The sequence below is a fragment of the Paenibacillus sp. FSL R10-2734 genome (assembly GCF_037963865.1).
GTDB lineage: Bacteria > Bacillota > Bacilli > Paenibacillales > Paenibacillaceae > Paenibacillus_AQ.
Genome location: NZ_CP150170.1, coordinates 57,672 through 115,342 on the forward strand (window position 1 = coordinate 57,672; position 57,671 = coordinate 115,342).

Below are 57,671 nucleotides of genomic sequence, written 5' to 3' on the forward strand. Positions count from 1 at the left end.
TGGCTTTCACGACTGCTGTATTAGGCATACCGACTGGACTCGGGGTACCTACTGATATTGCCCTTGCTGCAGGTACAAGCACTATATTGCTTGCAATTTCCAGCAATATTATTGCCATACTAATAGCGTTGACCGGACTGCGTATCCCACGACTATTCGCTGGCTGCGTATTGAGCGATATTGGAGCTATCCTACTAATTTTATATTACGCTGATTTTGAGATTGAAGCTGCGGCTCTCATCGCTGTCTTACTAGCACTGCTTGGTGCGTTAGGCGGATTAGCCATCGGTTTGCTTCGTAGTAAAAGAGTAACCATGGGGATTCTGCTAATCATTGCAGTGACTTTTTCCCAAATCACTCTGGCAAAAGGAGTGCAGGAACTACCTACTTTGGAACCCATTGATATCAGTGACTCAGACGTGATTCCAGTGACTGCCGCAAATCCAGGACTACCCGGCAACCAAGCTTATCAGACCTTCACCTATGCCAGCAGTAAGGATCTGCATCGTACGGAGTACGGCAAGGATACAAGTGTGATCTCTTCTACAGTAGATGCTTCTGCTTATATTAAGAATTGGTCAAAGCTGCGGACTTTATTCTGGGGATTCGATTATAGTTCACTTCCACTTAACGGCCGAGTATGGATGCCAGAGGGTGAAGGGCCTTACCCGGTAGTCCTGATGGTGCACGGAAATCATATGATGGAAGATTACTCTGACGGAGGGTACGCTTATCTCGGTGAACTCTTGGCCAGCCGAGGGTTTATCGCAATCTCCCTGGATGAGAACTTTCTGAACTATTCTGCTTGGTCCGGTATTCCGGACAATGATTTCAAAGTACGAGCCTGGATCATTCTTAAGCATCTGGAACAGCTTGCGAATTTCTCAGATGAGCCGGGCAATCCTTTTTATCAAAAAATAGATTTCACAAAGACCGCCCTGCTCGGCCATAGCCGCGGAGGACAAGCCGTAGCTATGGCTGCGGACGCCGAACGTTGGTTCAAAAGTGATCCCGTTATGACCGCAGTAAATCGTTTTAGTATAGCTTCTGTAATCGCCCTAGCCCCTACGGACAAAACGATAGATGATCAGCAAGCCCGTCTTAAGGATATCAACTATTTAACTTTGCAAGGGGCTCGCGATGGGGATGTACATGATTTCTACGGTGATCGGCAGTATATACGGTCTTCTTATTCCCAAGGATCAACTGCATTCAAAAGCTCGCTATATATCGCAGACGCCAATCACAGTCAATTCAACAGCGATTGGGGTGCGTATGATCAGACATTACCTGCTGGTCTCTTTTTAAATCGAGCGCAAATTATGGAAGCAGATAAGCAGCGGCAAATTGCTAAGGTATATGTATCAGCTTTTCTAGAGACTACCTTGCATGGAAAAGACGAATATCAGAGCTTATTCAGAGATTACCGCACTGGACTGAAATGGCTGCCGGATACCACTTACTATAATCGATTCCTAGATGGGGGATATCGGCCAGTAGCCACATTTGACGAAGACCGCAACAAGAACACCGTTAAACTCGGAACAGCAGAAGCAACAGGATTATCCTGGATGGAAGAGCTCGCCAAAGATCGTGAATCGAAGAGTAAAGCCACTTATGGCGTCGTTCTTGAACGCACAGCCAAAAAGAGCGAGGAAGCCTATTACAACATCAAGCTTAAAGATAATGTAGTTACTGAAATTTCCCTTACAGGCGCAGAGGGCCTGACATTCTCCCTCGCAAACCTCAATGGTGATTTCAAAGATGAACTAAATATTCCGCTACCTCCTAATGTAGAGGTCGAGTTAACCGACAAGAATGATACCTCGGCACGCTTGCCGCTAAGTGAGGTAATGGATATTCTTCCACTACCACAAACACAGTTCACGTTATTCCCATGGCTTGAGGAACGAATTAATGATGGGAAGTACGGCGATCTATCCGAAGCAGTTTTTCAAACCTATGAGATACCGTTCGAACAATTTCAAGCGTTAGCACCCGAGCTAGAGCCTGACAGCCTGACGGAAATCACCTTCTATCTTGAAGAAGAGGGAGATAAGATCATGCTTGACGATATCGGCTTCTATGATCTAGGAATTTGATATTCGCTTTAAGGTAACTTGCCATTATACTATATAAGGCCTTCCCCTCAGCACATATACAGCTGATTGGAAGGCCTTTTATTTTGATGAATTTCGGGGAATAGCCCCTAATATTGAAACATACAATAACCTATTCCCAGCCTACACGGCTTGAATACAGACCGGTGTCTTTATCTTCAGCTCATTCCCTGTAGGAATTAATCTACCACTGTCACTGTCGATGGAGAACGAAATAATATTATCGCTATTTTGATTAGCGGCGAGTAGCTTGCCACCAATGATAGCGAAATTACGCGGAGTACGTCCGCCAGTAACCTGCCAATCTACCGCTTTAAGATGACCTGTTGAAGCCTCAATATGGTACAGGGCGATACTGTCTTGTCCCCGGTTCGAGACGTACAGAAATCTACCACACGGTGATACATGAATATCGGAAGCTGTATCATCACTACCCGCATTATATTGCTCCGGAAGAGTGCTAACATGCTGTACAATGCTGAGGTTTCCGTTCTGTTCATCATTAGCAAATACCGTTACTGTGCAGTTTAGTTCATTCGCCAAGTAAACCCATTGTCCTGAAGGATGCACAGCCAGATGGCGTGGTCCTGAACCAGGTGGCAGATTAATCTCCCGATGCTTAGCCAGCTTACCTTCTTCAAGACGATAGATCAGAATTTGATCCAGTCCCAAATCGCAGACCAGTATATGCTTGCCGCTTCCGTCCGGAATGACGGAGTGCGGATGTGGAGCTTCCTGACGGTCTTCACGAATGCCTGAACCTTCATGCTTCACTTGGTCGGACATTACCTGAAGCGAACCATCCGCATTTACAGGAAATGCATTGGCATTGCCACCGGAATAATTAGAGACGAATATGTAATCTTGCTTAGGACTGATCGAAACATAACAAGGAGCGCCACCTTCCGTTGGACGACTTCCAAGTGGACTCAGCGCTTTAGTAACAGGATCAATCGCAAAAGCATAGACCTCGCCTTTATCCTTCTCACTAACCGCATAGAGCACGCTGCCTGTGCTGTTTACTGCTAAAAACGATGGATTCTCAATTCCCTTAGTACCCTCAAGAATCTTCATTTCCCCTGTTGAAGGACTAAGCGAGCATAATAGAATAGCTTCCTCATCCTCAGGGTTATACGTTCCTACATAAAACAATACCTCATTAGGCCGTTCCATAGTAGCGACTCCTTTGTCTGTATGAATTGTATTTACTTCTTAATTACCCTTTACTGATAGCATCTTACTCAGTATTTCATAATATTTTTTCACTATAGCATGTTTATAGTTGTAATACATTATCGAGTTCGCATTTTGTGCTCATTCCCTAACTATTCCGGTAAAAGTAAGTTTTTACAAGTGGTTTAAACATGATTAGCAAGGTTAATAGTAGACATCGCAAACAACAAAACGAAGGAGTTGAAGTAACATGAGTTTTTTATGGATGTTAATTGTTGGTGGGATCATTGGTTGGTTAGCTGGTCTGATTATGGGCAGAGATATACCAGGAGGGGTTATTGGTAACATTATCGCCGGTATTATCGGTTCATGGCTCGGTGGCGTGCTTCTAGGAAGTTGGGGACCTAAAGTAAGTGATTTCTACTTCTTCCCTTCTTTGATCGGAGCCGTTGTTCTGATCTTTATCGTCAGCCTTATTCTTCGTTCGACAAGCGGACGCAGCCGTTCATAAGCTTAGCTTAACTAATAATATTAAGGCTGTTTTCCAATAAAATAGGAATGAGTAACAATAGCAGGTCAAGGCGGTTTACCCTTGGCCTGCTATTTGGTGTTTTTGGTCCTGATTCGGACGGAATAGCACCTCTGTACAGCGACTATACTTCAATGTTCTGTCATCATCTTTCTGTTATAATGGAGACTCGAGAGTCTCAAATCATAGAGAGGTCGTGAATTATGGGTAACATAAACCCCTCACTTCTACATATCGGCTCCACTTTAGGGGCTTTATTCATGGCGCTGATGGTTATTTTTATTCGGCTAAAAGCTAGTGCACGTCCAGTTACCATTCGAAAAATATGGATTCCACCTCTCGGAATGTCGACCGGCTTTGCCATGTTCGTTGTACCAGAAGTTAGGTTCCCTTTATGGTGGGCGGCCCTCGCCTTTCTAGTTGGCTGGTTCATCTTCGCGTACCCACTAATACGCAGTACGAACTTCGAACAACGGGATGGTCAAATCTATGCTCAGCGGTCTAAGAGCTTTGCTTTCATTCTGCTAGGACTTCTTCTAGTCCGCACCTTACTCCATGAATTTATTAATGGTTATGTTACGATCCCACAGTCTGGTGGACTGTTCTTCATCTTGGCCTTCGGTATGATTCTCCATTGGAGATTCTTTATGTACAAACGTTATAAGGCTATGACTCCCTCGGAGGCACAAGCCTTACAGTCATAAGTATACATTGTTATTCTAAGAGGCCATCTCAATCCATACGATTGTGATGGCTTCTTAACGATTGAATGCCTTGAAGTGAAAAAATCATTTTTTCTGTGTCCGATGTTAGGTAACTTATAGAGGGATACGTTAAAATGAATTGAGAATCATTTGGATATCCATGCTGCGTATAACTTTTAGAGAGTGAGGTCAAGACAATTGAAAAGTAAATCGAGAAAAGTCGCCATCGTCGGTGCTGGGATGGTCGGTTCCAGCTGCGCCTACTCCATGGTTAATCAGGCGATTTGCGACGAGATCATGATGATCGACCGCACCTATGACCGAGCTATGGCACAAGCACTGGATCTCTCGCACTGTATGGATTTCACAAACACACGCACAAAGGTGTATGCCGGAACCCATAGCGACTGCGCAGGAATGGATGTAGTCATCTTGACCGCCGGCGCTAATCCAAAGGCGGGGCAGACAAGGCTTGACGTTCTGGAAGCCTCTGCAGTTATCACTAACGAAATCATCACCAAAATTATGGCTGGGGGATTCGATGGCATATTCGTAGTCGCCGCTAATCCGGTCGATATTGTCACTTATATGGTATGGAAAATATCAGGGCTGCCACGCCACAGAATTATTGGTACAGGAACCTCCATTGACTCCTCGCGCCTAAAGACACTGCTGTCCGATGTGTTCTCCATAGATCCGCGCAGCGTTAACGGCTACGCGCTCGGAGAACACGGTGAATCCCAATTTGTAGCTTGGTCGCATGTGACCATTGGCGGCAAGCCTATCCTGCAAATTATGGAGCAGCATCGCGAGCGGTTCCAGCATCTGGATTTGGAGGATATCTCCCGCAAGACCAAAGATGCGGGCTGGGAGATATTCACCAAAAAAGGCTCCACACATTTCGGTATTGGCAGTGCACTGGCCTACATTACTCGCTCCATCCTGAACGATGAGCACAAGATCATTGCCGTATCCGCAATTCTGGACGGAGAGTATGGGCAAAGTGGTGTATGTGCCGGCGTGCCAGCCATTATTGGCAACACTGGAATTCAAGAACTTCTGGAGCTTAATCTAAACACCGAAGAAGCGGAGAAATTCAACGCCTCCTGCAGCATTGTCCGCTCAGGCATTGAGAGCCTACACTTGGAAAACAACAATTAAAAAAATCGCTACTTTAGGGATTGGTGAATCATCCACCAATACCCCAAAGAGCGATTTTTTTTACCTTGGATCTTTAACCTTTAATGCTCGAATACTGTTTAGCACAGCAAGAACGGTTACTCCAACATCTGAGAAGACAGCTTCCCACATCGTGGCAATCCCGAACGCACCGAGTAGGAGAAATATAGCTTTAACACCTAAAGCGAAAATAATATTTTGCCATACGATCATCCGTGTACGCTTAGCAATTCCGATGGCTACTGCAATCTTCGAAGGCTCATCGGTCATAATTACAATATCTGCCGCTTCAATCGCAGCATCGGAGCCCAGTCCACCCATTGCGATCCCGACATCGGCTCTAGCCAGTACCGGGGTATCATTAATTCCGTCTCCAACAAAAATAATTTTATCGCGAGGTGACTTCTCACGATCCAGTTTCTCGATGGCTTCTACCTTATGCTGCGGCAAAAGCTCAGCGTGCACCTCATCTACACCTAACTGCTTCCCAACATCTTCAGCTACAGATGAGGCATCACCAGTGAGCATCACCGTTTTGCGAATGCCAAGTTTCTTGAGGGTCTGAATGGCCTTCAGTGAGTCTTCTTTCACTTCATCAGCAATCACCAGATAACCTCCATACTGATGATCCACCGCGATATGAACAACTGTACCGCTCTGCACTGGCACCTCATAAGCTATACCCTCTCGCTCCATCAGGCGCGCGTTACCTGCAAATACGGTCCTACCTTCGATAGTAACCTCGATCCCATGACCAGAGATTTCGTTGTAATTCGAGATTGCTTCCTTAGAAATCTGTTCTCCATAAGCCGTCCGAATCGATTCAGCAATCGGATGATTGGAATGGCTCTCCGCATATGCGGCAGTCCGCAGCAATTCATCCTCAGACTTACCACCCGACGGATAAATTCCCGTTACCTTAAACTGCCCCTTGGTCAATGTTCCGGTCTTATCAAATACAACGACTTTCACATCATTCAATGCTTCAAGGTAGTTGCTTCCTTTGACCAGAATACCGCTGCGTGAAGCTGCACCAATCCCTCCGAAGAAACCAAGTGGAATCGAGACCACAAGTGCACATGGACAGGAGATGACTAGAAAGACAAGCGCCCGATAAATCCAATCTGAAAAGGTTGCGCCGCTAATTAACAGCGGAGGAACGACAGCCAGCAGGACTGCTGTAATCACGACTATAGGTGTGTAAGCCCGTGCAAATTTAGTAATAAAGTTCTCGGTTTTGGCTTTGTTACTTGAAGCATTCTGCACCAGTTCTAGAATTTTAGATACGGCTGATTCTCCAAAGGTCTGCGTGACTTGCATCGTAATAACACCGTTCCGATTAATAAACCCACTTAATACTGCGCTTCCCGGCCCAGCCGAACGCGGCACGGATTCGCCTGTAAGTGCTGATGTATCCATCATGGCGCTACCCTCAAGTATCGTTCCATCTAGAGGTACCTTCTCGCCCGGTTTCACGACAATCACATCACCGATAGCTACTTCCTCAGGGGAGACTCGTTTCAGATCATTTCCAAGCTTAAGATAAGCAAATTCGGGACGGATATCCATAAGTGCCGTGATAGATCTGCGTGAACGGTTTACTGCCAGACCTTGGAACAGTTCTCCGATTTGGTAAAAAAGCATAACTGCCACGCCCTCAGGATACTCACCAATGGCAAACGCACCGATGGTTGCGAGAGCCATCAGAAAATTCTCATCAAACACCTGACCCCGGATAATGTTCTTAACCGCCTGCCAGACGACTTCACCACCCACGATGAGGTAGGCTGCTAAGAAAATCAGCAGTTCAACTACACCCTCCACCGGCAAGAATATTCCGGCAAGAGCGAGTATCCCACCGCCACCTAGCCGCAGTAAAATCCTACGCGTATCACCTTCCCCATGCTCATGAGTATGACCATGGCCTTCAGCAGCTTGATGATCGTGATCATGTCCATGCGGCTTGCGATTGCCTTGACCCATTTCCTTCACATTTATATGGGGCTCAAGTGCCTTGACCGTTTTCTTTGCTTCTACAATCGCCGATTCCTCATAACCTGCGGCGGTTTCCATCGTCATTGTCTTCGTTACAAAATTAACGGAGCAAGACGAAACCCCTTCAATCTTCTTCACATTATCTTCAATTTTCATTGCGCAATTGGCGCAATGCAAGCCTTCTAATTCCCACTGACGTTTTACCTTTTCTTGCATCGTATCCATACGGCACATCTCCTCAAATAAAAACCATATATGAGCACTTGTTCATATGTTATCTTATTGCTATTATATTCCCTTTATTTTTGAAGGTCAATAAGCGATATACACCATTTTTCTCTTTTTCCATGAAAATTAAATAAATTGACCTTTTCGCTAAAATATGTAAAATCATGTATGATCGCACTCAAGATGGATTGGCAACTGAATGATATAGAAAGGATGAATGTAGACCATGTCAAAGCATGCTAAGACATCTTCTTTTTCACTGAAACACCCTATTTGGACCGTTGTTATTATTGAGGTACTGTTACTTTTAGCTGTATCTGCCACCGGGACATACGCTACGATTAAAGAGCTTTCGTATACCGCGCCAGTACTGCTCTCCTTTACTCCAATCGCGCTTGTACTGATCATCTATTTTATGGTTAAGAACAAATGGAGTGATCTTGGCTTCCGTCCTCTGAGCACCATATCCTCTGAGAAGTGGATCTATTATGCACCTCTAGTGGTCGTCCTGATCACCATATCCTTTAAAGGTTTTCGTGAGATCAGTGCGTCTGAGGTATTGTTTTTTCTCTTCTTCACCCTGCTTGTTGCCTTTGTGGAAGAAAGTATCTACCGCGGATTGATTTTCAAGACTTTGCTTACTAAGGGTGCTACAACGGCTGTGATTACTTCAAGCATTCTATTTTCTATTACCCATTTACTCAATGCATTATCTGGTACAGACATATCGCAAATCCTTCTACAGCTCGTATATGCTCTTCTGATCGGTTTTGTGCTTTCTTTGTTAATGCTGAAAAATAAAAACATTGTTCCGCTAATATTGTTTCATTGGGTACATAATCTGATTCAGTTTGTTGGGAATGATAATACAAGCGAATATATGGGTATCGATCTACTCATCCTTCTAGTGCTCACTGTACATTGTGTCTGGCTGGTTCTATCTTTTAGAAAACCAACCGTGCCGAGCAACCTAAAGCAATCTAGTTAATAAGCTTACTCCTTATTCGCGCGAACCAAGCAGCTATCGGACCCCGTTGACCTTAAAAGCAGCATTTTCCCTATTTTGGAATGTTACTCGGACCTTAGAGCCGTTATTGGCATGAAAAAGGTCAAATACAGGTCTCTTTTTAAGGAATAGCTGCAATGGGGTCCGAAACTCTGCGCCAAAGACGATAATTTAGCAAATAGCGTCATGTAGGTCCGTAAGCCTCAGTGAATGATTAGGACTCGACATAAAAAGAAGAGGGAATCCCAAAAGCCATGGAATGGCTGCTAGGATTCCCTCTTCTTTTTGCATACAAAAACCACTTAATACCTAGGCTATTCGTGACGGACATGCTCATGTGTCTGCAGAAAAATCTGCTCCACATGCGCATCGTTCAGCGAATAGAATACAGTCTTCCCTTCTTTACGGCGCTTCACAATTCGTAAATTCCGTAAATAACGGAGCTGATGGGATATCGCAGATTGGCCCATATCAAGGATCACGGACAAATCGTGTACACATAACTCTTTCTGGGACAAAGCGTAAATGAGCCGCACTCGTGTGGGATCACCCAACGCTTTGAACATTTCTGCCATTTTATCAGTGATTCCTCGGTCAGGCAGGATCAATGCAATGGATTCCGGTTCAAGCTCCGAACCCTTGCATGTGTTATCACAATCCTCTAATGCCGTTGGCTCCATGCTATCGCCTCCTCCACAGCTATTCAGCTTCGCTGATTATTCTTCAATTATATGAAAACCAGCTCTGGATGTCCATTGAGAAGACGATTGTAAGCCTCGCTGCAAATTAGACCGCTTTACGATAAAAGGAGATCAGTCCCGCCATAAAAAACACAATAAAGCTGCCGCCCACTACCATCATCAGCGTTTCAAATGGTAAATTAAAAGCACCAAACGTATCATCACCATACGGCATCATGGCTAACATCGGTTGTACCCAAGGATAATAGGGGCCATAGGTTGATGAATTGGCGATCAGCATATTGGGAATGGTCAGACTCACATTAAGCGCCAGCGGTGCGCCGAAGCTGCTCCAGCCTTGAGAAATAGCTAGCTGCAGTGCAGCGAGTGGCAGACAGGCAACAAAGCCACCAAATACCGAGCTTAATAGCAGCGACCAAGGAATTGCATCCGGAACATTTCGGAATAAACCCATTCCCAGGACCATAACGAGGAACGTTAGTTGAACCGCAGCCAGCAAGCCGATGATCATCACATATTTTGAGAGATACACTGATAACCGGGTTACAGGCAGAGACAGCAACATCTTCCAACCTCCGTCATGATGCTCATAACGACAGATCAGCGCAGCAAAAATACCCGAGAGCACAGGTAGAAACAGCAAGGCATGCATCATCGACATTACATTTAATAGCAGCTCCCAGCTCATCTTCTCCCCTTGATTATCTGCTAATGCCCCGGGAAGCAATGCTAAAATCGGACTACCTATAACTAAAAGCCATACATATGATTTAGACATTTTTAATCGCTCTGCGGATAGCACCCTCCAAAATGAACTCATCGTTAATCCACATCCTTTCTTGCGAAATGCACTGCACCCGGCAAAAGCACCAGCATCCCCAGGAGCAAGCCCGCACCGCTAAACAAGAGACGATGAGAAGAATCCCAAGCCATATATGGCCATGTTAAAGGAACCCATTCCGAAAGAAACATGGAGAAGATAGACACCAAGGATAAGGTAATCCCAAGAGCAACCGGCAATGTCTGATTACGGTTAGCCAAGGAAAGCCACAGCTGCAAAGCGATAACCGGCAACGCCGCGATATAAGACATAAAACCAATTCGGAGCACATCTAAGTACGGTATAAGCTCAGCTTTAAATCCCAGAATAAGCCCTAAGGTAACTGTGCCCACCGAGAGTAGCAAGCAAGAAACCGCGACAAGTAGCAGACAGAGCACCAGCTTAGCCATAAATACTGAAGTACGAGAGATAGGCAGTGCCAAGAGCTGCTTCCATGAACTCATCTGATGTTCAACATTCGCAATCAGTGAGCATACTAAGGTCCCTCCGAGAAAAAGAGCAATGGGCACAAATGAGGCCACATTGTCCAGAAGCCCACCCCATAAATCCGCGCTATACTGCTCGCGAAGATAATCATATCGAAGGCCGAAGTTCAGGCCCTGCATGGCTACAAGTCCAAGCGGTCCAAGAAACACTAGAAACCAGAGTCCTTTGCCACGGATTTTGAGCCAATCCGCCGACAGCGCCCGCCACATCATGACTGCTCTCCTCCTACAACCTGCAGGAAGAAGTCCTCAAGCGACTGTCTCCGCTCCTCTACACGATAGACGGCATGCCCATTCTCTACCAAGGCTTTGACTAGCAAGGCTACTCTTGCATCAATCATTCGGGAGAAGACCAGCTTTTGGTCTTGAATTATCCCTGCGTATCCCCGTTCTTCAGCGAGATGCAGCGCGGATTCTGGGTCCGACACCGCTAGGCGCATTTCTCCACCGGCCTGACGCTGCAGATTCGTTATGGTATCTTGGTACACCATTTGCCCTTGGCGGATGATACCTACAGTATCTGCCATTTGTTCAATTTCACTAAGCAGGTGACTGGATACTACAACAGTAATCCCTTGCTCCTGCGGCAAGCGTTTAATCAGCCCGCGTATTTCTTGAATCCCTGACGGATCAAGTCCGTTCGTCGGCTCATCCAGAATAAGCAGCTCTGGTTCCCCGAGCAAGGCAGCAGCAATCCCTAGTCTCTGCTTCATCCCGAGGGAGAATCCTTTAACCGGACGTTTCTCTTCCCCTGTTAAGGAAACAATATCAAGCACCTCAGCAATCCGTGACTTCGGAGCACCAAGGATACGCCGAATGGCTTCGAGATTATCCACAGCGCTCAAGTGCCCATAATAGGATGGAGATTCAACTAGCGACCCTACCTTCCGCAAAATTTGCAGCTTATGCTTGCGAAGATCCTGGCCGAATACTTCAATCCTTCCAGATGTCGGAGTTATTAGTCCAAGTAGCATACGGATCGTCGTTGTTTTCCCAGCCCCGTTTGGGCCTAGGAAGCCGTAAATCTCTCCTTTACGGATGTTCAAATTTAAATTTTCCACCGCAGCTCGGCCACGGTATTTTTTCAATAAATCCTTCGTTTCAATCACTGTTTCGTTCATGTTCTTCACCTCGTTAAATAGCATAACGTCCCAAGGTTAAGAACAAGGCGGCATGAAGTTTAAGTTTTGTTTAAATTTCATCCTGTGGATTAAAGATTACAACGGAGGTGCCAACTTCTGTACTCTCCATATCCCACTCTAGCTCCATATGCTTCATTAGAAGATCCACGATAGACAGCCCTAATCCTGCGCCTTTGTAATCGGATGGACTCTGGATGCCTCTACCATGATCCTTAATCATAATGACACGTTGCCCATTACGAGACTCCGTAGAAATCCCAACATAAAGACCACTGCTAGCATGACGCACAATATTCTGAAACAGATTGTCGAGAATACGGCGGAACCACACCTCATCCACCATCCAGAATAGCGGTTCAGCCTCCAGATCAATATCGATCTCGAAGTTCTCTTTTTCCCATACGGGGTACCAAGCAGCGGCACTTTCCCGCAACAAGCGCAACACATCTTTACGCTCCCGCTTCAAGGTGATTCGTCCGCTGTTGAGAAGATTGTAAGATAAAAGATTCTCGATCAAGACGCTGAGATCCGCAATACGCTTATCCATTAGCTGTAAGGACTGTTGCCCTTGTGGGGTTAGGCTCTCCTTAGTCATTACATGGATGTGGCTGCGGATCACTGTTAGCGGTGTACGCAAATCATGAGATAGGTTGGATACTAGACGTTTGCGCAGCTCTTCCTCTTCTATTTCCCTACGGCGGCTTTCATCCAGCTTGGCAACCATTGTATTGAAGGCTTCCTCCAGACGGCCGATCTCATCCAGCTTGCCCGTCATAATAGATTTAGGCATTCGATCCGGTCCCGTAATCGTCATCGCGGTTTGTAGCTGTAGTAGCCGTTTGCGTATTTTTCTAAAGAACAGCAAAGAAACCAGAGCGAATCCTCCAAAAAGAACAAAGAGCACAAAGTAATACAAAGCCCAAGCCCCGACTCCCCCATAAGCCCCTCTGTTTAGCAGCTTGTTTGGAATTTGCATCACCATAAACCCTTTACCTGCTTCCACTCGGTCCCCTACGAAAGCAACGATGGCTAAAGGATCAAGCTTTGTACTTTCTTTCATAAAAGAAATAGCCTCAGCTGCACTCCACTGCTCTGGAACTCCGCTGTCATGATCCTGATTCCCTTCATCGGGTGTAAGAATCAACTGGGTCATCCCCTGCCCATCTACCCAAAACATGGTAGCCTCAGTGTATTTCTGACTCAGTTCCTGTAGCCGTTCATTTATGGCTTCCGAAGGAGCATCTTGCAATTGAAGCGCCTCCTTATGCCACATGGTCTCCAATGCCGAAACACTCGAATACAGAGAGGTATCTACAGGTGGAGCACCTTTAGTCACTTCATTAACAATATTGTAGAGAACAAAAGATAACGGAAGGATCACAGGTATAAATAGCAGTGCAGAAACGATAATAAGCAAATATCCCGATAGCAAAGAGGAGCTGCGCAGCTTACGAATGCGTCCTTTTCCCCTCATGCTCTTACCCGATATCCGATCCCCCGGACCGTTTCAATAATCTCCGGCTTCGCGGGATCAATCTCCAGCTTTTCACGCAAATAACGGATATGTACCATTAAAGTTTTGTCCCCTTCGAGATAGGTCTCTCCCCAAACCGACTCATAGATCTGCTCCTTCGTCATTATCTGGCCGAGATGACGCAGCAAATAAGAAAAAATCTGAAATTGCTTACCCGTAAGCATGACTTCTTCCTGAGTCTGAGCATTTATAATCCGGTTATCCCCTTCATATACGACAAGGTGCTTAAGCGTGAGTGAATCCTGAACAGCGGCTCCATTCCGTCTGAGCAGCACTTCAATCCTGGCTGCCAATTCATCAGGATGAAAAGGCTTTGTCAAATAATCATCCGCGAACTCCAGTCCCTGCAGTTTGTCATCGATCGAGGTTCGTGCGGAGAGCATCAAGATCGGCAGATTAGGGTATGCCTTCTTCAATCGTTGTCCGACAGTAAACCCATCCAGGCCCGGAAGCATTACATCCAGAATAGCCAATTGACAAGGCGCAGCTTCCTCAGACGCTCCCTCCCCGCTCCGCAGCCAGCGTACACTATACCCCCGTTCACTTAAATCCGTAGACACGACGCTGCCGATTTCACGATCATCTTCAATATATAACAGAGTAACAGTCATGTATTTCAAGTCCTCCCTGAATGCTTACCTAAAAAGTTGAAGTCATTATAACATGTTTTCTGAAGTTCACTCAGGAACTTATGCACGACAAAAAGCCATCCTACCCTCATGAGAGATAGGATGGCTGTCAGACTCATTAAATATGATTGTGAAATGACTTATGGATTCCAAACTCCATGCTCTTTATTACTGCCAACATACTCAATACGCGTTGGAGTAAGTTCGAGAATCACATAATTAGGGTCATCAGGTCCTGTAAACCATGGCTCCAGCTCCTTATTCCATACCTTCGCTCGCAGCCCCTCATCCTTAGAGACGGCAGCGGTTGCTTCAATCTCCAGTACATCTTTGCTTCCACCTGACTCATATCCAAGCAATAAAAAGGCATTCGGATTATCAGATAGCTCTTCCACCTTATGCGTCTTACGATTCGTAGCTAAATAAATCTTCAACCCTTCATGAAAAATTGCCATATAACGTACTTTTGGCTTATTTCCTCCTTCGATCGTTCCAAAGGAACCGAACTTGTTATCATCCAAAGCCTTAATAATCAATTGCTCTAGTTGTTTGTGATCCATTACGTAAATCTCTCCCTTCAAGCATTTAAACAAAAGTTTATATATCCAAGCTCACCGTTTAGATTTATCATAGCAATGGTGCTTAATATAATGTACCCTTACGGTTCAGATTGAATCCATACGATTGCCGGGAAGCAATTGAATCAACCCAATCCTTTTAGGGTAATGTGATCCTGTAAGCAAATTCTGAGCACAAGGATGGACTATAATGGACAAGCTCAACACTGAGCCTTTATTACATACTGCACTTATGCAGTTCATATTCCCTTTCTCCATGAAGAAGGGGGAGTCAAAAAAGCTCATCCAACAATTGCAGGGTGATGGATTTACAACTTTTTTTCTGGATAATAAAGCGCTGGAGGATGCCTATTATGGAGATGGCTACTCTGTATCCCATGAAAGAATGGAGCGCACCTATCTGCCATTTGCTGCTCATGTCCTTTTTCCACGTCAGAATGATGTGGACTCTTTCCGTCGCTTTTCTAGAGTAAATAATCTGGACTGCATACTGGAGATGCCACAGCAAACTATAAATTTCAAAGTTCTCTCAACAGATATATTCATATGTCCTTTTCAACTTGGGTTCGTGACCATACGTGTCAAGCTTGAGGGGGAATCGATCCCCTATAGTACAGCACTTGAATTTGCAGACCGCTTTCGAACGCTAGAGAAGACCTTCATACAGGACGACTATACCTATATCCATTGTGGAGAAGAAATCTATGAGTTGGTGGAGCATTTTGTCTTCCGAAATCTGGGGGATAGACTGGAGCCTTTTTTAGATCATTCGGATATCAATGGGGCTTACTTCGAGACGTTACCCTTTTTCGTGGATGAAAGAATGCAGGTGCAAGCCTTTTACGGCTTTCAGAATGAGGAGAACTCAGAAGAGATTACCGTGGATTGCCGTTATCGTGCTTCTCAGCTAGACGGAATGGATCTAAAAGGTGCCCCTACTATTAGCGCCAGCGATCCCGAATATATTGAACACTATTGTAAAGAGCATACTTATAATCGCTGGGGTCCGGACACTTATTATATGATGAATGAGCAGACCTTTTGCTGCCTTACCCGAGCAGAACCAAAGATCGCCGTTAGACTAGCCAACCAAATGTACGGAGAATATTATTACGGGCTTCTACTCAGTATTTTCCATAAAATCGTTCTACTAAAGCTCGCGAATATGCATTCCAGACTCCGTATTAATCGCGATTATGAGGAAATAGACAATCTAATCTTCTCAATCAATAAATTCTCGGCAAAGTTTTATTTCTTGGAGCTGGTTTCGCAGTCACAGGGGCGGGAAATTTTTCTTCAATTACGCAAAGTTTACGGTAACGATGCCCTGTTTGGTGAGGTGAAAGAGACCCTGAATGATCTTTTTCAGTATCAAGATAAGTTTCAGTCCAAGCGTCGGGATAATCTGCTGATGATTCTCACTGTATTTACGGTGGTCAGCGGAATTTACGGCATGAATCAAGTCATTGACGATCTAAAGGGAAATATAGCATGGAGTAAAATGATCGAATATTCCCCATTTGAATTACTTGCCCTCTTCGTAACCGTGACGGGTATTCTAGTGAGTGTAGTCCTTACGGTAAGTGCGCTATTAAACGAGCTTAAAAGGCGCTACCGAAAGAAATATACCGATCTAGATTAACGAAAAAGGATGTATAGATTTGAAAAATTTAGGAGTGTACTACTAGACATTCCGAGAACAGCCGTCTATAATACACCGTATGTACGTGGAAATACCCGTTAACTTCATAGAACCAGGGGTGCTGGAATTGGCCGGCTGAGATTGTATCCCACAAGATACTGACCCTTATACCTGATCTGGATAATGCCAGCGTAGGAATCGCCAATTGGTTTTGGTCCCTGTGACCTTTACTAACCTTGCGCCAAGCCAGCGTCCCGATCACTCGGGGCGCTTTTTTTTGTGTAGATCACAAAAGATGTAGAAGAAATGTACATACTACACTTTACGGTTCATGTTGGATGACGGGATCTGGCAACCTTAAAGGAGAGAAGAAGACATGCAAGTCAAAAAAGCACTCATGCTTAGCCTCACCTGTATGCTCATTCTTGCGATTGCCGGATGCGGCAGCAACAATGGGAATACAGCCGGAAACAAAGGAACTGCTACGGAGTTGGGTGCAGCGACCGGGTCCGATGCTCCAAAAGAGCTAACCAAAGTTAAGGTTGCACTCGACTGGACACCGAACACGAACCACACCGGTCTATACGTAGCCAAGGATCTTGGCTATTACGCTGAAGAAGGTTTGGATGTAGAAATAGTTCAGCCTGGCGCTGCGGGCTCCGACACCATGGTTACCTCTGGCGAAGCTGCCTTTGGCATCAGCGCACAGGAAGGATTGACTCTAGCTCGTCTACAAGGCGTACCCCTTGTCTCGATTGCAGCCATTATTCAGCATAATACGTCGGGTTTCGCCGCTCCAGTTGACCGCCATATTAAATCACCAAAAGATTTCGAAGGTAAAACCTACGGCGGATGGGGCTCTCCTGCTGAAGAAGCAGCCATGAAAGCGATCATGGACCCTGAAGGTGGCGATGTGAAGAAGGTTAAGCTCGTCAGCATTGGGGAAGCAGATTATTTTACAGCCGTAAAACGTGATATTGATTTCGCTTGGATCTTCTACGCATGGACCGGTATTGAAGCCGAGCTGCGTGGTGAGCCACTGGATATGCTGTACTTGAAGGATTACGCGCCTCAGCTTGATTATTACACACCTGTGCTGACGACGAGTGAGAAGCAAATTGCAGAGAATCCAGATTTGGTGAAGGCTTTCTTGAAAGCCACATCGAAAGGCTATCAATATGCGATTGACCATCCGGAAGAGGCTGCCGCTACGTTATCCAAAGCTGTCCCTGACCTGGATGCCGAGCTTGTCCTAGCTAGCCAGAAATGGCTTAGCCCGAAATACAAGGATGATGCTGCCCGCTGGGGTGAGCAAAAAACCGAGGTCTGGCAGAATTACGGCGACTGGATGTATGATCTGAAGCTGCTGGATAAACCACTGGATGCTGCAAGTGCATTCACTAATGATTTTTTACCGGCCGCGGAGTGATGTACTATTAGTTAATGAATTACTTCGTTATCAAAGTTGGCTTTTTGAACTTACCTATTAAATAAGAGTTCAAAAAATCGGCTTTCAGAACCGAGAAGGTTGAACGTTACTTGAGGAAGGAGGAACGGAGCGTAGTGATGTGCTACGTGAGTACCGGACTTCCCAAGTTCGTTCAAGATTCGATGTCGAATCCGCTTCTTGAAATACTTCGTTATCAAAGTTGGCTTTTTGAACTTACATTAAATAATGAGAGGATTGATTATTTTGGCTAACACACTATTAAGCATTCAAGTAATTCCTAAGACTCCTAACGGTGAGGACTCCATCCCATACGTAGATAAAGCAATTGAGGTTATTCAGAAGTCCGGTGTTAAACATCAGGTGAATCCGCTGGAAACCACTATGGAAGGTGAGCTTAGTGAGTTGCTGGAGGTTGTGCGTCAAATGCAGGAAGCACTGATCGAAGCAGGCAGTCCAAGCGTGATCTCACAGATCAAAATCGCTCATAATCCTAACGGAATCAGCATGGACAAGCTGACGGAGAAATATCGGCCGTGAGATCGACTTGGAAGCTAATATGGCCGCCCCTTGTGGCGGTCGTCTTCTTTTTAACCGTATGGCAGCTATCTGTATCTCTATTTCACATTGAACCTTGGATTCTACCGAGTCCTGCGGACATTGCCCATGAATCCACCAGTAATGCCTCAGGTCTCTGGGCTCATACGATGGCTACACTTCGGCTCACATTAATCGGCTTTCCTATTGGTACGGCTGTAGGCTTGATCGTCGCTCTACTTCTACATCTGTTGCCTTGGTCTAAACGGGCTTTTTATCCACTCATTATTCTGAGTCAAAATGTTCCCTCCATCGCACTCGGGCCGCTGCTTATCATCTGGTTCGGCTTCGGCCTTTTGCCCAAAATCGTACTGATAACGCTGGTGTGCTTCTTCCCGGTGGCTGTTGCTGCAATGGGCGGCTTGTCCCAAAGTGATCAGGTTATGATGAATTATATGAAAATGGCGGGCGCAAGCAAGTGGCAAATCTTCACGAAACTAGAGCTCCCCTCTTCTATTCCGGCACTATTTTCCGGTGTGAAAATATCCGCCACCTATGCGGTTATGGGAGCCGTGGTCGCAGAATGGATTGGAGCGGATAAAGGGATTGGCTATTATATGCTCCTCCAGAAATCCGCTTATCGTACGGATCGGATGTTTGTGGCTATTGTAATTATTGTGCTCCTTAGTCTTGTACTCTTTGCTATTATTGCTCTGCTGGAGAAATGGCTTGTCCGTTGGAAGCCGCGCCGTAACTCATAGAAAGGAAGATGCCTGTATGTCTCAAGCGACGCAAATGCAACACAGAACAACAGAAGTCATAAGCTCACCTGAAGCTCATACCGCACCACCTGCTCTTGAAGTAAGCGGCATCTCCAAGTCCTTCTCCCATCGCCGCCTCGAGACAAACGTGCTGAATAACGTCTCTCTCAAGGTAGAACAGCAAGAGTTCGTTTCGATTGTAGGTCCTTCCGGTTGCGGAAAAAGCACCTTATTCCACATGATCGGCGGTCTTGTGAAGCCAGATACGGGAACGATCCATATGAACGGCAAGGTCGTCACGGGACAACGCGGTGAAATTAGTTATATGCCGCAGCAGCCTGCACTGTTCCCTTGGCGGACGATTGAAGACAATGTACTGCTCGCCGGTGAGATCAAAGGCATATTACGGGATGGCGCTCGTGAGGAAGCGAGACATTGGCTCGCCAAGGTTGGGTTAGGCGGGTTCGAACAAGCTTATCCGCATATGCTGTCAGGTGGAATGCAGCAGCGTGCTGCTTTTCTCAGAGCATTGCTCGCTCCGCAGGAGTTGATGCTGCTCGATGAACCTTTCAGCGCTCTAGACGCGTTAACTCGTAGTGAAATGCAGCGCTGGCTACTTGAACTGTGGGAAGAGAATCGCCGCTCCGTATTGTTCATCACCCACAACATTGAAGAAGCGTTGCTGCTCTCTAATCGTATTTATGTATTTTCCGGCCGCCCCGGCTCCATCCTACATACTGTTGACGTGCCATTTCCACGGCCGCGCCGCGATGAGATAACGGATTCCCCAGAATTCCTAACACTCAAGCGCCAGCTGTCGCAATGGATGCGAGAAGAACAGGCTAAGAGCGGGAAAGTAGCCTTCTGAGTAATACATGAGAAATCAAACAAAGAACCGCTTGAGCTTTAAATAGCCCAAGCGGTTCTTTTGTTTTTATTCAGTAATGCTAAATGGAGTTTGTATCTTATTGTGCTTGTACGAACTCAGCAGATTTAATCCCAGCTTGACGTCCGAAAATAATGATTTCTGCTACAGAGTTACCGCCGATTCGGTTTTGACCGTGCAATCCGCCTGTAACTTCACCTGCTGCAAACAGACCAGGAATAGCAGCACCGTCTTTATTTAACACTTCTGTATTCGTATTGATCTTCACACCGCCCATGGTGTAGTGAATCCCTGGAGCGATCTTAATCGCGTAGAAAGGACCTGCGGACAAGTCGTTGTCCATCCCTGTTGTTCTGCCAAATTCAGCATCCTTCTTGTTCTTAACCGCGCTATTCCAAGTATCGAGTGTAGCTTGCAGCTTATCCGCTGGAACACCGATTTCTTTTGCCAATGCCTCAATAGTATCCGCTTTGATCACGAAGCCCATTTTATCATATTGTTCAATGGCTTTAACGCGTGATTTGACGCCAGAATCAAACACAAGAGTAGCGCCTTTTTCAGGAAGTGCATTGATAGCTGCGGTAGCTTTATCACGTGTAGTCAATTCGTTTACGAACCGTTTGCCTTCACTGTTAACCATGATAGATCCTTCGCCGCGAACAGCTTCCCCGATCAGATATGATTTATCTTGTTGAACCGTCGGGTGAACTTGGATTTGATCCATATCAACAGTTGTTCCGCCGAGCGCTTCGATCATCTTGATGCCATCACCAGTACTTCCGATCTGGTTAGTAGTAACGTATCCTTTCAGATCAGGTCTAACTTTAGAGATCATATCCATATTGGCTCCGTAACCACCGGTTGTCACAACAACAGCCTTCGCTGTAATAGTCTTCTCATCAGCTTGGTTAAAGAGTACTTTCGCACCGTCAACCTTACCGTCTTTTTGAGTAATTCCCTTAACATCAGCGTTCACAAATAGTGGAATTTCTTTTTCCTGTACATTTTTCACCAGGCCTTTAACAAGATATTGGCCTACTGCTGATCCGTCTTCTGGACGGTGAGTACGTTTTTCGCTCATACCGCCTGTAATCGTGAGATTGTTCAGTTTAATTCCGATCGAATCTAACCAATCGATAGCACTCGCGGAATTGTCCACGAAGAAGCGAAGCATCTCTTTATTGTTCGTATCATGCCCGCCCTTTAGGGTCTCTTCATAAAACTTATCATTGCTGTCTTCAATGCCTTGTTCTTTTTGAAATTTCGTTTGGGAAGCGTTCATCCCTGACGAGGATTTCATTGTATTCCCGCCAGCAACCGGCATTTTTTCAAAAATAACCGGATTCAATCCTTTAGCTTTGGCTTCCAGTGCAGCCGTCATTCCCGCACCGCCAGCTCCTACAATGATTATATCGTAGCTATCTTTTAATTGATCGAGTGGTGTGTAGCTTACTTCTGATGCGCCTGATACAGCTTCTGTTTTATCATTTTTAGCTGTTTCATTGACCTTACTCTTGTTCTCGTTGCCATTGCTACTTGCTGTAGTACTACTATTACTGTTACCGCATCCTGCGATCACCAGCATGACAGAGAGAATAAGAATAAGGGCAGAGCCTGTTACCTTTTTCATTTTAATTGCGCCCCCTTGTGAATGTTTTCACATTTATAATACAGTAAAAATGATGTTTTGTGAAGCATTTTCTGTAATTAGTTATGATTACCTTTACATTTTCATGTATTTTTTCATATTGGTTTGCATTTCCAGTTAGCTCCCAAACCAAAGAAAGAAAGTCACCCTAGTTAGAGTGACCTTCTTACTTATTTTTTAATCATCGCTTGAAACACAAATTTGGGTAGTACGGACTGTCTGCGCCATCGCGACTTTTGTCCTTTGGCAACAGGGGCGAATAATAGTCGATGCAACCATTCTAAGTTGAGCTTTTTCCATACCGGTGGTGCAGGTTTAACTTTCCCAGCTATGACATCCAGACTTCCCCCCACGCCAAAAACAACCTTAACCTGTGTAAGCGCCTGTTTGTGCTTATAAACCCATTTATCAGAGTATGGCGCACCCATTGCAACAATCAGGAAATCCGGCTGTGCGCCCTGAATCTCTGCCACAATGGAAGGTTCCTCTTCCTTGGTAAGAAATCCATTATGTCTTCCCGCAATCTTCACATTCGGATAGGAGTGAGTGATCGCTTCGACCGCTTTGCAGCTTGTAAGCTCATCGGTGCCTAAGAAATAAAAGCTCCATCCTAGCTTATTCCCTTGCGCGAGCAGCTCAAGCAGTAGTTCATATCCCGTAACTCTTTCTGTTATTGGGTCGCCTTTTCTTCTCGATGCCAGCACTATGCCGATTCCATCAGGAGTGATCAAATCTGCTTCATGAAGTATGGTTCGAAGCAGCTCGTCCGATTGACTAGTTATCGTAATTTCCGGGTTTGCCGTAATCAAATGAAATAGCTTAGATTCCCCAGATTGAATATGTTCTGTTAGATGAAGTGTCGTCTCATCGAGTGTTAGTTTTGAAAAAGGAACGCCTAATATAGAGACTGTTCCAGCCATTTAATCACCTCTCATTAAAAAGTTCATTCCAGTATACCTTACCATACTCAATAAGGGTAGTCGGTGACAATACTCCAAAAAATATAACGTTTACATACCCCCGGAAATAAAGATAAGGGAATATCATTTTAATCCCCGAAGATGCGTCTTGCAACGATATATGAAGTACACTTTTGCCCTTGCCCAAATATAATGAACTATCTATTTATTTGAAAAGGGGTATAAGCATGGCGCAGCCAAAAGTGATTGCTACAGTCCGCTCTGCCGGACCGATCGGAGATATCGAAGTAAACGTTATTACAAATCGAGTATACTTTGTTAACCCAGACACCGAGGCTGGAACTATCGGGGTACTCGATGGCAGAACGAATCGAATTATCGCACGCATTAATGTAGGAAGACTGCCCACACAGCTCGGAATTAACCCCCAAACTAACCGAATCTATGTGCCTAATTTCCGTGACGATACGGTTTCTGTAATTAATGGGCGGACAAACCAGGTGATCAAGACTGTGAAAGTGGGCCGAATGCCTGATAATATCGGAGTAAATGTTCGAAATAATTTAATTTATGTAACTAGCATAGTCGGAATTATATTCGTCATAGATGGGAAAACAAACCAGATCAAAACCAAGATTGAAGTCGGCGGTCGCCCTTCCAGAATCGTTATCAATGAACTTACAAATCGGATCTATGTGACCAATACAATAAATAATTCGGTCTCCGTCATTAACGGGAATACACAGGCTATCATTGCGACCATTAAGGTCGGCAATAACCCTGTGATAACACCTGCACTTAATGTAATCACAAACCGTATTTATGTCGCTAATAACTTAAGTCGGTTTCTCTCAGTGATCAATGGTCGCAACAACAAGCTGCTACAAAATGTGCAGCTGGGACGTCTGCAAAGTGAGGTCGTTATCAATCCGCTGACAAATCGTATTTATGTCTCAAGTGCACAAGTTGAAGGTAAAGGAAAGCTATTTGTCATCAACGGAAGTAATAACAAAATCATTACTACAAGGGTTCTACCTACCTCATCCAACATAACCATTAATCCGAATACAAATCATTTGTTCGTTGGCAATTTCGATAAGAATCACATGTCCGTTTATAACGCCACCACGTTTAAAAGGCTCGCAAGATTTCCCTCAGTATCAGGCAGCACTGTGCTAAACCCACTCACCAATAGAGTTTATGTAGGAGGAAATGACTCCATCACAGTCATTCAGGACGTACCAGAACTAATTCGATTAGGTAAGCATAATTTTAAAAAAAGCGCCCACCATTAGGTGAGCGCCTTTCTATTTAACAGATCACATTGAACTAATGCGATACAGCTTGCTTAGTAGCTACTTTCTTGGAAGTCACTTTTTCTTCTGCCGTTTCCTTAGGCTGTACCCCTCTTTTAATGAAGAAAGCTAAGACAAATGCAATGATGGCTACGCCTACGGACACTAAGAATGCATCGTTAATCCCCTCAATGGTTGCTTTCGCAATGACTTGATTTTGGATACCAAGCAATTGATCTGCCGAAGGCTTAGTCGTTAATTTACTTACAGCATCAGCAACCATATCCTTCACATGTGAAGTGGTACTGTTGGACATAATTGTTACGAGCAATGCTCCGCCAATCGCGCCCGAGACTTGCTGAATCGTACTGTTCATGGCTGTACCATGCGGCGTGTATTTAGCTGGAATGGAGTTCAGGCCATTAGTCATAACAGGCATCATAACCATTGAAATCCCAAACATTCTCACAGAATAAAGAATCATGAGTGTTGAGTATTTAGTGTTTTCGGTCAAATCACTAAAGAAATACGTACTAATCACAACGATAGCTAGACCAATTAGTGCTAATACTTTACCGCCGAATTTATCGAACAATTTACCTGTGATTGGTGACATAACCCCCATAATTAACGCACCAGGCAACATTAGGAGTCCCGAATCCAGCGGTGAAATCCCTCTAATATTCTGCAAGTAAATCGGCATTAGCATCATCGCCGAGAACATTGCCATATTCAGAGTAATCGAAATCGCTGAGGATAAAGCAAACATTGGATATTTGTACACTCTGAAGTTAAGCATAGGCTCCTTCATCTTCATCTGACGCAGAATGAATATCACTAATCCGATGACCCCGATAATAAGGGTGGAGTAGACCATTGGATCATCCCATCCTTTATTCCCAGCGGAGCTGAAGCCGTATAGAAGACCCCCGAAACCAATCGCTGATAAAAGTACAGATAGAAAATCAATCTTAATAGCCACATCTTTTTTAGGATCATGCAATTTGAAGAAGGCGAGAACGAATACCAATACAGCGATCGGTGCGATCATAAAGAATAGAACAGGCCATTCATAATGCTCGATAATCCATCCAGATAATGTAGGACCGATAGCTGGTGCAAAAATCATTACCAATCCGAACATTCCCATAGCCGAGCCACGTTTTTCAGGTGGGAAGGTGGTGAACAATACGTTCATTAATAATGGCATCATAATTGCGGCCCCTGAAGCTTGAACCATTCTGGCAATCAATAATACAGGGAAGTTTGGTGCGAATCCTCCGATAAAGGTCCCTATCGCAAATAATCCAATGGCGATTAAGAACAATCGTCTAGCGGTATATTTTTGAATTAAAAAGGCCGTTGAAGGAATCATGATCCCGTTCACTAGCATATAACCCGTTGATAGCCACTGTACCGTTGAGGCACTGACATCAAAATCCTTCATAATCGATGGTAAAGCTATATTGAGTAGTGTATTACTCAGTAAAGCAACAAATGCACCAATCATAAGGATTACCAAAATCCCGTAGGATGCTTTATTTTCTTTTGCTTTCATTTTGGAATCCTCCATTCTATAATCATACTATCAGTTCAAAAATGGACTCAAGTTACAATCCAGTGTAGAATATATTACTCTCTTATTTCCTACTTGGCAAGATAAAATTATTTAAAATTGAAATTGTATTACGTTAAAATATAAGCTAGTCTATATTGGAACAAAGAGTTCAGCTTAAAGGGGCACCTCAGATGATAAATAAACGAAAAGAGCAAGTTATTCTTAAGGCACATGAATTATTTATTGAAAAAGGCTACCACGCCACATCCATTCAGGATATTTTAAATCATAGTCGGATCTCTAAAGGATCCTTTTATAACTATTTCCCTTCCAAAGGGGATCTCTTTAAAGCTGTATTCACGTCTATTCACGATCGTCTTGAAGAAGGGCGAAATTCTCTGCTCATTGGTCAAGACCCTTCTGACATTGGGATATTTGCCGAACAGGTTCAGCTGGTTATGAAAATTAATAAAAACAACAAAATGCTACAGCTCGTAGAAGATGCTCTGGTCTCCAATGATCCAGACTTAATTACGTTTATCAAAAAAACTAAGTTCACCTTCTTAACCTGGGTGTATGAACGTTTCCTTCATATTTTTCCTGCGGATAAGAAACCCTATTTACTGGACGGAGCGATCATTTTTACCGGAATCATGCAACATATGCTGCAAATCAATAGTGCGATGAATGAAGTCATCACCTCTAAGCAAATCATTGATTATTGCACTATTCTTATTCAAACGATTGTGGTGGACGTAAGTGAAAAGGAAATTCAGCTTATCTCGCCCGATCACGTGACTAAATTGTTGCCCGCAGCCGAATATAGTGATTTCTTCAATAATGATTTATCCTTTGCGACAATAAGCTTGAAGAAAATTATCGAGAGATCATGTGCACCCGATGATGCGAACCTCACTAACTATCTAAAGCTGTTGTACTTTATTCAAGAAGAAATCATGCACAACAAGGAACCAAGACAGTTCTTAATTGAAAGTGCCCTGTTATCATTAAAGACATGCCCCAAGCTGAATGATACGAAAGAGTTTGAGCATTATCAGGCAGTATTATCTAAAATGCTGTAACACAAATTCTTGTAACAAACTAAAAGTGTGGTGACCCCTATGTTCAAGCTCTTATTAATTGAAGATGATACAACGCTGTTTAATGAGATCAAGGAGCGACTTACGCAGTGGTCTTATGAAGTGTATGGCATTCAAGATTTCAGTAATGTGACGCAGGAATTTATAGAGATCAAACCTGATCTAGTTATAATCGACATCCAGCTCCCAAAATTCGATGGATTTCATTGGTGCCGAATGATTCGCTCTCACTCTAACCTTCCAATTATCTTCTTATCCTCTCGGGATCATCCGACGGATATGGTAATGTCCATGCAGCTTGGAGCCGATGATTATATCCAAAAGCCCTTCCATTTCGATGTACTTATTGCCAAGGTCCAAGCAATCCTACGGCGTGTGTACAATTACAATACGGATAACATCGAACTCAAAACATGGTGCGGAGCAACCGTCGATTATGAACGAAACCTAGTGACCAATGATGCGGGATCGCTAGAGCTTACGAAGAATGAGATTTTCATATTGAAATTGCTGATTGAGAACAAGAATAAAATTGTCACCCGCGAGGAGCTAATTAACAGATTGTGGGATGATAAACGTTTTATTAGTGACAATACCCTTACTGTCAATGTAAATCGGCTGCGAAAGAAGCTGGATGAACTTGGATTAGGTGTTTTCATTGAAACGAAGGTTGGACAAGGGTATATGGCCATCGAAGAGGAATCACTATGATTAAAAAGTATCTCTTGGAAAGAAGCAGCTGGATCATCCTAGTTCTCTTTACCAATCTATTTATACTCTTTGTCACCTACATGGATCCGTCCATCCCACTCTCTTCGGTTCTCTATCTGGTCTCCTTGTCGATGCTCTTTTTCGTGATGTTCTTAATCCTTCGCTATCCCAGGGAAACCAGGTTCTATAAGAGCTTAGCTGAGCGAGATGATGATCTGGATTTAACAAGTATCGCCACTCCCGAAAGCCCGTTTGAGCAAATTATTGAAGAGAGCATGACCAATCAAGCTAAATTGTTAAAACGGGCAGCTTCGAATAATCTAATGACGTTAGAGCAAGAGAAGGATGAACTGTTGTCGTGGATTCATGAGGTGAAGACCCCTCTGACAGCGATGCATCTAATGATTGAGCGAATTGAAGATGATGTAATGAAGAAGCATCTGACCTATGAATGGCTGCGAATTCATCTTCTACTGGATCAACAGCTCCATCAAAGGAGAATTCCCTTTATCGAGAATGATTTGTATATAGAACATATCGATTTAGAGACGCTTATTTTCGGGGAGATTAAGACGTTGCAATCCTGGTGTATTCAGAAGGGCATTGGCTTTGAACTGAACTTGGAAGTAGCTGAAGTGCTTAGTGATGCCAAATGGCTGGCATTTATCCTCAGACAACTCCTAACCAACGCTGTAAAATATAGTGAAGCCTCAGATATTACAGTGAATAGCTATCAGCAAGCTGAGCATATCGTTCTTGAGGTGAAGGATCATGGACGCGGGATAGATCCAAAGGATCTGCCTCGCATATTTGAAAGAGGCTTTACCTCCACCACGGTGCATCGTGACAATGCCGCCACAGGCATGGGATTATATTTAGCCAAAAAAGCAGCGCAGCCCTTATTAATCGTCATCGGAGTTCAATCTGAGCTCGGATCAGGGACGACGTTCACTTTAACGTTTCCACTTAAAAATGAATTCGTGAAGCTCTCAAGCGTGTGACAACAATGTCACATGCTTTTTCATTTTGTTCGGGCAATCGAAGGATAAGAACAGGAAAGCCTTTTATAATAAGGCTATACAAGAAACAAAAGGGGAGTGAATCATTATGGCAATTCTAGAAGCCACTAAAATTCATAAAAGCTACGGAAATAAATTAAACAAACAATCCGTATTAAGCGGACTGGATATTTCTATAGAAGAAGGCGAATTTGTTGGGATTATGGGATCTTCCGGTTCAGGAAAGACGACGCTACTTAACGTGCTCTCGTCAATTGACCAGATCAGCAACGGATCGATTACCATCGAAGGTAATGAAATCTCCAATATGAAAGAAAAGCAATTAGCTGAATTTCGGAAAAATCATTTAGGATTTATTTTTCAAGAGTACAATCTTCTGGACACGCTGACGGTGAAGGAGAACATCTTGTTACCGCTATCCATCACCAACACCCCCAAGAAAATCGCCAATGAAAAATTCGAAAACGTCGCGAGGGAACTGGGGATTTTAGAGTTAAAGAATAAGTACCCGAATGAAATCTCTGGGGGGCAAAAACAACGTACCTCCGCTGCTCGGGCCTTCATTCATGATCCAAGCATTATTTTTGCTGACGAGCCTACCGGAGCCTTGGATTCTAAATCTGCTTCTGATTTGTTAAATAAGCTAAGTGAACTAAATCAAAGACGAAAAGCAACGATAGTTATGGTTACGCATGATCCAGTAGCTGCTAGCTATTGCAGTAGAGTTATTTTTATAAAGGATGGCACGATCTATACGCAATTGAATAAAGGGGAACAATCCAGACAAGTCTTCTTCAACGACATTATAAAAACACAAGGTGTATTGGGTGGTGTGCAGAATGAGCATTAATGTACTGATGCTTCGAAATCTGCGAAAAAACATTAGAAATTATTATCTGTATGTGTTTGCTCTCGTCTTTAGCGTGGCCTTATATTTCGCCTTTGTTACATTGCAGTACGATCCCTCGATGGATGCGGTAGAAGGCTCGATCAAAGGGGGCGCAGCAATCAAGTCCGCCTCGGTCTTACTAGTCGTGATTGTATCGATTTTCCTGTTATATGCTAACACCATCTTCATTAAACGACGTGGTAAAGAAATCGGACTATTTCAGTTAATTGGGATGACCAAAAGTAAAATATTCCGTATTCTTACTGCCGAGAACTTCATACTATATTTTGGTTCTTTAATTCTAGGGATAGCCGTAGGCTTTTCTGTTTCAAAATTAATCCTCATGATTCTTTTTAAAACGATGGGGATCGATGCGATAGCTTCCCTTCATTTTTCTGCCCCAGCCCTGATCCAAACGCTGATTGTATTCTTTATAATCTATCTCTTAATCATGCTGATGAATTATGGCTTTATTAAAAGACAAAGCATTCTATCCTTATTCCGGGTGACCTCAACCACAGAAGGCAACGTGAAAAAGCTGTCCATCTTTGAAATGATTATAGGAATCGCCGGGATCGCATTGATTGCAGTAGGCTATACCATTTCATCAACATTATTTAGTGGAAATCTCACATCGATGAATAAGCTATTTGTATCTATGATCATTATTCTGGCTTCAGTTATCATTGGGACTTATCTTTTTTATAAAGGCTCGGTAAGCTTTATCTTTCATATCATTCGTAAAAAGAAAAACGGGTACCTGAACATTAATGAGGTGTTATCTCTCTCCTCCATTATGTTTCGTATGAAATCAAATGCCGTATTATTAACCATCATTACTACGGTATCGGCGCTTGCGCTGGGGTTATTATCCTTGAGCTATATTTCATTCTACTCTGCTGAGAAATCTGCGAAGCTCTATGTCCCGTCTGATTTCATTCTTACTGACATCAAGGATGCTGGACAATTTAAAGAGGCGTTAGTTGCGAACAATTTAGTGTTTACAGAAAAAAAGACAGAAGTCATTAAGGTTGATGTAAATGTGGAGAAGGTTCTGGGTGACAATCCAAAGGGATCCAGTATGATCTCTAATATCATGCCCTTTTCTGTTATTAGCGAAAATGCACTTGAAGGCATGAATCTGTCACCAAATGAGGCCTATTTTACAAAGATAAGTAGTGCAATGGATAATCTGATTTCTCTAAAAGACGAAGGTCCCATTGAATTTAAGGGAGCGCATGAAGTTATTCCGCAAGCTTATAAAAAAGTAGATAAGAATGCCCCTATTTTAGGGTATTTCACAGGTGGCTTACCGGTTGCTATTGTAGACGAAACCATCTTCGACCGCTTAAAGAAGGATCTGGACCCAGCCATTCAAAGGGACTACTCCGTGAATATCGGAATCGATATGAAAGATCGGGCAAGCGTTGAACAGGCTAATGATCTATTTCAGAGCATGAAATTTAAAGATAAAAGCATTAACGACTCTCAATTGGAGACGAAAAACAATCAAAAGCAAAATATGGGACTCATCATGTTTATCGTTGCCTTTCTGGGGCTAACCTTCCTGATTACCTCCGGATGCATTCTTTACTTTAAACAAATGGATGAGAGCGAGAACGAAAAACCCAACTACACGATCCTAAGAAAGCTTGGTTTCACGCAAGGTGATCTGCTTAGAGGGATTCAGATGAAACAATTGTTCAATTTCGGGATTCCATTAGTCATAGGTCTGCTTCACAGCTACTTTGCCGTTAAATCCGGCTGGTTCTTCTTCGGTACAGAGCTTATGACACCAATGATTCTGGTGATGATCCTTTACACCGCTTTGTATTCGATCTTTGCAGTATTGTCCGTTTTCTATTACAAAAAGGTGATTAAAGAGTCGCTCTAAAACAAAGAGGGTGTTCCAAAAGCCAGCATGGCTTAGGAGCACCCTCTTTGTTATCATACCTCTTATTCTCTATCTTCATATTCAATCTTAGTTAACCCGTAAAAGACTAGATCCTCGAATTTATCCCATTTTAAAATATGCCGTTTAAATTCTCCTTCAAATCTCATCCCAGCTTTTTTCATAACATTAGAGGAAGCAGGATTTCTAGTCATTGCCGCTGCCCATATTTTATTTAATACGAGGTCTTCAAATCCAAAGTCGATTAATCGCTTAGCCGCTTCAGTCGCATAGCCGTTTCCCCAAAAAGGTCTACCTACCCAATAAGCAAGTTCACCTCTTCTATGCGATTTGTCTATATTTAGGCTCATACAACCCATTAGGGCGTTGCTCTCTTTACTTATTAAAGCAAAAGGAAATCCATCCCCTTCGTCTGCGCGCTTACTACAGTTACTAATCCAAGATTCAGCCGCTCCATCAGGATATGGATAGGGAATAGATAGAGTTGTTCTAGCTACCTCTATATCCCCAGCAAGCGCTTGAATTTCAATTGCATCTGTTGATTGAAACGGTCTTAGCACTAACCTTTGTGTTTCAAATGTAGGTTGCATAGGAGGTACCTCTCACTATTGGATTTTCAATAGATTATATTACAATTGTTGGATATTGCAATACATAAATCAGCTATTCACAATCCCCAATACAAATCCATCGTATCCTTTACTTCCCACCGTCTGAATGGCAGTAGCCGAAATCCTAGGCTCTTCTGCTAACAGATCATAAAATTCCCGTACGCCTACTACACGAGGATCTTTGCTATTCTTGTTAATGACCTCACCCTCACGAATCACATTATCGCCTATAATCACCGTACCAGGATGGGAGAATTGAAGCGCCCATTGTAAATAGTTAGGGTTATTCGGTTTATCTGCATCAATGAATATAAAGTCAAAGGGTTCCACACCCTCTTGTTTCATCTGAGACAATTGCCCCAAAGCATCGCCAATACACAGCTCTACCAGATTATCTACCTGAGCAAGCGAGAAATTGGCTCCAGCCACCTGAGCATGAGATGGATCTAGCTCCAAGGTAACGATGTGTCCATCCGACGGGAGCGCTCTTGCCATCCAAATCGTGCTGTACCCACCCAAGGTGCCAATCTCCAGAATCCGACGTGCACCTTTCATTTGAACCAATAGGTTAAGGAATTTACCCTGACTAGGTGAAACATCAAAAGGCGGAAGTCCTGCCTGTTGATTGGCGGACAATACTTCCTCGAGCACGGAGTCATGCGGAATTAGACGTTCTGTAATGTACTGGTCAACTTTATCCCATGTAGTCGTTTGATTCATATTTATCACTTCTCCTTTGGGTTTTAATATTAAACTCCAGTAATTTGGGATCGGTCGTAACTACGAGGAGTGTTTGGACTTCCGGCCGCTGTTGTCTCCAGATTTCTTTAATTAAACCACTATTCATGGTTGAAATCTGGAGACAAAGGCGATCGCTACGCTCCTACAGTTCCAAACCTCCTCTTCGTCACTCCCTTTCCCTAACTAAAAATTCACATTCAAACTCAAATTCAAGTTCAAGTTTGATTTCAAGTTCATCTTTATGCCTGTATTGTAAATCAGCTATAATCATAAATATAATATATCTTTAAATCTAAATTATATATTTAATATATGAATCAAACGACGATGGGAGTTTAATCATGAATCTACATGCCTTGCGCTTATTCCATGTGATCGCATCAATGGGTAGTGTGACACGCGCTTCAGAAGCTTTAAATATCAGTCAACCTGCGATTACAGCTCAGATCAAGAAATTCGAAAAGGAACTATCCTTCGCCCTATTTAAGCCTCAAGGAAGAGGGATCGCGTTAACGAATGCGGGTGAAGAGCTTGCATTACTCGCCAAAAGACTGTTCGCTGTCGAACAGCAGATCGAACAATTTGCTCAAGATTACGTTAACGGCACGAATGGAAGTATTCGTCTAGCCGCGACGTATTTGCCCGCTCACTTCCTTATCCCTACCTGGATCGCAAAGTTCAAACAACAATATGAACAAGTGGAAATGGTGATTACCACCACCAATTCAAGTGATGCTCTGAAGCAGCTGTTAAATGTAGATGTGGATATGGCGATTTACGGAGGGATTGCCGAGGCATATCCAGATACGATCCAGACAGAGGAGTTATTTCAGGATGAGCTATGGTTTGTGGTCGCGCCCCATCACCGCTATGCGAATCGGCAAGTTTCTTTATCCGATATGATGAAGGAGCCTTTTGTCATGCGTGAGGAAGGTAGTTCGACAAGGGAGAGATTATTATCTTTATGCCGTACATACAACACACCTGCTCCCACGATCTCTTTGCAATTTAATGGACTACATGAAGCGATCCAAGCAGTTACCGCCGGATATGGCGCGAACTTCGTTTCTTCGCTCGTTGTACGTGAATATGTAGAACGTGGAGAGTTATGCCGAGTTTATGTTGAAGGCATACATCTGAAGAATATCATTGCGATCTGTACGCGGAAAAACGAACCTTTATCAGCCTCTGCGGACAACCTTATTCAGATGATCCGCCAAAATCCTTATACGATGTAGTATTAATGGTCTGGGGAGGCTTATCGGAATCGCGGCAAGGAAGTGTCCTGAATCGGAATTTTTTCCTAGCAGGTTTGATCGTCCTGCTGCCCCTCTCGTTGGACTAGTGAAACCTGTAATAGTGCAGCTTTTTCTACAGATAGCCTCATCATGCAAACCAAAAACTGCAAATGTGCAGGTATATCCTCACTTTTGGCTTGAAGGCTTCTTCTAGAGCAAGAATACCTGCTGATTTGCAGGAATCAGTGATTCTACCAGCCTAGTGTCATAAAAAGATGTACTTTGGCAGGTTTATCTGTCGTCTATTGTTACTGATTAGTCAATCCACAGCATCTTGAGCACACTATGCTGATCTTCCCCTTGAAAGACCCTATATTTTCGCAAAAAAACTGCCCCTAGGCTGACCAAATCCAACCCAGCGAGCAGTTTTTCCTCCGTTAAATAGTACACCTTAATTACACCGTTCGATCCAAATTAACTTCAAACGTATCTCCAGTTACATAATCCATATACCTCGTATTTCCATCGAAATCCAAATAAGCTTGATAGCGGGTACGAATAGCCGGTTGTGTAATCCAATCAAGCACTTTCTCTTTTGCCACCCACATCACTTCAGAGGTTTCCTCTGACGTACATAGCTCTCCACCCACAGGCTTGCAGATAAAATCAAACATGACCTTAGTCGGGACATCCGTCACACCGTCATACCATTTATGAATGCCTGTATTCGAACACACACCAATCAATTGAGAAACCGTGACATCTATTCCACTTTCCTCTTTAATCTCTCGAATTAATGCATCCATTAGGTTCTCTCCGACCTCTACTTGTCCACCAGGAAATACCCATCCACCATCATGAGTTTTCACTAAAAGGATATCTCCTTGTTCATTTTCTGCGAATCCACCTACCGCTACAATATGTGTTGGCCAAGCCATAGATTGCACCTCTTTTTTTAGAAGAGTCTAACAATTTACCATTAATCTGTAAACGAAATTTTCCTACTCCATAACGCTTTAAAAGCTTCGCAATGCTCTATTAAATCCTCAAACTTCCCTTCACCCACAACCGAGCCTTGATCCACTACCAGTATCTTATCAACGTCTTTTATAAAATTCAGTCGGTGGGCAACAATGATGATGGTTTTGTCCTTAAATTCCTGCAAAATCGTCTCCATGAGACTTTGCTCCGTAATATTATCAAGTGCCGACACCGGCTCATCTAGAATTAGAACATTTCTTTTTTGGGCAATGATTCTGGCAAAAGCTAATCGCTGTCTCTCACCGCCTGATAATTTGACCCCTTTTTCACCTACGAAAGTATCTAAACCGTCAGGTAAATGACGTACTTTTTCCTGCAGATGAACTTTTCCCAAAATCTCATACAGCTCTTCATCCGATAAGGTATCCTCATCAAATAAAATATTGTCCCTTATAGTGGCATCGAAAATCGGCGTGTCTTGTGATAAGTAGGAGATATGATCATAGTAGCTATTCAAATCAATATCATCGATATCTATGCCATCTAGTAAGATTTCACCCTTGTTCTTTTTCAATAACCCCACAATCAATTTAACCAGGGTAGATTTCCCGCCTCCACTTAATCCTACAATGGCAACGGAAGTTCCCCGCGCAAGCGAAAAGGTTAGGTTGTTCAGTATCTTCACTTGCCCATAATCGAAGGATACCTCCTTAAAGTCAATATTGCCGTGGATCTCAGTTATAACTTCTCCGGTCTCCAGGTTTCTATCTTCTGGGGCATCAATAAATTCCTCAAATCTTCTGTAGGTCACTTTATTCAGTCTGTAATCTACAAATAGAACATTGAAGATGGCAATTGGCGAGTAAATCTTATCAATAAACATGAACAATGCGACCACAACACCAAGTGAGCTATCACCTGCGACAATGCTTTTCACACCGTAAATCAGGACAACAACTTTAATTGCCGTAACAAATAACTCGAATATAGCGAAAAAAGCTTCATGGATCATTTGTAGCTGCGCATTTTTATGAATGATAGTTCGCGCCGACTGACTTAATTTATTGATCTCTTTCTCATATCTTTTGTTAGTTCTGAAGACAACCAATTCCATAAACCCACGGATAGAGAATCTGGACATCTTTTCTTGTTCTTGGAGAATGGTAGCCTTCATGGCATACAGAAATTTCAACAGCAGATTTGTTATCAGAAAGACGACCACGTAACCAGCTGCAATAACTACCATGATCCTTAAATCATAGAAGCTGATAAAGATTAGACTGAACAGAAGAGTGGGCAATAGCTCATGTAATGTTTTGAGAAAAAAAGAAAAGATCATGCTGTTTCCAGCCGCTGCCCCGTTCTCAATCACTTTAATCATCTGCCCTGTGCCGATATCCTGATAGGCTTGATAGTCGATTTTGGATATTTTGGACAGTGCAAGTATCTTTAATCTCTCCGTTATACTGTTCGATAAATACACACTAGGGTATTCGTCCACATAATTTAGGATCACTACCCCAGCCAGCAAAGCCCCATATATTATTATTAAATTGGATATTTCACCAAAGCTGCCCATCACCGTTGCCTTATCTACTATTTTTTGAAAAACTACAATCCCTAAGCTACTCAATAGCTGAATAGTAAAACCCAATAAAATATAACCGCATATCCACCATTTCAGGTGAGCTAGACTCTTTTTTAACATAACGTTCTCCCCCTCTTTCAATTGAATGCAAAAAAGCCAGGCAACCCTCACCATCCAACTGTTAAAAACCATCCACAAATAAACGGTTCTCTAAGTTAAATAGTTAAGTGCCTGACTCTACAGAAATAGCTGCCTGGGCACCGTTCAAAGCTCTAGTTAGTGTAATCAAAAGGATAGACTACCCCCATGATAGCTGGTACGCGTTTTACCCAGCCCGATAACTAGTTCCTTGTAACGGTACGGAAAGACATCCATTTCACCTCAATTAAAAGAATTGTTCCTATTATAATTCTCAAAGCCTTATTATTCAAGAATTACGTTTAACGATACGCAGTCCAGCCACTTGACCAACCTTATATCCTTCATGCGAAGCGAACTTGATCGTAACCGCTGATTTGCCACTCGTGATCGTTTGCGGAAGTTCGTAACGAAGGGTCTCCAGCTCGTTCATCTCTTCAGACTCAAGAGCTCCTAACCCAAGTTGCTCTCCATCCGCCATAATATCGAAGGCCACCGAAGTATCGTTCGACTTCAAGTATGTGACCACCAGATCCACTTGCTCTTCTGGCAATACTTCCATCGTGAAAGAGAACCAGCCATTGATCCAGCTATCCCGATACTTGCGATTGTGGATTTTGCCTAAGCCCACATACTCCCCTTCGAAATGATGGTCGCGTTCAGGCTGCATCTCAGCAGGTTGTACCGAATCGACAGTTAGCTGCTCAAGCAGCAGGTTATTTTCTATCGCCTCGCGATACTCAGCCTCTGCCAGCTTCCACTCCTCCGGCGTGAATAAATCCCAATACACGGAATAACGATGATCATGCATAGGGTAGAATGGACGAAGCTCATGATCTCCTGTATATCCTAAACCTTTCATCCGGAACACATTTTTGCTCACGATAGACTGGATTAGATTGCCCGTCAGTGTGTCCCGATCTCCGATTAATACGGAAGCAAGGGCGCGATCGCTGTTGACCTCTGCATTTATAGGCCCAAAATCACCTGCGAGCACAAGTGGACCATAGAGGAACGCAATTCGATTCGGATTATCCGGCATCGCTTCGATTCTTATCGACATTGGAATATCGTATGCAACAACGTCTCCATCCTGCCACTCTCTGTCCAGAGTAAGATAGCTGGATTGGCCAACATTCACTGGAATGTCTTCTCCATTTACTTTAACGCTCAAGCCTTGCTCAGCCCAATAAGGATATCTTAGCTTCAATGTAAACTTAGTTGGTTGCGCTGCACTGATCCGCAGTACACCTTGCCCCTCTTCTGGGAATTTCGTCTCTTGCTTCAAACGAATGCCTTGTTCCTTCCAAGTCACTGTTGAAGGTACGTACTGATTGACATACAGCTCATCTTCACTATGGAAGTATATTGCCGAGCCGTACATAGAATGACTTTCCATTCCTGAGCCTACACAGCACGTAAAGCTTTCAAACTGGGAATTGAAAGATTTATGTCCACCCATTTCGAGCGAAACGAAGTAACACACACGTCCATCTACCGGCTCCTGTGAAGCTAAGATGTGGTTATACATCGCTCTTTCATAGTAATCCGCATACGCCGCATACGCATCCCACTGGAACATATGCTTCGTCAGCTTCAGCATGTTGTAGGTGTTGCACGTCTCACAGGAGCCTTCGCCCAGCCGATCATTCAGTTTATCCGGTTCGCCGAAATGCTCATTATAGCTATTGCCACCAATTACATAAGAATGATGATTTACGACCCGATCCCAGAAGAAGCGGGAGATGCCTGCGTAATGATCCTGTCCCGTTACCTCATACTGTCTTGCCGCTCCAATAATCTTCGGGATTTGAGTATTGGCATGTCTTCCTGCTAACGTATCTTTTTGCTCGGTAAGGTCATTAAGAACTTCTCCATGGTAAAAGCTTTCAGCTAAGGCGAGGAAACGATTATCACCGGAATCCTCTGCCAAATCAGTGAGTGCCTCGTTCATACCACCAAACTCACAGCGCAGCATCTCTTGGATCTGATCTTTATTAAGTCCTGCAAATATATCCTCAAGCCACAGCCCCAGCTTCGTTTCAATAACCAATGCCTTCTGATTTTCTGCCAAACGATAAGCATCCCGAAGACCCGCGAACAGCTTATGCATCGTATACAGCGGAACCCAGCCGCCATTAAGGTCAAAGCCCTGCGAGCGAATATCGCCTATCTTCACTTCCTCAAACAGTTCTTTACCACGAGGAATGCCGGAAATAAATCCATTGCCATGCGCTTCCTGACACTGCTCTAATTCATCTACTACATAATTCACGCGTGTAAGCAGCTCTTCATTCCCCGTAGAGGCATACATTAACGCACATCCAGATATATAATGGCCTAGCGTATGACCACTAATGCCCATAGCTTCCCATCCTTCATAATGAGCTGCCTTGGGCTCCAAGCCAGCATATTCACGAAAACGCGACAGTAGCCGATCAGCCTCCAGCTTGAGTAAATAAGCAGTATTTAACTCCATCGCATGGAGAAGTGGGCCAGACTCAATTCGTACGTTATTTAGCTCAAAAGCTTGCGTCTTCAAAGAAATCGCTCCCTCGCAATCTTGTCTAGGTTAGCTGACAAGTGTATATTTGTATCCATAAGATAACACCCTATCGTTGATTTGTCGGTAGATCAGTCAGACAAACAGTGAACAAACCCGACTTATTGAGAAGCGGAGGACAGCATGACCTATTTGAAGACAAGTGCAGATGTACCTGTTCATTTTACGGCGGCAGGTGAATTTATCTCTGAGTCCCCATGGCGGCATGTCGAGCGTGCTATGGGCAACTACGAACTAATCATTGGCGTGAACGAAACGGTCTATTTAAGTGAGGAGAACAAACAATTCGAGGTCGGTCCTGAGGAAGCCCTCCTGCTCATGCCTAATCGCACGCATGTCGGATATAGAGAGTCGCGACCTGGGGTTAAATTTTATTGGTTCCATTTTGAATTAACTAGTGAGGGAACGTTGCTGAGTGGGGAAGAAATGAAAGCGGAGGCTGAAGAAATTTTTTCGCGCCCGCAGCGCCTATGGTCCGTACTCGACCTATATCTGCCGCAGCTCATACGAATCGAACATAGTGACCGGATTCATATTCTAGCGAGTCAAATCCTACATGTAGCCAATTCAGGGTATTTAACCTATTCCAGTGTTAATTATTTGATGACCTCACTCTTAATTGAGCTGTCCGAGCACGCCCTTCAGCCGTTTACCACCAAACTGATTCGCGCGCAGCAAGACGTCACCTTCGTCAAAATCGCCGAATGGACAAGAATACATGTAAGCGAACCTCTTACCGTGGCGATCATCGCGAAGAAATTTAATTACAACAAAGATTATTTAGCTCGGCTGTTTAAGCAGCATACCTCCATGGGGCCACTCGAATATATTCATTCGGTACGTATAAGCAAAGCAAAGGAGCTTCTGACCAGAACGGCACTAAGCGTGAGAGACATCGCCGTAGAGACGGGCTTTACCGACGATAAATATTTCATGCGACTCTTTCGGAAATACGAGAACATGACGCCAACCCAGTATCGTAATGCTTATCATAAGACGTTTATGAATAATAATTGAAGGGAAGCCACTGCGGCTGACTTCAGCACGTTTTGGCAAGAGCATGTAACCACACTCCGTTTACGGAGCGCCCTCATTAAGTGCTGAAGCAGAGAAACGTGGGCTCTGACAGATAATTAGGAAATTCCTCCCTAATTATTCCGGCATTCTGCTTATTAGACTAACAATTAGGGAAATCCTCCCTAAAATTCAACCAATTTGTTGAAAAACATTGACATCACCCCTATTTTCAGGGAGAAATTCCCTGATTTCATTCATTTAAAGCAATTCCCAACATTTTTTAGGGAGCTTTTCCCTGATTACTCTCAATCAAAGGGGCTAACCCTAAGTAGCACTCACTACTTTTGAGACAGCCCCCTCTTCGACATTGAGATTCTATTTTATTGAATCGTTTGCGAGGACAAATTCCATCGCCAACGCGGATCTACACCTTGCAGATGCACCCCTCCATACCACTCATCGATCCCTTTCTTTTCGGCCCAGTCCTCTTTTCCAGACATTACGCTCTTGCCTAGCTCTGTTAATACAAGCTCGCAGTCTTTAAGTTGCATCGATGATTCTTTATAGCCAGGGAATTCTTCTGAACCATCAACTTGCAGCAAGGGATACGGTTGTTCTGCCATCTTTCTTAGAATATGCCAAAATTGCAGATCGCCCATGCCTAAGATGTGAAGCTTATCCCCTACTTTTGCGAACAACTCATACGGAGCGTTAATTCCAGTAAGGATCATCTCCAGCGTGGTCTGTTCTACAATCCCCAGTCCATTATATGTAGATGGGAAACGCGATAAATGCGCCTCGAAAGCGTCATGTGCAAATGGTAAAGCTGACGTATCCGTAGTTAAACATTGTTGCAAAGATTCTGGATTCGGTGATACATATGCTTCCCAGAGTGCTTGGCCAACTTCTAGCTCCTTGTCTCCGATTAACTTCCATGTTCCCGATAAAGTTTCCATTTGCTTCACAGATAGCTGTCCAAGACCCCGAAATAACTCAATTCCCGGATACTCTCCAATGCACAATAAGCTTAGCTTCGTTGATCCCTTCCTCTGCTTTGAGAACCAATGGAGCAAGTAGCATAACATCGTCTGGTCGAATAGATCATGCTCGAACCATAACACCACTTCTTCATATTTATGAAAGTCAGCTAATATTTTTTCCTGACTCTCGCTGCCCTGTATGAATTCCATCTGCGGAATCCCCATCGTTTGCTCCAAATATTGCGCTCGTACTACGCGGTTATCCTTTTCTGTAGGCTCTAAAAAGACCGGCCCATGAGAATATACCTCTCTCCATACTAGTACATCACCTTTCACGATTCCTTGACGCAGCTTATCTCCCACTACATCTCCATTTACTATATGAAGCACACCTTTTCCTCCTTCGTACAGTTGGTTGAACACAGAAAGAACATCAGCTACAGGTAGTGCACCTTTCAGCTTGCGGCGAGCATCAAAAAGACGCTTCTTCAATACCGAAACCGAAGTCCCTAAGAAATCAGCAATCTCTTGTAAAGAGTATCCTTGAAAATAATATAATTGAACGGCGATCCGCATATTGGACGTTAATGCAGCTATAGACTCGAGTACGAGTCGCTGGGCTTCTTTTTTCTCAATGATGTCTGCAACAGAAAATGAGGATTCTGTCGCTTGCACAGCTTCATCGTAGGGTAATGCAGGATGCTGCTTTCTTCGTAAAATACGATAACATTGCCTTGCCACAATAGCTTTAAACCAACCCGGGAACGCTTCTACTGCTTGTAATTTATTCAAATGTAAAAAGGCTTCTGTGAAGGCTTCTTGCACTGCATCTTCCGCTAATTGATAATCATGCAGCTTTTCGTACGCTACTGCATTTGCCATCGGTGTAAAATGCCTAACGATCTGTTCAAAAGCTTGACGGTCTCCTTGCCTAGCCTCTTCGATATATTGAAACATCTTCCCCCGCTCCCTTCTTCCGTATTATATACAAGTGCCAGTGAAGTTCCCAAAGGTTACGGATGAGGTATTCAATATTTGAACCACAAGCTAGTTCCATATATGATAGCTATATCATCGTTCTCAGGGAGGATTCATCCAAGTGGCCGTATTAATCAACGAACAAATTAGAGCGTCCGAAGTAGTGCTTACTGGACTTAGAGGTGAGAAGCTAGGCATTGTGTCCAGAGAAGAGGCATTGGCAATGGCTCGTTCAGCAGGTGCCGATCTCGTATGCACCTCGCTAATGAGCAACCCGCCACCTTGCAGCCTGACCGCGAAGGGCAAGGCAAAAGCTGCCGCACAGAAGGAAGCAGCGGCAACACGCAAGGCGAGCGCAGGCAACGCAGCAAAAGGGGGCAGCAAGGAGAAGGTCAAGGAACTGCGCTTCACTGCTCATATTGAAGAGCATGATTACGATACGAAGCTTCGTCAGGCAGAGAAGCATCTCCGCTCCGGTAAGCCAGTACAATTAGTCGTGAAGGCATCCGGCGTCAAAGAATCCGCCGCTTCCAAGGCCGTGATCGAGCGACTAGTGACTGACCTGAAGGAAGTCGGAACGAGGGACACTGGCATCCAGACAGGCGGTAAAGGTTCGCAGGTGAAATTAAATCCGCGTTGAAGAGTGGAATTTCAGATAAAGTAGGCTCAAAACCAAAATTAGTGGACCATTTCATGAGAAAGCTGCTGCTGCTCTCTGCAAATGTAGCTTTATTGCGATCAGAATTGCGTTCGGACACCACAGCCCTTATTCGTAACAATTTCGCTGTTCTGGGATGCTAACGGACTTCAGAGACTTTATATCGCTAAAATAGCACGATATCCCTCTATTTATGCCAAATAAGATCTCTCGAGTCCGCAACTTCCTCCAAAAGGCTTAAAATGCACAAATAGCTGCATCTAAGTCCGTTAGCACAATAGCAAGTGAAAACCAGAAAATGGGCAAGGGGCACGAGTCTTATATGCAAGCAAAAACGCCTTCGGTGTCCCTAAAGGACGGTAAGCGTTTATGCATAAATAGAAGGATAATGTATGGTGTCAAACTTATACTTTCTTATATTTTAAAAAAAGCCATCCTCTGCGGGATGGCCTTTCACTCCATAGGAAGCTCTTAATCATTCACTTCAAACATGATTGCCCATCAATCCTCTTGGACGATAGTTCATACCACCAGCATACAGGTGGGAGACATCTCCCAGTCCAATACATCTTGGAACCGCAAAGTGCTCACTGCGCTCTTCAAACAAGATCGTCGTTACCGAGCTTGGCGCTAGCCAAAATACGGACCAAGCCAAGGCTAAAGGAATCTGCAACAAATGGGCTAGCCATGCGAGGCCAAAGCCACCGTGGCATACTACTCCAATCTTCTTGGCAGAAGGCTCGAGGATACGATAAAGGCCATCTTCTCTTTTATAGTGGTGTCTACGCAAGAACTCATCTGAAGCAGCTTGTAATTCACTGAATCTCAATCTGTATTCTTCTTGTTTCAGCCAATGATCTGTTTCATCAGACCATACTCTCTTTCCACTCGACAGCTCGCTAATATGTTCTCCGGGGCTATCCCATATAGACGCCATTTGTCCATCCAACATGACCTCTGTCCAATCCAATTCACAAGTCCAAGGTTCTGTCTGAATTACAAGTCCCGTCTCTTGGGCCACGTAACTGGCTGTTGACTGTGCTCTACCCAGTGGTGAAGCATACAGCTCATCCAGACCGATAGATGCCATACGTTTCCCCAATGCTGCCGCTTCCTGATGCCCGAATTCCGTAAGATCGTCTATAGTATAATCCGGATCACCATGACGAATGAGAAATATTTGCATAACGATACCCTTCTCCCCTCAAATCCAGCCTTTTTCCTCTGCCAGCCGTACGGCTTCAATTCGACTTTTCACTTCCAGCTTATTGAGTATTTCAGAGATATAATTGCGAACTGTTCCATAAGAAAGGTGTAGCGAAATAGCGATTTCACCCGCCGTTTGCCCAGCGCCAGCCAGCTTTAAGATCTCTCGCTCCCGTGCTGTGAGTGGATTCTCTTCCCGCAGGCTGCCAAAAACTAACTCAGGTGATACTTCCCGATGTCCAGCCATAACACGGCGAATAGATTCGGCTAGCTTATCTACAGGCTCGTCCTTCAACAAATACCCTTGTATACCAGCCTTCACTCCACGCTCGAAATACCCCGGACGGGCAAAGGTCGTCAAAATAATAATTCGGGTCCGTGAGCCCTTCCCCCGCAATATTTCTGCAACCTCCAGTCCGCTCTTGAACGGCATTTCAATGTCCATGAGACAGACATCCGGCTGAAGCCTGTCGATTAAAGCTAACGCCTCGGCCCCGTCACAAGCTTCTCCAACCACTTCGATATCATCCTCAAGATCGAGTAGTGAAGCCATAGCTCCCCGGAGCAGACGTTGGTCCTCCGCTATAACAATGGTTATCATGCAGTTTCACCCCCTGCTGCTCCCTTTACGATTAGAGGGATAGCAACGATCAACGTAGCTCCCTGACCCTCTTCTGAGCTTAGCGACAGATAGCCGTCAATCAGGGATAGACGTTCCGCCATCCCCTTCATGCCATTTCCATCATTAAACTCACTGCTACATCTCTCACCGTTCTGTAGACCAATTCCGTTATCCTTAACTGTAATTCGAACTTCTCCGGTGGTCTTCGCCACGCCTATGAAGCATTTATCCGCTCTACTATGCTTCACAATATTAGTCACCGCTTCCTTGATACAGAGGCTGAGAATATTTTGCGTCAGGTCGGATACTCCCTCCAGCGAGAGATCGCCTTCCACTTCTAAGGCAATCTCTGCCGTGCGCAGCATCTCTCCGGCCTCTGCCAGCTCCTCAGCTACTGAGATCGCACGCATTTCCGATACTAGCTCACGCACCTGACGGAGCGCAGCCCGCGAAGTACGCTGAATTTCTCTCGCCTCCTCCTGTGCTCGCTCCGTATTTTTGGTCACCAGCTTCTCAACGAGTTGGCTTTTTAATGTAATCAAGGATAAAGTGTGCCCAAGCGTATCATGCAGATCACGAGCGATTCTCATGCGTTCCTCACGCTTCACCAACTCTTTAATCACCTCATTAGCTTGATCTAGCTCTTTCTCCAGCTTCTGATGCTGATGCATGGATCTTACGCCGAATGGCATAATCAGCATAATAACGATAAACGGGATTAAAAACATAATACTAATCCATTCCAACTCACGGCCTACTAAGACCAGCACCGAAAGTACCATGACAACAAAAGAAGTAAATGCAATTTTAAACCCTTTATTCTCCGTATAATAAGCTATAAAATTCACGGTGAAAAAGCCCATATACAGATTAAAGGGCGTATAGAACAAGCTAAGCACCGCGATGATCACCATTTGAGTCGTTAACCAAACATTAAACACGCCGCCCCGAACCCAATACAACTCCCTATAGCTGATGGCAAACACCGTGATCATCATCCCACCCAGGATGAGCTTCATTCCAGTCTCCCCGCGCAAATTCAGGATGGGCAAAATTAGATAAACAGCCCATACATAAGGGAAAAACCCCTGACTTCTCGGAAATAACTGGAACTGTCCACGCTTGGTCATTCCTTTACACCGCTTCCTGTTTTTTTCGGATATAAACCGATAGTAACATAAAAACTACCAAATATCCGAGCAAAATCAAGACATTACTCCACTCTGGGTAGGAACCGCGTACAATCTCCCACGCCCCGTTTCCATAGTTATAAGAAGGCAACCAATGACCAATCTTCTGCATTAATCGTGGCAAAATCTCAATCGGCATCCACATGCCCCCCGCTACAGCAAGAGCCATATAAATCACATTGCTCACTCCACTAGCTGTGTCCACCCGTCTCATAGCACCCACAAGCGTACCAATCGCTAAAAATGGAAGGGAACCGATCAGAATCCATAACCCGCTTAGCACCCATTGACCCGCAGATAAGGAAACGCCATTGATAAAATATCCTGCGGCAAAAATACAAATGACCGAAAACAGATGCATCATCGTTTGTCCGAACATTTTTCCGAAGAAATAGACAGAACCCGGTAGCGGGGTAATCCGAATAAAGGTAGTCCAGCCTTGTGTTCGCTCTTGTACCAAACGAATACCAAGCGTCATAATCGCTGAGCCCATCACACTAAAGGTTGCCATCGACATTAGATAGTGAGCGCGCCACGTCGGGTCATCGCTGCCTGTATTGACCACTCGGGTGAAGATGAAGTAGAACATAATTGGCATAAGTAACGACCAGAACACGTAATAGGGATTACGGATGATACGCAGCATTTCCGCTTTACACTGTACAGTAATTAATCTCATCGTGAAATAGCCTCCTCTTGGTTCAAAGTCAATTGTTCAAAAGCGTCATCCAGGCGTCCCTGATCGATCCGAACATCCTTCACGGGAAGTCCAGTCACAAAAATCGCTCGCAGCGCTTCATCCGTATCATCTGTCGTTACATGAATTCGACCTTCTTTTTCATAGCAATCTTCAATAGCGGTTAGTTCCAGCAGGCTTTTGCGTAATTCGGATCGATCACCTACAGGCAGGAAGGACACCGAACGCTTCACAATCCGCGATTTAATCTCATCTGGACTTCCGTCCGCAACTAAATGGCCTTTGCTGAACAACAGAATGCGATCCGCGATATCTTCTGCTTCCTGTAAATAATGCGTCGTGAACACAATCGTCTTTCCTTGCTCCGCAAGTCCACGAACCGTATCCCAGAATAGCCGCCGTGAAGTAATATCAAGCCCAACCGTAGGTTCATCAAAAAAGATCAGCTCCGGATCACCCGCCAGTGCCAGTGCAAAGCCCAGACTACGCTTTTGACCGCCCGAAAGCTTCTCGGCGTATCTATTCAAATCCGCTGGCACAAGTCCCGTAGCCTTAATTAGAAACTCCATATCCATAGGCTGTGGATAATAGCTACGGATCAGAGCAATGATCTCCCGAACCTTTAGCCGGTCCATGACACTTACCTCCTGCAGCATTGCACCAGTTTTTTCACGTACCGCTTTATCTTTCGGATGTTGTCCGAATATTTTCACTGTACCTTCAGTGGGCTCTAACAGCCCCAATAACATTCCTAACGCCGTTGTTTTACCTGCTCCGTTGGGTCCTAGAATCGCTGTAATCGATCCTTTAGCAATGTTGAAACTAATGTTATCTACCGCTTTCTTATCCTTATATAATTTGCTGACTCCATTCATCTCTATAACAATGTCCATTACGTAATCCCTCCGATTCCGAATGCTTCTGATCTATTTCAATCATATGGAAAAAGAAGACCTAACATTAGTATGGACTGTCATTTCTTTAAGATGACAACTGTCACCTTCACGACTCAGGATGTGAAAAAGAGGCTACCCCATCCGTAGTTTTAACTACGAATAGTGCAGCCTCTTTAAGCGAAAACACTAGATTATCTCTTGAAGAATCCCTTTTCCTCTAGGAACTCCTTCATATGCAGTCGTGCTGGCTGAGCCAATCGCTCCGCCATGATCACCGACCACGGTGTATCCTTGGCGCCATGGGTCCGCTCACGCATATAGTCTGAAGAGACTTTATCGTAAGTCTTGACCTGCTCCACTGTTGTTTCGGTATTATAGCGATTACGATGCAGAACAGCCTCTAATGGAAGACGCGGACGCAGGCTCGAGGCACCATCAGGGTAGCCCACACACATTCCAAATATCGGATAGACCAGTTCAGGGAGTCCCAGCAGCTCCGATACTTCTGCGATCCGATTACGGATTCCTCCGATGTATACGATCCCGAGTCCAAGCGATTCCGCAGCCACGGCAGCATTCTGTGCAGCAAGCGTAACATCAACGGTAGCTACAATCAGGTTCTCAGTAGAGTCTTCATAAGAAGTCTCTCCTTGCAAATGAGGCTTCGTCACCTCACGCAGTCGATACAGATCAGCACACCAGACCAAGAAGACTGGGCATTGTTCTATATAAGCCTGATTACCCGCCAATCCGGCAAGCTCTGATCTCAAGTCTGAGTCAGTAACTGCAATTACACTATAAGCTTGTACATTGCTGGAGGTCGACGCCATCTGACCTGCTCCAATAATAGCTGCAAGCTGCTCATCACTTACCGGCTTATCCTGATACTTGCGGACGGATGCATGGTTCATTAATAGAGAAATCGTATCATTATTTACTTGCACAGTGGCCACTCCTTATATATGAGTTATTACAGCTTTACCCGCTGTAGCCGAAGTGCATTTAAGACAACAGACACAGAGCTGAATGCCATCGCGGCTCCAGCTAGCCATGGAGCTAGAAATCCAAGTGCAGCAATCGGTATACCTATTGTATTGTAAGCAAGCGCCCAGAACAAATTCTGCTTAATATTACTCATTGTTTTGCGACTCATCATAATCGCATCGGGTATACTTTTCAGATCTCCCCGCATCAGCGTAATATCCGCCGCCTCCATAGCTACATCTGTACCTGTACCGATCGCCATGCCCGTATCAGCAGTAGCCAGTGCAGGAGCATCATTGATCCCATCGCCAACCATGGCTACCTTTGTCCCATTCCGCTGCAGCTTACGAACTTCCTCGGCTTTGCCTTCCGGTAGAACCTCTGCTAACACTTTTCGAATACCTGCTTGCTTCGCAATAGCTTCAGCAGTAATTTTATTGTCACCTGTGATCATAACGACCTCTATGCCCATATCATGAAGCGCTGCTACTGCTGCTTTTGAGGTCGGTTTAATCGTATCCGCCACAGCCACAATCCCAGCAATTTCATCGTCCACCGCTACAAGCATTGCTGTCTTACCCGCTTCTTCCAGCCTCTTCATGATTGGAGACCACTCTGTGATATCCAAATGATTATCTTCCATCATTCGCCGCGTACCAACCCTAACTTGTTGGTCTGAGACTACAGCCATAATCCCCCGTCCAGGCACATTATCAAACTGCTCAGCGGCTGGCAAGGTCAATCCTTTTTCAGCAGCTCCTGCAACAATGGCTTCCGCAAGCGGATGCTCTGATAATTTCTCGGCTGCCGCAGTTAAAGCTAATAGTCGATTCTCAGCATTTTCTTTACCATAAGCGGCAATTCCAGTTGTAGTCACGATATCAGTCAGCACAGGTTTACCGTTTGTAACGGTACCCGTTTTATCCAAAACAACGACCTTAATCCCTTGCGCCCCTTCTAAATGCTCCCCACCCTTGAACAGGATGCCAAGCTCCGCAGCGCGGCCCGATCCCGCCATAATGGAGGTCGGTGTAGCTAGACCTAATGCACATGGACAAGCGATTACGAGCACCGCAATAGCTTTTTCGAGGGCATCGGCGAACTGGCCAGGTGCTGCCCAGAAATACCAGACTAAGAAAGTAATCACCGCAATCCCTACAACAATCGGAACGAAAATCCCTGAGATAACATCGGCGATCCGCTGAATTGGCGCTTTGGAGCCTTGAGCCTCCTCCACTACTCTGATGATTTGAGCCAGCGCAGTGTCTCGACCTACTTTATTTGCTTTTATTCTCAAGACACCATTCTTATTTAAAGTAGCACCGATAACGGTATCACCTGGTTTTTTCTCCACAGGGATACTTTCTCCGGTCAACATAGACTCGTCCACAGAAGATGAACCCTCTACTACCTCACCATCTACCGGTACCTTTGTTCCAGGCTTCACCAGTACAATATCGCCGGGAATCACTTCATCTGTCGAGATCGTCATCTCTTGGCCATCTCGAATCACAAGAGCCGTCTTTGCCTGAAGACCCATTAAGCTCTTAATGGCGTCAGAAGAACGGCCTTTCGCCAGCGCCTCGAACCATTTACCCACGAGAATGAGCGTAATGAGTACTGCGCTCGTCTCATAATACATTGGGGCGGTATGATTCATTCCCTTCATACTTAATGAATCAATCGTCAGATAAAGACTATAGAAATACGCTGCTGATGTTCCCAGTACGACTAACACATCCATATTGGCGCTCCCGTTACGAAGTGCTTTATACGCGCCAACGTAGAACTGCCAGCCGATGATAAACTGTACGGGAGTTGCCAGAACAAGCTGAAACCAAGGATTCATAAATATGTCCGGTGTTGGAATCCAGCTTGTGAACGAGAAATGCCCTGCCATCGCCCATAACAATGGGAAAGAAAGAATCGCAGAAATGATCCACTTCCACTTCTTATGCTGAATGTCCTGCGCACGATGATCCATATGATCCTTGCGGTCTTCTTTAAGGGTAGCTTTATAACCGATGTTGCTTACCTTCTCCATAATCTCTCTTGGACTAATATTACCGGGAGTATATTCTACATGTGCGGTTTCCAGCGCCAAATTCACGTTCACTGCAGCTATACCCGGCGTACGACTCAGTACTTTTTCAATCCGTGCCGAGCAAGCCGCGCAGGTCATGCCTGATATATCAAAATCCGCGGACTCCTTGACCGTATCGTAGCCAAGGGCGCGGATTTTATCTTCAATTTGTGGTAACCCTGATACTGTAGGATCAAATCCTACAGTGGCCTGTTCCAAGGCTAGATTCACGTTCGCACGCGAAACGCCGTCCATTCGGGACAACCCTTTCTCAATTCGGGCTGCACAAGCAGAACAGGTCATGCCTGTAATCTGTACGGTTGCTTGCTGTTCTTTGGGTGAAGCCGTTGATTTTGTCTTATCCATATATTCTTGATCCTCCTCATACCCCTATAGGGTATGATAATTTCTAAAAAAAGAAAAGGCATTGGAGCTTAGGAAAATTCCCCTATAAAGCTCCAAGCCTTATTACTGTGTATCAAATTAAACTACATCATACCCTTGATCTTCAATGGCTTCTTTAATTGCTCCAAGACTCACCTTGTTCTCATCATACTCAACGGAGACTTTTTTAGCAGCAAGATCAACTTTAGCACTAGCACCAAGGCCGCTTACAGCCTTCTCTACAGAGCTGACACAGTGACCACAAGACATTCCTTCAACATTAAGTGTAGCGTTCGACATTATTATTACCTCCAATAAATGTTATGAAGCCATGCTTTAGGAGCATTAGCTTATTATTTCATTAATTTGTTAACCGTAATCAGCAGCTCATCGATAACCTCATGTTCTCCAGCTTCGATTCTTTCAACTATACAACTCTTCATGTGCCCTTCCAGCAGCATCTTACCAACACCGTTTAGTGCCGCTTGAACCGCTGCGAGCTGATTGAGCACATCGTCACAATAAGTATCCCGCTCTATCATACCCTTTATCCCGCGGATCTGGCCTTCAATCCGGTTAAGGCGAGTATTCAAACCATTCTTGAAATCTGCCGAATGATGACTCATTCGTTCTCCAGATGCTGAAGAATGACAGTCAGCTTCACAGGATTTCTCAGTTTGTTCTTGCTTACTAGTAGACATAAGAATCAGCCTCCTTGCCATTAATATAATATACCCCCGTAGGGTATGTCAAGTGGCATTCTTATAAGACATAAAGTTTTGTGTGAAACTTATACTTCCTTATATTTGAAAAAAACTATTGCTACCCTATTCAAATTTGAATATAATAAATTTTGCTTCTAAACTATGAATATTTTTCGAACGGATTTATCACTATTTACAAAAAGGAGCCTGCGAAGCATGCATACTAAAGAAAGTAATCTTAAACTCGTAGTTGTCGGCCTGCTGCTTGGTATTCTTATGTCTGCTATGGACAATACCATTGTAGCTTCAGCTATGGGTACCATTGTCTCCGACCTCGGTGGTCTGGACAAAATCGTATGGGTCACCTCGGCTTATATGGTCATGGTAATGGCTGGAACCCCTATCTTCGGCAAGCTCTCGGATATGTATGGACGTAAACGTTTCTTCATGTTCGGTCTGATTGTATTCCTGATTGGCTCAGCACTGTGCGGTACTGCAACCAGTATTACACAGCTCAGTATTTACCGGGCCATACAAGGGATCGGCGGCGGCGCACTAATGCCAATCGCCTTCACCATCGTTTTCGACATTTATCCTCCTGAAAAAAGAGGCAAGCTGACCGGCCTATTCGGTGCCGTCTTCGGAATCTCCAGTGTACTCGGACCATTATTAGGCGCATATATTACCGACTATGTAGGTTGGCAGTGGGTATTCTACATAAACCTGCCACTCGGAATTATTGCACTTTTTCTGATCGCAACTTCTTATAAGGAATCGATCTCTCACGCTAAACAGCGCATCGACTGGGGTGGAGCCTTTACTCTAGTCGGCGCGATTATTTGCCTGATGTTCGCTTTAGAACTGGGTGGCAATCAATATGCTTGGGATTCCAGTGTCATCCTCGGCTTATTTGCAGGCTTCGCTGTTCTTTTACTAGCATTTATCCTCATTGAGAGAGTGGCGGCTGAACCTGTCATCTCATTCGCTATGTTCCGTAAACGGTTATTTGCAACAAGCAGCGTGACTAGCTTGTTCTATGGCTCCGCCTTTATCGTAGCTACTATTTACATTCCTATCTTTGTGCAGGGCGTATTTGGCGGCTCAGCTACGAACTCAGGATTGATCCTCATGCCGATGATGATCGGTACGGTCGTGGGCAGTCAGACCGGGGGGCTGCTCACAACCAAAACGAGCTTCCGCAACATTATGATCCTATCCGCAGTCTGCTTTGTCGCAGGTGTTTACAGTCTAAGCACTTTATCACCAGATACCTCCCGCCTTATGCTTAATGTATTCATGGCACTGACTGGGTTCGGCGTGGGCTTTTCCTTCTCCGTGCTGAGCATGGCGGCCATCCATAATTTCGACATGCGCCAACGCGGTTCGGCAACTTCAACAAGTACCTTTATGCGCTCTCTTGGGATGACGCTGGGGATTACGATCTTCGGTATTATTCAGCGTAATAGCTTTACCAACAGTATCAGCGATGCTTTTGGCGGAAGTGAGCAGTCAGCAGCCTTCGGCGATCCACGGGCAGCCTTGACACCCGAGGCAAGAGCCAAGATCCCACCTGAAATTTTAGAGAAAATATCTAGTGCACTGTCCTCTTCAATCGCACATACCTTTATGTGGGCCTTGATTCCCGCCGTCCTTGGCTTAGTCTTTGTACTGCTTATGCCAAAGGATCGCCTCACCATTCCGAGTAAAACTGCTCAGGCGTCCGAGGGCAAAAGGTAACCATTATGTCGATGAAATTGGCCATTCTCGGTCTACTGCTGGAACGGAATATGCATCCCTATGAAATTACAATAGTCATGAAAGAACGCTCCATGGACCGGATTACAAAGCTGCAGCTCGGGTCTCTCTACTACGCTGTCGATAAACTTGCACAAGATGGCTATATTGAGGCTTTAGAGGTGATTAGCAGCAGTGATCGCCCAGACAAAACTATTTATGGTATTACTGAGCAAGGCAAAAATTTATTCGAGCAGTTAATTCTACAGCAAATTAAGAAGAACGAGCCCTTCTATCATCCGATGTATATGGCACTAGCCATGTCGCGTCATGTTGATCAAAGCAAAGTGGAGAAGCTGCTTGAAGAACGTATTCGGGAGACCGAACATCAGGTGAATCTGGCTTATCAGGTATATGAAGAGCATATTCCCATTGTTCCTCGTTCCGCCCTTCATCTCATGTACGGCACCTATGAACACACCCTGACTGAACTAAAATGGCTGCAACGTCTCTATGATGACGTTGTAGCTCGCAAGCTGAATGACATTGGAACACCACTCCATACAGAGTAGAGGCCTTAGGGCCTCTTTTTTCTGCTCCTCCATCGGTAATAAATACCATATAGGATTATAAGCGTGTACAATATGTACGTGTACGCAATCATATTTTCCTAGGAGGAATCCCATTGTTGAGAACGCTGCCTTTAAACAAGCGCGGTATACAAGCCAGCCGTATTGCTCTAGGTTGTATGGGACTTGGCGGGGGCTGGGATCATGAACCGATTACCGCCGAGAATGTTAAGCAAGGACATGCAGCCGTCGACGCCGCTCTATCTATTGGCATCAATATGTTTGATCATGCAGATATTTATACCCGTGGTAAAGCTGAGAAAGTGTTCGGTCAAATCTTTAAAGAACGCCCAGAACTCCGTGAAGAAATCATTATTCAATCGAAGTGCGGTATTAAGCTGATGGAGCCTGGAGACAGCTCTAATGTTTTTGATTTCTCAAGCCAGCATATTCTAAGCAGTGTAGATGGAATCTTGTCGCGACTAGGAACTGAATATATTGATATTCTGCTGCTCCATCGGCCTGATCCTCTAATGGATCCGGAGGAAGTAGCCTCCGCATTGCATCAATTAAAAGCAGCAGGTAAAGTTCGTCATTTCGGCGTCTCCAATATGAGCGCAGCACAAATCAAAATGCTGCAAGCCTATTGCGATGAACCTTTTATCGTAAACCAACTGCATATGAGCCTAGCCAAGCTAAGCTGGGTCGATGCTGGAATCAGTGTAAACCGTGAACCTTGGAAGGATATTACCTTTCCTGAGGGAACCCTTGAGCATTGTCGAATGGAGAACATTCAGCTTCAAGCTTGGGGTCCACTCGCACAAGGCCTATTTAGTGGACGTTCGCTAACGGATCAACCAGAAAATATCGTCCAAACTGCTGCCATGGTCCAGGATCTAGCAGATGAAAAAGGTACTACTCCAGAAGCCATAGTGCTATCCTGGCTAATGACACATCCCGCAGCTATTCAGCCTGTGATTGGGACTGTGAATCCCCAGCGCATCGCTGCCTGCGCTGATGCGGACAAGCTGGAGCTTACTCGTAAAGAATGGTATGACCTGTATGTTAGTTCGCGTGGTACTCGTCTTCCCTAACCCAACCCACAATGAAACTCCCTAGGACTCTTAATAGCCTAATCGTGCCTCTCGCACGATTAGGCTATTTTTAATGCGGTCCCTTCCTCAGAAACCGTTCTTTATTGCGAATAAAAATAGATATCAAGCGAAAAATTGAGATAAATAGAGATAAATTAACATTTTTGTTCTTTATAGAGCACAAACGAGACTTATTGGCAGTTTTCTTTTTGATTTATTCCCTGTATTATTCAATACAAGAAGTCGTTCTCAATAAAGAACGATAATAACGAACCAAAGAAACTTAAGATATTGAGGGGAGGTATTCCTCTGAGACCCAGATCAGCAAAAAGAAGACCTAAAAGAAAGAGGCAAATCGGATTACGTGTTCTGCAATCAGGAATGGCTGTCTCCGTCTTGTTTCTGTATACCTCGCAGCAAGTGGGTAGTACCTATGGTGGTTTTGGAGCTACTACACAAATCACTAGCACAATTAGCTTTTGCGAAGTATTCCCAAACTCGATCAAGGGACTTCTTACAGAGTTTAAAGATCATGTCGATAGAGCTGTTGCTTTAAAAGGAACGCTGCAAAGCTATACCCTTTCGGGTGGTCTCTCCGGTGTTTCGGAAATAGAAGGCATGACGCTGGAAGAGCTTGATACAGCTGCGCAAGAGATTTCCACACAAATCTCCGCGCTTCAATCCCAAATAGATGGCGTTAATGAGCAGCTGGCTAACAACACTCAGATTTGGAATGACATCAATAGTGAGCTAAATGCAGCAGCAGCCGTACTATTCCAGATTGGAGGATATATGACCTCATTAGATTCAAACTGTCTAGAAATCAAGGATGAACAATTCTTCAATGAGCTACAAAATAGTCTGAATCAAAGCGGTGTAATCTCTGAATCCTTGAATACCTCCTTAAATGGAGTGATCCAATACCTAAGCTCCATTCACGACATCGGTCTTCCATTTGCTTCTGTAGTGACCAGTGATGTTTATGGACAGCTTGAGTTAAGCAACGGAGAGTTTCAGCAGCCACTACCCTACCTGATTGCTTTTAATCAGCCGGCCGGCAATATCTCTAGCGAGCTTACCTCCACTTATGAAAATCTCAATACTGAAATGAATGGTGTTAAAGAATCGGCTACTTCAGGAATCAGTAATCTTCAGAGTCAGCTCCAATTGATCAGTCAAACCCGTGAACAACAATTGGAAGCGCTTGAGAAAGCCCGACTAGAGGCGCTGGAACAAGCGAAGAAAGAAGAAGAGCGTTTAGCCCTGGAGAAAAAAGAGCAGCAAGAAGCCGAGGACAAAGCGAAAGCTGAAGAAAAAGCAAAAGCTGAAGCTGCAGAGAAAGCAAAGACGGAAGAGACTACACCGACAGGTGAAGCTGCTCCAGAGAACATAAATAAAGAACAACCTGAAGCCCCAGCCACTAACCCGGTCGATCCGGAAATTGGCGAAGAGCCAACGATTCCACAAGATGTACCACAGCAAAAGGTTCCTCAGGAGACGCCAAAGGCGGAAGACACCTCTTCCACACCGGTAGCCACACCAGCTCCTTCGGAAGCTCAACAAGACAAAGGTGGAGAATAATATGCGGATTAAAAAAATGATCAACAATACATTATCGAGCATCATGCTTGTGATTTTCATTCTGCTGGTAATAGCCGTAGTTTTATCTAAAGCATCCGGCGGTGAACCTGCCTTCTTCGGATACCAAATCAAATCTGTACTCTCAGGTTCGATGGAACCAGGGATTCAGACCGGATCGATTGTCGCTTTAAAACCCGGAGGAGATATGAATCGCTTCAAAAAAGGCGATGTCATCACCTTTAGAAATGAAGAAAACCTGCTCATTACTCACCGTGTTGTAGAAGCAACAATGAATAACGCTACCGGTGAAGCCATGTATCGCACGAAAGGCGATAACAATGATGCGCCCGACATGAACCCTACCAGTTCAACGAATGTTGTAGCTGAATATATCGGGGTCACCGTACCTTATGTCGGTTACGCTATGAATTTCGCGGTTTCCAAAGCTGGAAGTGTCGTGCTCATGATCGTACCAGGCTTGATGCTCCTGCTCTATGCTCTCTATTCGTCATGGAAGGCTGTAGCTGCACTCGAAAAGAAAAACGCGGCCATACTGCCTGCCTCTCCACCCCCAACAGAAATACAGTAATAAGTTGATTGTCCGCTTCCGCTTACGAACCGGAAGTTACAATATATAAATTTTATAAAATTTAACCACAAAAACCGAGGAGGAATTTTAATTATGGGTATCAAGAAAACATTGGGTCTTGGCGTAGCATCTGCAGCACTGGGTTTATCATTGATTGGTGGAGGAACCTTCGCTTACTTTAGTGACACTGCAACAAGCACTGCTACATTCGCTGCAGGTACACTGGATTTGAACTCCGATCCTTCTGTTATCGTAAATATTGCAAACCTGAAGCCAGGTGATACTGTCAAAAAAGATTTCAAACTAAAAAATGACGGCACCCTCGATATTGGCTCTATTATTCTCAAAACTAAGTACAACGTTAATGATGTAGGTGGTAACAACAACGGTGTTGATTTAGGTAAATTCATTAAAGTTAAATTTCTGCAAAATAAGGACAAGAGCGGTAACATTATTCCGGATATTGTAGTTTATGAAACAACATTATCTGAATTACAAAATTTAACACCAGATCTCGTAGAGAAAGTGCCGTTCTTAGGCAGTGAAGCATCCGGTATTAAAGCAGGTACATCTGACACCTTTACCGTCAAATTCGAATTTGTGGAAGACAATAAAGATCAGAACATTTTCCAACAAGATACATTGACACTGACTTGGGATTTCTTCGGTAAACAAG

52 protein-coding genes and 1 riboswitch (2 of these 53 cut by a window edge) are annotated in these 57,671 nt (G+C 44.3%); of the genes, 25 read left to right on the top strand and 27 right to left on the bottom strand.

Features of this window, described 5'->3' with window-relative positions; translation table 11 throughout:
* Window positions 1-2,102, top strand: partial view of an alpha/beta hydrolase gene (locus NSS67_RS00240; protein WP_339317797.1) — the 3' portion only. Its footprint begins 154 nt before the window's first position; the window shows 2,102 of its 2,256 coding nt (coding positions 155-2,256); its start codon lies beyond the left edge, outside the window; the stop codon is at window positions 2,100-2,102.
* Between the two features lie 141 nt (window positions 2,103-2,243).
* Here the strand turns inward: NSS67_RS00240 and NSS67_RS00245 are convergent, their stop codons facing one another.
* A complete protein-coding gene (locus tag NSS67_RS00245; protein WP_339317798.1) occupies window positions 2,244-3,293 on the bottom strand; it encodes a lactonase family protein in 1,050 nt (349 codons plus the stop codon).
* Between the two features lie 250 nt (window positions 3,294-3,543).
* Here NSS67_RS00245 and NSS67_RS00250 point away from each other — a divergent pair, with 250 nt between their 5' ends.
* The 3 genes from NSS67_RS00250 to NSS67_RS00260 all read left to right on the top strand — a co-directional run bounded on the left by NSS67_RS00250 (window position 3,544) and on the right by NSS67_RS00260 (window position 5,687).
* Window positions 3,544-3,804 (top strand): GlsB/YeaQ/YmgE family stress response membrane protein, encoded by a 261-nt coding sequence (locus tag NSS67_RS00250; RefSeq protein WP_042123669.1) that lies wholly within the window; start codon window positions 3,544-3,546, stop codon window positions 3,802-3,804.
* A gap of 221 nt (window positions 3,805-4,025) precedes the next feature.
* Window positions 4,026-4,526 carry a cytochrome c biogenesis protein CcdC gene (locus tag NSS67_RS00255; RefSeq protein ID WP_339317799.1) on the top strand — a complete coding sequence of 167 codons (501 nt, stop codon included), beginning with the start codon at window positions 4,026-4,028 and terminating at the stop codon, window positions 4,524-4,526.
* 198 nt (window positions 4,527-4,724) lie between these two features.
* On the top strand, window positions 4,725-5,687 hold the full coding sequence (locus tag NSS67_RS00260) for an L-lactate dehydrogenase (protein ID WP_339317800.1): 963 nt from the start codon (window positions 4,725-4,727) through the stop codon (window positions 5,685-5,687).
* A 60-nt stretch (window positions 5,688-5,747) separates the two neighbouring features.
* Here NSS67_RS00260 and NSS67_RS00265 read toward each other — a convergent pair whose 3' ends face one another.
* The gene (locus NSS67_RS00265) at window positions 5,748-7,925 is read right to left on the bottom strand and encodes a heavy metal translocating P-type ATPase (protein ID WP_339317801.1); all 2,178 of its coding nucleotides are present in this window, start codon (window positions 7,923-7,925) and stop codon (window positions 5,748-5,750) included.
* Between the two features lie 229 nt (window positions 7,926-8,154).
* Here NSS67_RS00265 and NSS67_RS00270 point away from each other — a divergent pair, with 229 nt between their 5' ends.
* The gene (locus NSS67_RS00270) at window positions 8,155-8,916 is read left to right on the top strand and encodes a CPBP family intramembrane glutamic endopeptidase (protein ID WP_339317802.1); all 762 of its coding nucleotides are present in this window, start codon (window positions 8,155-8,157) and stop codon (window positions 8,914-8,916) included.
* 332 nt (window positions 8,917-9,248) lie between these two features.
* Here NSS67_RS00270 and NSS67_RS00275 read toward each other — a convergent pair whose 3' ends face one another.
* The 7 genes from NSS67_RS00275 to NSS67_RS00305 all read right to left on the bottom strand — a co-directional run bounded on the left by NSS67_RS00275 (window position 9,249) and on the right by NSS67_RS00305 (window position 14,826).
* Window positions 9,249-9,614 carry a metalloregulator ArsR/SmtB family transcription factor gene (locus NSS67_RS00275; protein WP_042123658.1) on the bottom strand — a complete coding sequence of 122 codons (366 nt, stop codon included), beginning with the start codon at window positions 9,612-9,614 and terminating at the stop codon, window positions 9,249-9,251.
* 106 nt (window positions 9,615-9,720) lie between these two features.
* Window positions 9,721-10,455 carry an ABC transporter permease gene (locus NSS67_RS00280; RefSeq protein ID WP_339317803.1) on the bottom strand — a complete coding sequence of 245 codons (735 nt, stop codon included), beginning with the start codon at window positions 10,453-10,455 and terminating at the stop codon, window positions 9,721-9,723.
* A 2-nt stretch (window positions 10,456-10,457) separates the two neighbouring features.
* Entirely contained in the window at window positions 10,458-11,174 is a 717-nt protein-coding gene (locus tag NSS67_RS00285) for an ABC transporter permease (RefSeq protein WP_339317804.1), read from the bottom strand.
* The gene (locus NSS67_RS00290; protein ID WP_339317805.1) at window positions 11,171-12,082 is read right to left on the bottom strand and encodes an ABC transporter ATP-binding protein; all 912 of its coding nucleotides are present in this window, start codon (window positions 12,080-12,082) and stop codon (window positions 11,171-11,173) included. The genes NSS67_RS00285 and NSS67_RS00290 overlap by 4 nt, the downstream gene beginning before the upstream one ends.
* Window positions 12,083-12,152: 70 nt before the next feature.
* Window positions 12,153-13,577 carry a HAMP domain-containing sensor histidine kinase gene (locus NSS67_RS00295; protein ID WP_339317806.1) on the bottom strand — a complete coding sequence of 475 codons (1,425 nt, stop codon included), beginning with the start codon at window positions 13,575-13,577 and terminating at the stop codon, window positions 12,153-12,155.
* The gene (locus NSS67_RS00300) at window positions 13,574-14,248 is read right to left on the bottom strand and encodes a response regulator transcription factor (protein WP_339317807.1); all 675 of its coding nucleotides are present in this window, start codon (window positions 14,246-14,248) and stop codon (window positions 13,574-13,576) included. The genes NSS67_RS00295 and NSS67_RS00300 overlap by 4 nt, the downstream gene beginning before the upstream one ends.
* Before the next feature lie 158 nt (window positions 14,249-14,406).
* Window positions 14,407-14,826 carry a pyridoxamine 5'-phosphate oxidase family protein gene (locus NSS67_RS00305; protein WP_339317808.1) on the bottom strand — a complete coding sequence of 140 codons (420 nt, stop codon included), beginning with the start codon at window positions 14,824-14,826 and terminating at the stop codon, window positions 14,407-14,409.
* Between the two features lie 208 nt (window positions 14,827-15,034).
* Here NSS67_RS00305 and NSS67_RS00310 point away from each other — a divergent pair, with 208 nt between their 5' ends.
* The 5 genes from NSS67_RS00310 (at window position 15,035) to NSS67_RS00330 (ending at window position 20,099) form a co-directional block, all read left to right on the top strand.
* The gene (locus NSS67_RS00310) at window positions 15,035-16,486 is read left to right on the top strand and encodes a hypothetical protein (RefSeq protein ID WP_339317809.1); all 1,452 of its coding nucleotides are present in this window, start codon (window positions 15,035-15,037) and stop codon (window positions 16,484-16,486) included.
* A 104-nt stretch (window positions 16,487-16,590) separates the two neighbouring features.
* Window positions 16,591-16,701, top strand: a riboswitch (TPP riboswitch).
* 161 nt (window positions 16,702-16,862) lie between these two features.
* Window positions 16,863-17,915 carry an ABC transporter substrate-binding protein gene (locus tag NSS67_RS00315; protein WP_339317810.1) on the top strand — a complete coding sequence of 351 codons (1,053 nt, stop codon included), beginning with the start codon at window positions 16,863-16,865 and terminating at the stop codon, window positions 17,913-17,915.
* A gap of 264 nt (window positions 17,916-18,179) precedes the next feature.
* On the top strand, window positions 18,180-18,473 hold the full coding sequence (locus tag NSS67_RS00320; RefSeq protein ID WP_339317811.1) for a thiamine-binding protein: 294 nt from the start codon (window positions 18,180-18,182) through the stop codon (window positions 18,471-18,473).
* A complete protein-coding gene (locus NSS67_RS00325) occupies window positions 18,470-19,231 on the top strand; it encodes an ABC transporter permease (RefSeq protein WP_339317812.1) in 762 nt (253 codons plus the stop codon). The genes NSS67_RS00320 and NSS67_RS00325 overlap by 4 nt, the downstream gene beginning before the upstream one ends.
* 34 nt (window positions 19,232-19,265) lie before the next feature.
* Window positions 19,266-20,099: an ABC transporter ATP-binding protein gene (locus tag NSS67_RS00330; RefSeq protein ID WP_339320455.1), complete on the top strand. Its 834-nt coding sequence runs from the start codon at window positions 19,266-19,268 to the stop codon at window positions 20,097-20,099.
* A 97-nt stretch (window positions 20,100-20,196) separates the two neighbouring features.
* Here the strand turns inward: NSS67_RS00330 and NSS67_RS00335 are convergent, their stop codons facing one another.
* Both NSS67_RS00335 and NSS67_RS00340 read right to left on the bottom strand, forming a co-directional pair.
* Window positions 20,197-21,747: a flavocytochrome c gene (locus NSS67_RS00335; RefSeq protein ID WP_339317813.1), complete on the bottom strand. Its 1,551-nt coding sequence runs from the start codon at window positions 21,745-21,747 to the stop codon at window positions 20,197-20,199.
* A 188-nt stretch (window positions 21,748-21,935) separates the two neighbouring features.
* Window positions 21,936-22,685, bottom strand: a complete 750-nt coding sequence (locus tag NSS67_RS00340) for a WecB/TagA/CpsF family glycosyltransferase (protein WP_339317814.1) — start codon at window positions 22,683-22,685, stop codon at window positions 21,936-21,938.
* Window positions 22,686-22,912: 227 nt separating this feature from the next.
* Between NSS67_RS00340 and NSS67_RS00345 the strand changes: the two genes are divergently transcribed.
* Window positions 22,913-23,980, top strand: coding sequence for a YncE family protein (locus NSS67_RS00345; protein ID WP_339317815.1), 1,068 nt, complete (start codon window positions 22,913-22,915; stop codon window positions 23,978-23,980).
* A 34-nt stretch (window positions 23,981-24,014) separates the two neighbouring features.
* Here NSS67_RS00345 and NSS67_RS00350 read toward each other — a convergent pair whose 3' ends face one another.
* Window positions 24,015-25,538 (bottom strand): DHA2 family efflux MFS transporter permease subunit, encoded by a 1,524-nt coding sequence (locus NSS67_RS00350; protein WP_339317816.1) that lies wholly within the window; start codon window positions 25,536-25,538, stop codon window positions 24,015-24,017.
* A gap of 191 nt (window positions 25,539-25,729) precedes the next feature.
* On the opposite strand from NSS67_RS00350, the gene NSS67_RS00355 reads away from it, so the two are divergent.
* The 5 genes from NSS67_RS00355 to NSS67_RS00375 all read left to right on the top strand — a co-directional run bounded on the left by NSS67_RS00355 (window position 25,730) and on the right by NSS67_RS00375 (window position 31,151).
* The gene (locus NSS67_RS00355) at window positions 25,730-26,620 is read left to right on the top strand and encodes a TetR/AcrR family transcriptional regulator (protein ID WP_339317817.1); all 891 of its coding nucleotides are present in this window, start codon (window positions 25,730-25,732) and stop codon (window positions 26,618-26,620) included.
* A gap of 39 nt (window positions 26,621-26,659) precedes the next feature.
* The gene (locus NSS67_RS00360) at window positions 26,660-27,349 is read left to right on the top strand and encodes a response regulator transcription factor (protein ID WP_339317818.1); all 690 of its coding nucleotides are present in this window, start codon (window positions 26,660-26,662) and stop codon (window positions 27,347-27,349) included.
* Window positions 27,346-28,350, top strand: a complete 1,005-nt coding sequence (locus tag NSS67_RS00365; RefSeq protein ID WP_339317819.1) for a sensor histidine kinase — start codon at window positions 27,346-27,348, stop codon at window positions 28,348-28,350. Before NSS67_RS00360 ends, NSS67_RS00365 begins: the two co-directional genes overlap by 4 nt.
* Before the next feature lie 106 nt (window positions 28,351-28,456).
* Window positions 28,457-29,218, top strand: a complete 762-nt coding sequence (locus NSS67_RS00370) for an ABC transporter ATP-binding protein (RefSeq protein ID WP_339317820.1) — start codon at window positions 28,457-28,459, stop codon at window positions 29,216-29,218.
* Complete coding sequence (locus NSS67_RS00375; protein ID WP_339317821.1) at window positions 29,208-31,151, top strand: ABC transporter permease; 1,944 nt, start codon at window positions 29,208-29,210, stop codon at window positions 31,149-31,151. The genes NSS67_RS00370 and NSS67_RS00375 overlap by 11 nt, the downstream gene beginning before the upstream one ends.
* 62 nt (window positions 31,152-31,213) lie before the next feature.
* Here the strand turns inward: NSS67_RS00375 and NSS67_RS00380 are convergent, their stop codons facing one another.
* Both NSS67_RS00380 and NSS67_RS00385 read right to left on the bottom strand, forming a co-directional pair.
* A complete protein-coding gene (locus NSS67_RS00380) occupies window positions 31,214-31,759 on the bottom strand; it encodes a GNAT family N-acetyltransferase (protein ID WP_339317822.1) in 546 nt (181 codons plus the stop codon).
* A gap of 69 nt (window positions 31,760-31,828) precedes the next feature.
* The gene (locus NSS67_RS00385; protein ID WP_339317823.1) at window positions 31,829-32,500 is read right to left on the bottom strand and encodes an O-methyltransferase; all 672 of its coding nucleotides are present in this window, start codon (window positions 32,498-32,500) and stop codon (window positions 31,829-31,831) included.
* A 362-nt stretch (window positions 32,501-32,862) separates the two neighbouring features.
* On the opposite strand from NSS67_RS00385, the gene NSS67_RS00390 reads away from it, so the two are divergent.
* Window positions 32,863-33,759, top strand: a complete 897-nt coding sequence (locus tag NSS67_RS00390) for a LysR family transcriptional regulator (protein ID WP_339317824.1) — start codon at window positions 32,863-32,865, stop codon at window positions 33,757-33,759.
* A 455-nt stretch (window positions 33,760-34,214) separates the two neighbouring features.
* Here NSS67_RS00390 and NSS67_RS00395 read toward each other — a convergent pair whose 3' ends face one another.
* The 3 genes from NSS67_RS00395 to NSS67_RS00405 form a co-directional block, all read right to left on the bottom strand.
* A complete protein-coding gene (locus NSS67_RS00395) occupies window positions 34,215-34,697 on the bottom strand; it encodes an NUDIX hydrolase (protein ID WP_339317825.1) in 483 nt (160 codons plus the stop codon).
* Between the two features lie 41 nt (window positions 34,698-34,738).
* Complete coding sequence (locus tag NSS67_RS00400) at window positions 34,739-36,448, bottom strand: ABC transporter ATP-binding protein (protein WP_339317826.1); 1,710 nt, start codon at window positions 36,446-36,448, stop codon at window positions 34,739-34,741.
* A gap of 307 nt (window positions 36,449-36,755) precedes the next feature.
* Window positions 36,756-39,008 carry a beta-L-arabinofuranosidase domain-containing protein gene (locus tag NSS67_RS00405; protein ID WP_339317827.1) on the bottom strand — a complete coding sequence of 751 codons (2,253 nt, stop codon included), beginning with the start codon at window positions 39,006-39,008 and terminating at the stop codon, window positions 36,756-36,758.
* Window positions 39,009-39,152: 144 nt separating this feature from the next.
* Between NSS67_RS00405 and NSS67_RS00410 the strand changes: the two genes are divergently transcribed.
* The gene (locus NSS67_RS00410; protein WP_339317828.1) at window positions 39,153-40,046 is read left to right on the top strand and encodes an AraC family transcriptional regulator; all 894 of its coding nucleotides are present in this window, start codon (window positions 39,153-39,155) and stop codon (window positions 40,044-40,046) included.
* A 380-nt stretch (window positions 40,047-40,426) separates the two neighbouring features.
* Here the strand turns inward: NSS67_RS00410 and NSS67_RS00415 are convergent, their stop codons facing one another.
* Window positions 40,427-41,983, bottom strand: a complete 1,557-nt coding sequence (locus NSS67_RS00415) for a sigma-70 family RNA polymerase sigma factor (RefSeq protein ID WP_339317829.1) — start codon at window positions 41,981-41,983, stop codon at window positions 40,427-40,429.
* A 142-nt stretch (window positions 41,984-42,125) separates the two neighbouring features.
* Here NSS67_RS00415 and infC point away from each other — a divergent pair, with 142 nt between their 5' ends.
* Window positions 42,126-42,644: a translation initiation factor IF-3 gene (infC, locus tag NSS67_RS00420; RefSeq protein WP_339317830.1), complete on the top strand. Its 519-nt coding sequence runs from the start codon at window positions 42,126-42,128 to the stop codon at window positions 42,642-42,644.
* Window positions 42,645-43,146: 502 nt separating this feature from the next.
* On the opposite strand, the gene NSS67_RS00425 is transcribed toward infC, so the two are convergent.
* The 9 genes from NSS67_RS00425 to NSS67_RS00465 form a co-directional block, all read right to left on the bottom strand.
* Window positions 43,147-43,848, bottom strand: coding sequence for a histidine phosphatase family protein (locus NSS67_RS00425; RefSeq protein WP_339317831.1), 702 nt, complete (start codon window positions 43,846-43,848; stop codon window positions 43,147-43,149).
* A gap of 18 nt (window positions 43,849-43,866) precedes the next feature.
* Complete coding sequence (locus NSS67_RS00430) at window positions 43,867-44,469, bottom strand: response regulator transcription factor (RefSeq protein ID WP_339317832.1); 603 nt, start codon at window positions 44,467-44,469, stop codon at window positions 43,867-43,869.
* Window positions 44,466-45,620 carry a sensor histidine kinase gene (locus NSS67_RS00435; protein WP_339317833.1) on the bottom strand — a complete coding sequence of 385 codons (1,155 nt, stop codon included), beginning with the start codon at window positions 45,618-45,620 and terminating at the stop codon, window positions 44,466-44,468. Before NSS67_RS00435 ends, NSS67_RS00430 begins: the two co-directional genes overlap by 4 nt.
* Before the next feature lie 4 nt (window positions 45,621-45,624).
* Window positions 45,625-46,359 carry an ABC transporter permease gene (locus tag NSS67_RS00440; RefSeq protein WP_339317834.1) on the bottom strand — a complete coding sequence of 245 codons (735 nt, stop codon included), beginning with the start codon at window positions 46,357-46,359 and terminating at the stop codon, window positions 45,625-45,627.
* On the bottom strand, window positions 46,356-47,270 hold the full coding sequence (locus NSS67_RS00445; RefSeq protein WP_339317835.1) for an ABC transporter ATP-binding protein: 915 nt from the start codon (window positions 47,268-47,270) through the stop codon (window positions 46,356-46,358). The genes NSS67_RS00440 and NSS67_RS00445 overlap by 4 nt, the downstream gene beginning before the upstream one ends.
* Window positions 47,271-47,464: 194 nt before the next feature.
* The gene (gene nfsA, locus NSS67_RS00450) at window positions 47,465-48,217 is read right to left on the bottom strand and encodes an oxygen-insensitive NADPH nitroreductase (RefSeq protein WP_339317836.1); all 753 of its coding nucleotides are present in this window, start codon (window positions 48,215-48,217) and stop codon (window positions 47,465-47,467) included.
* Window positions 48,218-48,243: 26 nt separating this feature from the next.
* Window positions 48,244-50,706 (bottom strand): heavy metal translocating P-type ATPase, encoded by a 2,463-nt coding sequence (locus NSS67_RS00455; RefSeq protein WP_339317837.1) that lies wholly within the window; start codon window positions 50,704-50,706, stop codon window positions 48,244-48,246.
* Window positions 50,707-50,823: 117 nt separating this feature from the next.
* Window positions 50,824-51,024 carry a copper chaperone CopZ gene (gene copZ, locus NSS67_RS00460; protein WP_339317838.1) on the bottom strand — a complete coding sequence of 67 codons (201 nt, stop codon included), beginning with the start codon at window positions 51,022-51,024 and terminating at the stop codon, window positions 50,824-50,826.
* 53 nt (window positions 51,025-51,077) lie between these two features.
* On the bottom strand, window positions 51,078-51,350 hold the full coding sequence (locus NSS67_RS00465) for a metal-sensitive transcriptional regulator (RefSeq protein WP_245237953.1): 273 nt from the start codon (window positions 51,348-51,350) through the stop codon (window positions 51,078-51,080).
* Window positions 51,351-51,644: 294 nt separating this feature from the next.
* Here NSS67_RS00465 and NSS67_RS00470 point away from each other — a divergent pair, with 294 nt between their 5' ends.
* From NSS67_RS00470 to NSS67_RS00495, 6 genes are all read left to right on the top strand, one after another.
* Entirely contained in the window at window positions 51,645-53,165 is a 1,521-nt protein-coding gene (locus tag NSS67_RS00470; protein WP_339317839.1) for an MDR family MFS transporter, read from the top strand.
* Between the two features lie 5 nt (window positions 53,166-53,170).
* Window positions 53,171-53,734 carry a PadR family transcriptional regulator gene (locus NSS67_RS00475; RefSeq protein ID WP_339317840.1) on the top strand — a complete coding sequence of 188 codons (564 nt, stop codon included), beginning with the start codon at window positions 53,171-53,173 and terminating at the stop codon, window positions 53,732-53,734.
* Between the two features lie 113 nt (window positions 53,735-53,847).
* Window positions 53,848-54,825, top strand: coding sequence for an aldo/keto reductase (locus NSS67_RS00480; protein ID WP_339317841.1), 978 nt, complete (start codon window positions 53,848-53,850; stop codon window positions 54,823-54,825).
* Window positions 54,826-55,206: 381 nt separating this feature from the next.
* Window positions 55,207-56,406 carry a hypothetical protein gene (locus NSS67_RS00485; protein WP_339317842.1) on the top strand — a complete coding sequence of 400 codons (1,200 nt, stop codon included), beginning with the start codon at window positions 55,207-55,209 and terminating at the stop codon, window positions 56,404-56,406.
* A gap of 1 nt (window position 56,407) precedes the next feature.
* The gene (locus NSS67_RS00490) at window positions 56,408-56,995 is read left to right on the top strand and encodes a signal peptidase I (RefSeq protein ID WP_339317843.1); all 588 of its coding nucleotides are present in this window, start codon (window positions 56,408-56,410) and stop codon (window positions 56,993-56,995) included.
* A 93-nt stretch (window positions 56,996-57,088) separates the two neighbouring features.
* Window positions 57,089-57,671: the 5' portion of a TasA family protein gene (locus NSS67_RS00495; protein WP_339317844.1), read on the top strand. 20 nt of this gene lie beyond the right edge of the window; 583 of the gene's 603 nt are visible here — the first part of the coding sequence; the start codon lies at window positions 57,089-57,091; the stop codon falls past the right edge of the window.

Coding starts and splice junctions, on each gene's coding strand:
- NSS67_RS00245 (WP_339317798.1), bottom strand. CDS start 3,293: ATGGAACGGCCTAATGAGGTATTGTTTTATGTAGGAACGTATAACCCT.
- NSS67_RS00250 (WP_042123669.1), top strand. CDS start 3,544: ATGAGTTTTTTATGGATGTTAATTGTTGGTGGGATCATTGGTTGGTTA.
- NSS67_RS00255 (WP_339317799.1), top strand. CDS start 4,026: ATGGGTAACATAAACCCCTCACTTCTACATATCGGCTCCACTTTAGGG.
- NSS67_RS00265 (WP_339317801.1), bottom strand. CDS start 7,925: ATGGATACGATGCAAGAAAAGGTAAAACGTCAGTGGGAATTAGAAGGC.
- NSS67_RS00270 (WP_339317802.1), top strand. CDS start 8,155: ATGTCAAAGCATGCTAAGACATCTTCTTTTTCACTGAAACACCCTATT.
- NSS67_RS00275 (WP_042123658.1), bottom strand. CDS start 9,614: ATGGAGCCAACGGCATTAGAGGATTGTGATAACACATGCAAGGGTTCG.
- NSS67_RS00280 (WP_339317803.1), bottom strand. CDS start 10,455: ATGAGTTCATTTTGGAGGGTGCTATCCGCAGAGCGATTAAAAATGTCT.
- NSS67_RS00285 (WP_339317804.1), bottom strand. CDS start 11,174: ATGATGTGGCGGGCGCTGTCGGCGGATTGGCTCAAAATCCGTGGCAAA.
- NSS67_RS00290 (WP_339317805.1), bottom strand. CDS start 12,082: ATGAACGAAACAGTGATTGAAACGAAGGATTTATTGAAAAAATACCGT.
- NSS67_RS00295 (WP_339317806.1), bottom strand. CDS start 13,577: ATGAGGGGAAAAGGACGCATTCGTAAGCTGCGCAGCTCCTCTTTGCTA.
- NSS67_RS00300 (WP_339317807.1), bottom strand. CDS start 14,248: ATGACTGTTACTCTGTTATATATTGAAGATGATCGTGAAATCGGCAGC.
- NSS67_RS00305 (WP_339317808.1), bottom strand. CDS start 14,826: ATGGATCACAAACAACTAGAGCAATTGATTATTAAGGCTTTGGATGAT.
- NSS67_RS00310 (WP_339317809.1), top strand. CDS start 15,035: ATGGACAAGCTCAACACTGAGCCTTTATTACATACTGCACTTATGCAG.
- NSS67_RS00315 (WP_339317810.1), top strand. CDS start 16,863: ATGCAAGTCAAAAAAGCACTCATGCTTAGCCTCACCTGTATGCTCATT.
- NSS67_RS00330 (WP_339320455.1), top strand. CDS start 19,266: ATGCAACACAGAACAACAGAAGTCATAAGCTCACCTGAAGCTCATACC.
- NSS67_RS00335 (WP_339317813.1), bottom strand. CDS start 21,747: ATGAAAAAGGTAACAGGCTCTGCCCTTATTCTTATTCTCTCTGTCATG.
- NSS67_RS00340 (WP_339317814.1), bottom strand. CDS start 22,685: ATGGCTGGAACAGTCTCTATATTAGGCGTTCCTTTTTCAAAACTAACA.
- NSS67_RS00345 (WP_339317815.1), top strand. CDS start 22,913: ATGGCGCAGCCAAAAGTGATTGCTACAGTCCGCTCTGCCGGACCGATC.
- NSS67_RS00350 (WP_339317816.1), bottom strand. CDS start 25,538: ATGAAAGCAAAAGAAAATAAAGCATCCTACGGGATTTTGGTAATCCTT.
- NSS67_RS00355 (WP_339317817.1), top strand. CDS start 25,730: ATGATAAATAAACGAAAAGAGCAAGTTATTCTTAAGGCACATGAATTA.
- NSS67_RS00360 (WP_339317818.1), top strand. CDS start 26,660: ATGTTCAAGCTCTTATTAATTGAAGATGATACAACGCTGTTTAATGAG.
- NSS67_RS00365 (WP_339317819.1), top strand. CDS start 27,346: ATGATTAAAAAGTATCTCTTGGAAAGAAGCAGCTGGATCATCCTAGTT.
- NSS67_RS00370 (WP_339317820.1), top strand. CDS start 28,457: ATGGCAATTCTAGAAGCCACTAAAATTCATAAAAGCTACGGAAATAAA.
- NSS67_RS00375 (WP_339317821.1), top strand. CDS start 29,208: ATGAGCATTAATGTACTGATGCTTCGAAATCTGCGAAAAAACATTAGA.
- NSS67_RS00380 (WP_339317822.1), bottom strand. CDS start 31,759: ATGCAACCTACATTTGAAACACAAAGGTTAGTGCTAAGACCGTTTCAA.
- NSS67_RS00385 (WP_339317823.1), bottom strand. CDS start 32,500: ATGAATCAAACGACTACATGGGATAAAGTTGACCAGTACATTACAGAA.
- NSS67_RS00390 (WP_339317824.1), top strand. CDS start 32,863: ATGAATCTACATGCCTTGCGCTTATTCCATGTGATCGCATCAATGGGT.
- NSS67_RS00395 (WP_339317825.1), bottom strand. CDS start 34,697: ATGGCTTGGCCAACACATATTGTAGCGGTAGGTGGATTCGCAGAAAAT.
- NSS67_RS00400 (WP_339317826.1), bottom strand. CDS start 36,448: ATGTTAAAAAAGAGTCTAGCTCACCTGAAATGGTGGATATGCGGTTAT.
- NSS67_RS00410 (WP_339317828.1), top strand. CDS start 39,153: ATGACCTATTTGAAGACAAGTGCAGATGTACCTGTTCATTTTACGGCG.
- NSS67_RS00415 (WP_339317829.1), bottom strand. CDS start 41,983: ATGTTTCAATATATCGAAGAGGCTAGGCAAGGAGACCGTCAAGCTTTT.
- NSS67_RS00425 (WP_339317831.1), bottom strand. CDS start 43,848: ATGCAAATATTTCTCATTCGTCATGGTGATCCGGATTATACTATAGAC.
- NSS67_RS00430 (WP_339317832.1), bottom strand. CDS start 44,469: ATGATAACCATTGTTATAGCGGAGGACCAACGTCTGCTCCGGGGAGCT.
- NSS67_RS00435 (WP_339317833.1), bottom strand. CDS start 45,620: ATGACCAAGCGTGGACAGTTCCAGTTATTTCCGAGAAGTCAGGGGTTT.
- NSS67_RS00440 (WP_339317834.1), bottom strand. CDS start 46,359: ATGAGATTAATTACTGTACAGTGTAAAGCGGAAATGCTGCGTATCATC.
- NSS67_RS00445 (WP_339317835.1), bottom strand. CDS start 47,270: ATGGACATTGTTATAGAGATGAATGGAGTCAGCAAATTATATAAGGAT.
- NSS67_RS00455 (WP_339317837.1), bottom strand. CDS start 50,706: ATGGATAAGACAAAATCAACGGCTTCACCCAAAGAACAGCAAGCAACC.
- copZ (WP_339317838.1), bottom strand. CDS start 51,024: ATGTCGAACGCTACACTTAATGTTGAAGGAATGTCTTGTGGTCACTGT.
- NSS67_RS00465 (WP_245237953.1), bottom strand. CDS start 51,350: ATGAGTCATCATTCGGCAGATTTCAAGAATGGTTTGAATACTCGCCTT.
- NSS67_RS00470 (WP_339317839.1), top strand. CDS start 51,645: ATGCATACTAAAGAAAGTAATCTTAAACTCGTAGTTGTCGGCCTGCTG.
- NSS67_RS00475 (WP_339317840.1), top strand. CDS start 53,171: ATGTCGATGAAATTGGCCATTCTCGGTCTACTGCTGGAACGGAATATG.
- NSS67_RS00485 (WP_339317842.1), top strand. CDS start 55,207: ATGGCTGTCTCCGTCTTGTTTCTGTATACCTCGCAGCAAGTGGGTAGT.
- NSS67_RS00490 (WP_339317843.1), top strand. CDS start 56,408: ATGCGGATTAAAAAAATGATCAACAATACATTATCGAGCATCATGCTT.